The 57,065-nt window shown below is 71.3% G+C and carries 49 protein-coding genes and 2 pseudogenes (1 of these 51 running past the window's edge); 35 read left to right on the forward strand and 16 right to left on the reverse strand.

The genetic code is table 11. The features are described from left to right. A pseudogene (locus ACI3KY_RS05255) lies at positions 1–266 on the forward strand (hypothetical protein); the annotation flags it as partial. 10 nt (positions 267–276) lie between these two features. Here ACI3KY_RS05255 and ACI3KY_RS05260 read toward each other — a convergent pair. Then, positions 277–720: a hypothetical protein gene (locus ACI3KY_RS05260; RefSeq protein WP_404929152.1), complete on the reverse strand. Its 444-nt coding sequence runs from the start codon at positions 718–720 to the stop codon at positions 277–279. 68 nt (positions 721–788) lie between these two features. Here ACI3KY_RS05260 and ACI3KY_RS05265 point away from each other — a divergent pair, with 68 nt between their 5' ends. Beyond that, on the forward strand, positions 789–1,238 hold the full coding sequence (locus ACI3KY_RS05265; RefSeq protein WP_404929153.1) for a MarR family winged helix-turn-helix transcriptional regulator: 450 nt from the start codon (positions 789–791) through the stop codon (positions 1,236–1,238). Positions 1,239–1,256: 18 nt separating this feature from the next. Here the strand turns inward: ACI3KY_RS05265 and ACI3KY_RS05270 are convergent, their stop codons facing one another. From ACI3KY_RS05270 to ACI3KY_RS05285, 4 genes are all read right to left on the reverse strand, one after another. After that, positions 1,257–1,985, reverse strand: coding sequence for a hypothetical protein (locus ACI3KY_RS05270; protein ID WP_404929154.1), 729 nt, complete (start codon positions 1,983–1,985; stop codon positions 1,257–1,259). A 97-nt stretch (positions 1,986–2,082) separates the two neighbouring features. Continuing rightward, a complete protein-coding gene (locus ACI3KY_RS05275; RefSeq protein WP_404929155.1) occupies positions 2,083–3,591 on the reverse strand; it encodes an SPFH domain-containing protein in 1,509 nt (502 codons plus the stop codon). A 141-nt stretch (positions 3,592–3,732) separates the two neighbouring features. Then, the gene (locus ACI3KY_RS05280) at positions 3,733–5,016 is read right to left on the reverse strand and encodes an MFS transporter (RefSeq protein ID WP_404929156.1); all 1,284 of its coding nucleotides are present in this window, start codon (positions 5,014–5,016) and stop codon (positions 3,733–3,735) included. A 68-nt stretch (positions 5,017–5,084) separates the two neighbouring features. After that, positions 5,085–6,080 (reverse strand): Lrp/AsnC family transcriptional regulator, encoded by a 996-nt coding sequence (locus ACI3KY_RS05285; protein ID WP_404929157.1) that lies wholly within the window; start codon positions 6,078–6,080, stop codon positions 5,085–5,087. Positions 6,081–6,222: 142 nt separating this feature from the next. Here ACI3KY_RS05285 and ACI3KY_RS05290 point away from each other — a divergent pair, with 142 nt between their 5' ends. From ACI3KY_RS05290 to ACI3KY_RS05300, 3 genes are read left to right on the forward strand one after another with little or no spacing between them, the layout of a single operon-like run. Next, the gene (locus ACI3KY_RS05290; RefSeq protein WP_404929158.1) at positions 6,223–7,452 is read left to right on the forward strand and encodes an amidohydrolase; all 1,230 of its coding nucleotides are present in this window, start codon (positions 6,223–6,225) and stop codon (positions 7,450–7,452) included. Positions 7,453–7,501: 49 nt separating this feature from the next. After that, positions 7,502–8,902, forward strand: a complete 1,401-nt coding sequence (locus tag ACI3KY_RS05295) for a DUF3100 domain-containing protein (RefSeq protein ID WP_404929159.1) — start codon at positions 7,502–7,504, stop codon at positions 8,900–8,902. Continuing rightward, complete coding sequence (locus tag ACI3KY_RS05300) at positions 8,902–10,281, forward strand: L-serine ammonia-lyase (protein WP_404929160.1); 1,380 nt, start codon at positions 8,902–8,904, stop codon at positions 10,279–10,281. The genes ACI3KY_RS05295 and ACI3KY_RS05300 overlap by 1 nt, the downstream gene beginning before the upstream one ends. Before the next feature lie 60 nt (positions 10,282–10,341). On the opposite strand, the gene helR is transcribed toward ACI3KY_RS05300, so the two are convergent. Continuing rightward, complete coding sequence (gene helR / locus ACI3KY_RS05305) at positions 10,342–12,480, reverse strand: RNA polymerase recycling motor ATPase HelR (protein ID WP_404929161.1); 2,139 nt, start codon at positions 12,478–12,480, stop codon at positions 10,342–10,344. 261 nt (positions 12,481–12,741) lie between these two features. On the opposite strand from helR, the gene ACI3KY_RS05310 reads away from it, so the two are divergent. Then, positions 12,742–14,985 (forward strand): AAA family ATPase, encoded by a 2,244-nt coding sequence (locus ACI3KY_RS05310; protein ID WP_404929162.1) that lies wholly within the window; start codon positions 12,742–12,744, stop codon positions 14,983–14,985. Positions 14,986–15,006: 21 nt separating this feature from the next. On the opposite strand, the gene ACI3KY_RS05315 is transcribed toward ACI3KY_RS05310, so the two are convergent. Further along, the gene (locus ACI3KY_RS05315; protein WP_404929163.1) at positions 15,007–15,333 is read right to left on the reverse strand and encodes a carboxymuconolactone decarboxylase family protein; all 327 of its coding nucleotides are present in this window, start codon (positions 15,331–15,333) and stop codon (positions 15,007–15,009) included. A 311-nt stretch (positions 15,334–15,644) separates the two neighbouring features. On the opposite strand from ACI3KY_RS05315, the gene ACI3KY_RS05320 reads away from it, so the two are divergent. From ACI3KY_RS05320 to panB, 3 genes are read left to right on the forward strand one after another with little or no spacing between them, the layout of a single operon-like run. Further along, complete coding sequence (locus tag ACI3KY_RS05320; RefSeq protein WP_404929164.1) at positions 15,645–16,526, forward strand: DUF2520 domain-containing protein; 882 nt, start codon at positions 15,645–15,647, stop codon at positions 16,524–16,526. Then, positions 16,523–17,404, forward strand: coding sequence for a pantoate--beta-alanine ligase (gene panC, locus ACI3KY_RS05325; protein ID WP_404929232.1), 882 nt, complete (start codon positions 16,523–16,525; stop codon positions 17,402–17,404). The genes ACI3KY_RS05320 and panC overlap by 4 nt, the downstream gene beginning before the upstream one ends. Further along, a complete protein-coding gene (gene panB, locus ACI3KY_RS05330) occupies positions 17,404–18,261 on the forward strand; it encodes a 3-methyl-2-oxobutanoate hydroxymethyltransferase (protein ID WP_404929165.1) in 858 nt (285 codons plus the stop codon). The genes panC and panB overlap by 1 nt, the downstream gene beginning before the upstream one ends. A 45-nt stretch (positions 18,262–18,306) precedes the next feature. Here the strand turns inward: panB and ACI3KY_RS05335 are convergent, their stop codons facing one another. Both ACI3KY_RS05335 and ACI3KY_RS05340 read right to left on the reverse strand, forming a co-directional pair. Next, the gene (locus tag ACI3KY_RS05335) at positions 18,307–19,317 is read right to left on the reverse strand and encodes a hydroxyacid dehydrogenase (protein WP_404929166.1); all 1,011 of its coding nucleotides are present in this window, start codon (positions 19,315–19,317) and stop codon (positions 18,307–18,309) included. Next, positions 19,314–21,314: a DUF2264 domain-containing protein gene (locus ACI3KY_RS05340; protein WP_404929233.1), complete on the reverse strand. Its 2,001-nt coding sequence runs from the start codon at positions 21,312–21,314 to the stop codon at positions 19,314–19,316. The genes ACI3KY_RS05335 and ACI3KY_RS05340 overlap by 4 nt, the downstream gene beginning before the upstream one ends. Before the next feature lie 107 nt (positions 21,315–21,421). Between ACI3KY_RS05340 and ACI3KY_RS05345 the strand changes: the two genes are divergently transcribed. The 9 genes from ACI3KY_RS05345 (at position 21,422) to ACI3KY_RS05385 (ending at position 31,868) form a co-directional block, all read left to right on the forward strand. Next, positions 21,422–22,495: a LacI family DNA-binding transcriptional regulator gene (locus ACI3KY_RS05345; RefSeq protein ID WP_404929167.1), complete on the forward strand. Its 1,074-nt coding sequence runs from the start codon at positions 21,422–21,424 to the stop codon at positions 22,493–22,495. A gap of 115 nt (positions 22,496–22,610) precedes the next feature. After that, the gene (locus ACI3KY_RS05350) at positions 22,611–23,942 is read left to right on the forward strand and encodes an ABC transporter substrate-binding protein (RefSeq protein WP_404929168.1); all 1,332 of its coding nucleotides are present in this window, start codon (positions 22,611–22,613) and stop codon (positions 23,940–23,942) included. 61 nt (positions 23,943–24,003) lie between these two features. Continuing rightward, positions 24,004–24,966 (forward strand): carbohydrate ABC transporter permease, encoded by a 963-nt coding sequence (locus tag ACI3KY_RS05355; RefSeq protein ID WP_404929169.1) that lies wholly within the window; start codon positions 24,004–24,006, stop codon positions 24,964–24,966. Then, positions 24,963–25,859 carry a carbohydrate ABC transporter permease gene (locus ACI3KY_RS05360; RefSeq protein WP_404929170.1) on the forward strand — a complete coding sequence of 299 codons (897 nt, stop codon included), beginning with the start codon at positions 24,963–24,965 and terminating at the stop codon, positions 25,857–25,859. The genes ACI3KY_RS05355 and ACI3KY_RS05360 overlap by 4 nt, the downstream gene beginning before the upstream one ends. A 5-nt stretch (positions 25,860–25,864) precedes the next feature. After that, entirely contained in the window at positions 25,865–26,494 is a 630-nt protein-coding gene (locus ACI3KY_RS05365) for a hypothetical protein (protein ID WP_404929171.1), read from the forward strand. Between the two features lie 262 nt (positions 26,495–26,756). Further along, positions 26,757–29,501: a Tat pathway signal sequence domain protein gene (locus tag ACI3KY_RS05370; RefSeq protein ID WP_404929172.1), complete on the forward strand. Its 2,745-nt coding sequence runs from the start codon at positions 26,757–26,759 to the stop codon at positions 29,499–29,501. 12 nt (positions 29,502–29,513) lie between these two features. After that, positions 29,514–29,696 (forward strand): twin-arginine translocase TatA/TatE family subunit, encoded by a 183-nt coding sequence (tatA, locus tag ACI3KY_RS05375; protein ID WP_404929173.1) that lies wholly within the window; start codon positions 29,514–29,516, stop codon positions 29,694–29,696. Positions 29,697–29,922: 226 nt separating this feature from the next. Next, a complete protein-coding gene (locus ACI3KY_RS05380; RefSeq protein ID WP_404929174.1) occupies positions 29,923–30,747 on the forward strand; it encodes a sugar phosphate isomerase/epimerase family protein in 825 nt (274 codons plus the stop codon). Further along, positions 30,744–31,868: a Gfo/Idh/MocA family protein gene (locus ACI3KY_RS05385; RefSeq protein ID WP_404929175.1), complete on the forward strand. Its 1,125-nt coding sequence runs from the start codon at positions 30,744–30,746 to the stop codon at positions 31,866–31,868. Before ACI3KY_RS05380 ends, ACI3KY_RS05385 begins: the two co-directional genes overlap by 4 nt. 152 nt (positions 31,869–32,020) lie before the next feature. Here the strand turns inward: ACI3KY_RS05385 and ACI3KY_RS05390 are convergent, their stop codons facing one another. Continuing rightward, complete coding sequence (locus ACI3KY_RS05390; protein ID WP_404929176.1) at positions 32,021–32,638, reverse strand: TetR/AcrR family transcriptional regulator; 618 nt, start codon at positions 32,636–32,638, stop codon at positions 32,021–32,023. Between the two features lie 172 nt (positions 32,639–32,810). Here ACI3KY_RS05390 and ACI3KY_RS05395 point away from each other — a divergent pair, with 172 nt between their 5' ends. Next, the gene (locus ACI3KY_RS05395) at positions 32,811–33,896 is read left to right on the forward strand and encodes an FUSC family protein (protein WP_404929177.1); all 1,086 of its coding nucleotides are present in this window, start codon (positions 32,811–32,813) and stop codon (positions 33,894–33,896) included. Here ACI3KY_RS05395 and ACI3KY_RS05400 read toward each other — a convergent pair. Both ACI3KY_RS05400 and ACI3KY_RS05405 read right to left on the reverse strand, forming a co-directional pair. Beyond that, positions 33,875–34,627, reverse strand: coding sequence for a YidC/Oxa1 family membrane protein insertase (locus tag ACI3KY_RS05400; protein WP_404929178.1), 753 nt, complete (start codon positions 34,625–34,627; stop codon positions 33,875–33,877). The two genes, ACI3KY_RS05395 and ACI3KY_RS05400, sit on opposite strands and share 22 nt — an antisense overlap. Positions 34,628–34,709: 82 nt before the next feature. Continuing rightward, complete coding sequence (locus tag ACI3KY_RS05405) at positions 34,710–35,036, reverse strand: DUF6412 domain-containing protein (protein WP_404929179.1); 327 nt, start codon at positions 35,034–35,036, stop codon at positions 34,710–34,712. 135 nt (positions 35,037–35,171) lie between these two features. Here ACI3KY_RS05405 and ACI3KY_RS05410 point away from each other — a divergent pair, with 135 nt between their 5' ends. Beyond that, complete coding sequence (locus ACI3KY_RS05410; protein WP_404929180.1) at positions 35,172–37,322, forward strand: DEAD/DEAH box helicase; 2,151 nt, start codon at positions 35,172–35,174, stop codon at positions 37,320–37,322. 73 nt (positions 37,323–37,395) lie between these two features. On the opposite strand, the gene ACI3KY_RS05415 is transcribed toward ACI3KY_RS05410, so the two are convergent. Beyond that, the gene (locus tag ACI3KY_RS05415) at positions 37,396–37,986 is read right to left on the reverse strand and encodes a hypothetical protein (RefSeq protein WP_404929181.1); all 591 of its coding nucleotides are present in this window, start codon (positions 37,984–37,986) and stop codon (positions 37,396–37,398) included. A 166-nt stretch (positions 37,987–38,152) separates the two neighbouring features. On the opposite strand from ACI3KY_RS05415, the gene ACI3KY_RS05420 reads away from it, so the two are divergent. The 13 genes from ACI3KY_RS05420 to ACI3KY_RS05480 all read left to right on the forward strand — a co-directional run bounded on the left by ACI3KY_RS05420 (position 38,153) and on the right by ACI3KY_RS05480 (position 52,928). Continuing rightward, entirely contained in the window at positions 38,153–39,013 is an 861-nt protein-coding gene (locus ACI3KY_RS05420) for a sulfurtransferase (RefSeq protein WP_404929182.1), read from the forward strand. After that, positions 39,010–40,416: an NtaA/DmoA family FMN-dependent monooxygenase gene (locus ACI3KY_RS05425; protein ID WP_404929183.1), complete on the forward strand. Its 1,407-nt coding sequence runs from the start codon at positions 39,010–39,012 to the stop codon at positions 40,414–40,416. The genes ACI3KY_RS05420 and ACI3KY_RS05425 overlap by 4 nt, the downstream gene beginning before the upstream one ends. A gap of 148 nt (positions 40,417–40,564) precedes the next feature. Beyond that, positions 40,565–42,205: a TIGR04028 family ABC transporter substrate-binding protein gene (locus tag ACI3KY_RS05430; protein WP_404929184.1), complete on the forward strand. Its 1,641-nt coding sequence runs from the start codon at positions 40,565–40,567 to the stop codon at positions 42,203–42,205. 19 nt (positions 42,206–42,224) lie between these two features. Beyond that, positions 42,225–43,202 carry an ABC transporter permease gene (locus ACI3KY_RS05435; RefSeq protein WP_404929185.1) on the forward strand — a complete coding sequence of 326 codons (978 nt, stop codon included), beginning with the start codon at positions 42,225–42,227 and terminating at the stop codon, positions 43,200–43,202. Further along, positions 43,199–44,200, forward strand: a complete 1,002-nt coding sequence (locus tag ACI3KY_RS05440) for an ABC transporter permease (RefSeq protein ID WP_404929186.1) — start codon at positions 43,199–43,201, stop codon at positions 44,198–44,200. Before ACI3KY_RS05435 ends, ACI3KY_RS05440 begins: the two co-directional genes overlap by 4 nt. Next, positions 44,197–45,849, forward strand: a complete 1,653-nt coding sequence (locus ACI3KY_RS05445; protein ID WP_404929187.1) for a dipeptide ABC transporter ATP-binding protein — start codon at positions 44,197–44,199, stop codon at positions 45,847–45,849. The genes ACI3KY_RS05440 and ACI3KY_RS05445 overlap by 4 nt, the downstream gene beginning before the upstream one ends. Then, positions 45,846–46,925 carry a putative FMN-dependent luciferase-like monooxygenase gene (locus tag ACI3KY_RS05450; RefSeq protein ID WP_404929188.1) on the forward strand — a complete coding sequence of 360 codons (1,080 nt, stop codon included), beginning with the start codon at positions 45,846–45,848 and terminating at the stop codon, positions 46,923–46,925. Before ACI3KY_RS05445 ends, ACI3KY_RS05450 begins: the two co-directional genes overlap by 4 nt. After that, on the forward strand, positions 46,922–47,530 hold the full coding sequence (locus ACI3KY_RS05455; protein ID WP_404929189.1) for a CMD domain protein: 609 nt from the start codon (positions 46,922–46,924) through the stop codon (positions 47,528–47,530). The genes ACI3KY_RS05450 and ACI3KY_RS05455 overlap by 4 nt, the downstream gene beginning before the upstream one ends. Next, positions 47,527–48,153 carry an alkylhydroperoxidase domain protein gene (locus tag ACI3KY_RS05460; protein ID WP_404929190.1) on the forward strand — a complete coding sequence of 209 codons (627 nt, stop codon included), beginning with the start codon at positions 47,527–47,529 and terminating at the stop codon, positions 48,151–48,153. The genes ACI3KY_RS05455 and ACI3KY_RS05460 overlap by 4 nt, the downstream gene beginning before the upstream one ends. Then, positions 48,153–48,728: an FMN reductase gene (msuE, locus tag ACI3KY_RS05465; protein ID WP_404929191.1), complete on the forward strand. Its 576-nt coding sequence runs from the start codon at positions 48,153–48,155 to the stop codon at positions 48,726–48,728. The genes ACI3KY_RS05460 and msuE overlap by 1 nt, the downstream gene beginning before the upstream one ends. Positions 48,729–48,938: 210 nt before the next feature. Then, the gene (locus ACI3KY_RS05470; RefSeq protein ID WP_404929192.1) at positions 48,939–50,045 is read left to right on the forward strand and encodes a pyridoxal-phosphate dependent enzyme; all 1,107 of its coding nucleotides are present in this window, start codon (positions 48,939–48,941) and stop codon (positions 50,043–50,045) included. Continuing rightward, positions 50,042–51,202, forward strand: coding sequence for a cystathionine gamma-synthase (locus ACI3KY_RS05475; protein WP_404929193.1), 1,161 nt, complete (start codon positions 50,042–50,044; stop codon positions 51,200–51,202). The genes ACI3KY_RS05470 and ACI3KY_RS05475 overlap by 4 nt, the downstream gene beginning before the upstream one ends. A gap of 166 nt (positions 51,203–51,368) precedes the next feature. Beyond that, positions 51,369–52,928: an SLC13 family permease gene (locus tag ACI3KY_RS05480; RefSeq protein WP_404929194.1), complete on the forward strand. Its 1,560-nt coding sequence runs from the start codon at positions 51,369–51,371 to the stop codon at positions 52,926–52,928. A 647-nt stretch (positions 52,929–53,575) separates the two neighbouring features. On the opposite strand, the gene ACI3KY_RS05485 is transcribed toward ACI3KY_RS05480, so the two are convergent. Beyond that, positions 53,576–54,601 carry an SDR family NAD(P)-dependent oxidoreductase gene (locus tag ACI3KY_RS05485; protein ID WP_404929195.1) on the reverse strand — a complete coding sequence of 342 codons (1,026 nt, stop codon included), beginning with the start codon at positions 54,599–54,601 and terminating at the stop codon, positions 53,576–53,578. Between the two features lie 123 nt (positions 54,602–54,724). On the opposite strand from ACI3KY_RS05485, the gene ACI3KY_RS05490 reads away from it, so the two are divergent. Together ACI3KY_RS05490 and ACI3KY_RS05495 are read left to right on the forward strand one after the other, a co-directional pair. Further along, positions 54,725–55,300, forward strand: coding sequence for a TetR/AcrR family transcriptional regulator (locus ACI3KY_RS05490; protein WP_404929196.1), 576 nt, complete (start codon positions 54,725–54,727; stop codon positions 55,298–55,300). A 20-nt stretch (positions 55,301–55,320) separates the two neighbouring features. Then, entirely contained in the window at positions 55,321–55,647 is a 327-nt protein-coding gene (locus ACI3KY_RS05495) for an ATP-dependent DNA ligase (RefSeq protein ID WP_404929197.1), read from the forward strand. Between the two features lie 173 nt (positions 55,648–55,820). On the opposite strand, the pseudogene ACI3KY_RS05500 reads toward ACI3KY_RS05495, so the two are convergent. Both ACI3KY_RS05500 and ACI3KY_RS05505 read right to left on the reverse strand, forming a co-directional pair. Beyond that, positions 55,821–56,126 (reverse strand): annotated as a pseudogene (locus tag ACI3KY_RS05500) (hypothetical protein); the annotation flags it as partial. 37 nt (positions 56,127–56,163) lie between these two features. Further along, a protein-coding gene (locus ACI3KY_RS05505) for an aspartate aminotransferase family protein (protein ID WP_404929198.1) crosses the window boundary here: on the reverse strand, positions 56,164–57,065 show its 3' portion. It continues 538 nt past the right edge of the window; the window shows 902 of its 1,440 coding nt (coding positions 539–1,440); the start codon falls outside the window, past its right edge; its stop codon occupies positions 56,164–56,166.

Here is a 57,065-nt window from a genome sequence, read left to right on the forward strand (position 1 = left end):
GGGGAGTGTGGGGGGATGCCGCGCACTACCTGGTCGAGGACGGACAAGCCGCGGTGCGCGCGCTCGAGGCCGCGGGCATCGTCGGCGCCACGCATCGTGACGTCGTGGTCGCTCCCCTGCCCGAAGACCGGCCCGGCGTGCTCGGGACGATGATGACCGCACTGGCAGACGCCGGGGTGCGCGTCCACGCCCAGTACAGCGACCACGACAACCGCAAGGTGTTCGTCGTGGACGACGTCGACGCAGCGCGGAGGGCGCTGGCCTGACCGACCGTGGCTACGCCCGGCTGATCTCCTGCACGTCCGGCCTCGACGTCGGGCGGCTCGTCGTGCGGGCCACCGGAGCCCATGACCACGCCGCGAACGCGATCCCGGCCGTGATGGTGATCACGCCGAGCGGGACGTGCAGAGCGGTGAGCGAGCGGTATCCCGCGAACGCCTGCAGCGACATGAGCCCGAGCATCCCGATCGTCGCCCAGACCGGCCACCAGCCGCCGCCTCGGCGCGCGCAGATCACGCCCGCGACGACGGCGACCATCAGCGCGATCCCGGCAGCGGTGGCCAGCTCTCGATGGACCGGGAACGCCGCGCGCAGCTCCGACATGAACAGCCCGGCCGTGATCGACTGCGACAGCAGCAGGACTGCCGCGACGGTCAGCGAGACCCGCAGGAGGGTTCGCGGCCAGATCGGCGCGGACTCGGCGACATCATGTGTGCTCATGGCCCACAGTCTAGGGATATAGTTTCAAATGAAACAATCCCGATTGGAACGATATGGAAGGAAGTGACGTGACCGGGCCACGCGACGTCAGTCCCCTCCTGGTCGGCCTGCAGCTCCACCGCGCGTATGCCGTGGCGACCGAGCGACTCAACGCGGCCCTCCAACCCCTCGGACTGGGCTATCGCCACGTCACGGCGATGTTCCTCATCCGCGACGGCATCGCGACGCACGGCGAACTCGTCCGACGGCTGCACGTGGACAAGACCGGCATGGTGCGCACGATCGACGATCTGGAACGGCTCGGGCTCGTCTCCAAGACCCGGTCCACCGAGGATCGCCGGAGCTGGCTGCTGGCTCTCACGTCGCACGGCTCCGCCACGCTCATCCAAGCGCAGCAGCACACCCGTGCCGTCGCCGACGACCTCTTCGGGGGCCTCGAGCCGGCGCAGCTCGCCCTGCTCTCCGATGCGCTGGCCGCTGTGGCGCCCGACGACGCGAGCGACGTCGAGCCGCGTTGAGCCGCTGCGGGGGTCGCCTCAGTGCGCGGAGCGCTGCAGGACGATGGCGGCCGGCATCCGCTGCACGATGGGGCGGAACAGCGGCTTCGCGAGTGCTGCGGCCTCACCGGGGCCGATGATGCGCGGCGACGTGGTCGGGCGCCGGGCACCCTTCCAGGAGAGGTCGGCTCCGCCGGCAGCCACGACGTTGCGCGCCCAGTTCGTCTTCGCCCCCCACGGCAGACCGATCAGGACGACGTCCGGATCTCGCGTCGGCACCACGGCGACGGGAGTCTCATAGTCCGTCCCGCTCGTGCGTCCACGATGGTGGACCACGGCCCACAGCGGGAATCCGCGGCGTCCGGCGAGCGCCTTCGCGATCGGCTCCGTCGCCTTCACCAGACTCCGCGGCGGCGGGCTCGAACCGTCCGCAGCCCGACGTGCGCTCCGCGTGCCTCGGAGGCCGCTTCCCCCGGCGAGCACGTCGCGGAAGTGGTACGCCGTGACGGCGGCCATCGCCACAGCGCCAGCGGCAGCTCCGACGGCTTCACCGGGCGATCGGATGCCGCGTCGCAGCAGGAGTGCGCCCGCGATCGCGTTGGCCGCACTCCAGCCGATATTCACGCGGGGGGACGACAGCCCGACGCCCGGCGGATCGGCGAACGGGGTCGGGAACGGCCGGCCCCGGACGCCGCTCACGCCGTGGGGAACCGCGTTGACGAGCAGCGCAGTGCCGGCCGCGCTGCGGATGACGGTCATGATCGACACGCGCCCACCCTACGACTCATCGGCGCATCGCGCCGGGGTCCCGGCATCACGTGACAGCGCCCGCCCGCAACGCGGGCGGGCGCTGAGAAACGCGTCGTCAGGAGGCGACGGGCTCGGGGTCCACTGCCGTCGTGGTGGTCACCTGGTGGTTTCCCTCCGCGACGCCGCGGCCGAAGGCGCGGCCCTGCATCACGGCTCCGAGGTCGAACCCGGTTGCGGCCTTCACGCTCTCGAAGGTCGCCGTGAGACTCGCCGACTGCTCCCGGGCGAGGTGGGTGGCAGCGCTGTCGCCGCCGATCAGAGTGATGCTTCCCACCTTCTCGTAGCCCTTGGCGAACTCGGCCATGAGCTGCGGCAGGTGACCGATGATCTCCTTCGCCAGGATCGCGTCCTGGTTCTCGCGCAGCGCGGCGGCTTCGGCGGCGACCGCCTCGGCGACGGCGTTGCCTCGGAGGCGGATCGCCTCCGCTTCGGCTTCGGCCTGCACGCGGACGGCGGCGGCCTCGGCCTCCGCCTTCATGCGGACGGCGGCCGCTTCGGCTGATGCGGAGGCCTCGCGTGCCTCGGCCTGCGCCTTCACCGCGTAGGCGTCGGCATCCGAGCGCTCCTGGGCGACCTTGCGGTCGGCCTCGGCGTTCTTCTCGCGCTTGTAGGCCTCCGCGTCGGCTGCCGCCTGCTGCTGGTAGGCCTCGGCGTCGGCCAGCGTCTGCTGCCGGTACTTGTCGGCGTCGGCGACCTTCTTGACCTCGGCGTCCAGTCGCGCCTGGGTGTTGTTGGCCTCCTGCAGCAGCACGCCCTGCTCGGCCTCGGCGCGGGCGAGGTTCTCCGCCTGCTCTGCCTGCGCGTTCGCCCGGCCGACCTCCGACTTCGCGGCGGCGGTGTTCTTGTCGAGCGCGGTCTGCTCGATGAGGTTCGCCTCGTCGGCGGCGAGCTGGCGTTTCTTCACCTCGCGCGTGGCATCGATCTCGGCGACATCCGCCTCGCGCTTGACACGCTGCACCTCTTTGGCGCCGAGCGCGGAGATGTAATTGTTCTTGTCGGTGATGCCCTGGATCGCGAACGAGTCGAGCACCAGACCCTGCGCCAGCAGATCGCCCGAGATGCCTTGGGCGATCTCGTCGCTGAGCTTCTGGCGGTCCTGCATGACCTGCTCGACGGTCAGCTTCGCGACGACGCCGCGCAGCGCACCCTCGAGCTGCTCCGTGGTGAAGACGACGATCGCGTCATCCTGCGATGCGAAGCGCTCGGCCGCGCGTCGCACCTGATCGGGCGTGGAGCCGATCTTCACGAGGGCGACGCCGGTGAGGTCGATGGTGACGCCGTTGATCGTCTGAGCGGTGGGCTCGAACTTGATCTGCCGCGACCGCAGCGACACCTTGTCGGAGCGCTGCGTCAGCTTGTTGACGAATGCTCCGCGACCGCTGATGACGGTCATCTTGTTCGCTTCGCCCTCGGTGCTGTCGCGGGCCTTCTTGCCGACGATGACGATGGCCTCGTCGGCCTTCGGCACCTGGTACCAGGCGCGGAAGAGGATGAAGCCGATGAGGGCTACGACGAGCACGACTCCGGCAGCTGCTGCGATGCCGATCACGCCGAACAGATCCATGTGGGGGATTCTCCAGGTCGGGCTCGCCGAGTGCGGGCCGTACACCGAATCTATTGGCAGCGCGGTGCGTCGGTGGACCCGTGCCGCAACCTGTGGATGCCGCGGCGGCTCGCGAAGAACCCGCCTTCGAGCGAACCCGCGCTAGACCTCCGCGTCGGCGGTGACCTCGCGGGCCGTGTCGGCCGGCGGCCGCTGCGCCCTGCTCAGCAGTACGAAGGGCACGGCCACCGCCGAGATCACTCCGCTCCAGAGCATCGAGGTGGCGTAGCCCCCGACATCCGCCGCTCGTCCCAGCAGGGGCTGGAAGACGACCCCGCCTCCGGAGCCCATCAGCGAGTCGAACGACAGCACGGTCGCCCGCTGCTTGGACGGGATCATGTCGTTGAGGTAGGCGCGGTGCACCGGATCGTCGATCGCGGAGGCGATGCCCCACAGCGCCACCAGCACCACGGCGAACCAGAAGTCGCGCACCAGTCCGAGCCCGATCAGCACGATCGCGCTCGACACCGCCGCCAGCAGGATCACGGACGTGCGACGGCGGAAGAGCTTGCGCACCCGCGGGGCCAGCAGACCGCCCACGATCGACGCGCCCGACAGCAGCGCGGCGGCGAGTCCGGCGATCGAGTAGGCCTCCTCGTCACCCCACAGCTCCAGCAGGTACGGCTGCATCGCGTAGAAGACGTAGATGCCGACGCCCGCGGTGAAGGGGCTCGTGAGCATCAGCCAGCGCACCGGCGGATCGCCGAGGCCGTAGCGGATGGACGCGCGCAGCACGGTGCGCGTCGCCCGGATGGGGCCCTCGCTGCGATCCGGCTGGAACCCCAGGTCGCGCATCAGCAGGGCGGCGACGACGAACATCACCAGCAGGATGCCGCCGCGTATGAGGAACGGCACCCCCAGGTTCGTCAGCTGTGCGATCACGCCGCCGAGCACCGACCCGGCGAGCATCGCCACGCCGCCCACGATCTGCGCGCGGCCGAAGACGGTCTCGAGGCTGCCCTGGTACCCGGTCGCCTTCAGGGCGTCGACGAGCCAGGCATCCACCGCGCCCGAGAAGAAGGTGAAGCCCAGGCCCAGCAGCACCGACACCACCGCCCACGCCCAGAACGGCGAGTGCCAGACCCACAGCATCCAATACAGCACCGTGGTGATCGCCAGCGTGATCGTGCCCAGCAGGTACGACGCACGCCGGCCGACGGTGTCGGCCACGACCCCCGTCGGGATCTCGAAGATGAGCATGCCGGCGGTGAAGAACGCGTTGGCCGAGAACGCCTCGAGGTTGGACAGCCCCGCATCGAGCAGGAACAGCGTGTTGATGCCCCAGATGAACGACGCGGCGAGGGTGTTGCCGAGCAGCAGCGTGTAATACGTGCCCTGCACCCGGCGGGGCGTGGGCAGGGACGGCGCGGGCCTGGTCATGGACATGGCGGCACCGCCTTTCCCGCGAGGATTCGGACGACACCCGCGACAGTAGCCCTCGCCGCCGACACCGTCTACGGGGAGGCCGGTCCGGCGAACCCGGTTGCGCGGGTGTCGGCGCCCACCGTCTGGTTCATGTGCTTCGCGATGCGCAGCACGACGGCGCGGTCTCCGATGCGCGCGCCATGCAGCGCGTTCTCGAGCGCGAGTTCGAAGCGGTTGACGTCGGCCAGTCGCCGCAGCCACACGGCGAGGATGAGGTTGTAGCGACTCGCCGCAGTGATCGCCAGCCGCACCTCGGGTACCGCCGTGATGGCGGTGCGGGCGGCCTCGAGCACCTGTGCGGGGGCTTCGACGAAGTACCAGGCGTAGATCGGCCAACCGGATGCCGCGCGCGCCATGTCGGTGCGGAACCGCAGGCTTCCCCTCGCGCGCAGGGTCGCGAGCGCATCGGCCACGCGCTGCGGCGCGAATCCGCTGCGCTCGGCGATCGTCGCGATCGGCACGCGGCCGTCCGCCCACACCTCACGCTCGATCGCCTCGCGCAGGTCGTCGGACACGCGCTGCGCCGCACGTGGCCGCGGCGGCCTCGGCGGGCGGACACCCTGCGCCTCGACCGGCTCCAGCGCGCGCAGTCGCCAGCTCGCGCCGTCGATGAGCGTCTCGTTCACGAGGTGGGTGCGAACCGATCGGACGCCGTCGAGCCGGCCGAGGCGATGAAGCGAATAGTCCGACAGCCCCGCGATGTCGGGGGCGAAGACGATGGCCATGAGGTCGCGTGATCCGGAGGTGACGTCGAGGACGTAGACCGCGGGGTCTCGCTGCAGCTCCTGGATGACGGCATCCATCTTCGCCCGCTCGCAGTCGATCTCCATGATCGACACTTGCCCACCGGTGGGATGCCCCGTGACCCACGCGATGCCCTCTTCACGCAGTCGTGCCCACCGGCGTGCGAGCGTGCTGGCATCCACCCCGATGACGGGCGACAGCTCGTTCCAGCTTGCGCGCGGCTCGATCTGCAGAGCGTGGACGAGCCGTCGATCGATCTGATCGAGAGTGATCGCGTGCACAGAAGGCCTTTCGCCATGTCGCCGCCGACAGGATTCTCACGCATCATAGGCCGATATTCCGCAGATATCCGGCGGATTCATCTGCTCGAAACATGTCCAGGCGCACCATTGCCGCATCGATCGCACCGACGAAAGGATCATCGTGAGCCTCATCACGACCGGCGCCGTCACCCTCACCGACCTGAAGCGCCATGCCGCCGACGACGTGGAGTCACGCCGTGACGAGCTCCTCGCGCTCAGCCACGCGATCCACGAGAACCCGGAGCTGTCGTGGCAGGAGCACGAGGCCGCAGCCCTCGTCGCGCGCACTCTCGAGGATGCCGGCTTCGACGTCGAGGTCGGGGCGTACGGCGTCGCCACCGCCGTCGAAGCGGTGTACGGCACCGGCGACCTCACCGTCGCGATCTGCGCCGAGTACGACGCCCTTCCCGGCATCGGCCACGGTTGCGGGCACAACGTCATCGCCGCTTCAGGAGTCGGCGCCGCGCTCGCCCTGGCACCGCTCGCCGACGCGGCCGGCCTCCGTATCAAGCTGCTCGGCACGCCGGCGGAAGAGCACGGCGGCGGCAAGGTGGCGATGCTTCTCGACGGTGCGTGGGAAGACGTCGACTTCTCGCTCATGGTGCACGGCATGACCGGCGAGGACATCTCGGCGACGGCCTTCAGCGCGACCGCCGTCGATCGGTTCGAGGTCGTCTTCCACGGCAGGACCGCGCACGCCGCGGGCATGCCGGAGCAGGGCCTCAACGCGGCGTCCGCGGCCGCGATCGCCCAGACCGCGATCGCCTTCCTCCGCCAGCAGCTCCCCAAGGACACGAATCTCAACGCCTACGTCTCGCACGGCGGTCAGGCGACGAACATCATCCCCGACCGCGCCGTCGTGCAGGTCGAGCTGCGCGCCTACGACATCGACGTGTGGCGTGACATGAAGAAGCGCGTGCTCTCGTGCTTCGAGGGCGCCGCCATCGCGACCGGATGCCGCTGGGAGTGGTCGCCGACCGAGCACCCGTACGCGCCGGTCACGCACGATGCATCGCTCGGCGCCCTCTGGGACCGCAACCTCGTGGCGCGGGGCCGCACGATCGGCGTGGCGAAGATGGGCGGCGGCTCCACCGACATGGGCAACGTGTCGCAGGTCGTGCCCTCGATCCACCCCACCATCGCCTTCCTCGGGCAGACGGGCCCCGCCCACAATCCCGAGTTCACCGCTGCTGCGGCCACCCCCGCAGCCGACGAGGCCGTCATCGACGCCGCCACGATCCTCGCGTGGACGGTACTCGACGTCGCCCTGGACGACGCCCTGCGCGCCGATCTGCTCCACCGCACCGCCGAGCGCCCCGTCGGGGCGACCCGGACCACGCTCGAGGCATGACCGACCCCGCTCACGCGGACGGCGCAGCCTCCCCACCTGGAGAACCCACATGACCGCTCCCACTCACGAAGGCAACGTCGCCTCGACAGGACCGCAGTCTCCCCGCCCCCTTCAGAAGACGGCATCCGTCATCGCCCTCGGATTCCGCAGCCCACGGCTGTGGATCCTCATCGCACTGGTCATGGCCATCTCGGCCGGTGCGCAGGCGATCGGGCCGATCGTGATCCCCCTGGGCATCGCGTCGGTGACGCTGCTGCCGATGATCTGGGGTATCACCGCCGGCGCCGTCATCTCGGGGCAGCGTCTCAAGCCGCTGCCGATCGACCTGCAGCAGGCGGCCACGGTCATCATGGGCGTCGCCGTGCTCTTCCTCTGCGCGCGGCTCTCGTTCACGATCGGCCCCAATATCCCGCTGCTTCTCCAGGCGGGCCCCGCGCTGCTGCTGCAGGAGGTCGGCCACCTGTTCGGGACCATCGCACTGGCGCTTCCGCTGGCGGTGCTGCTGCGCATGGGGCCGGCGACCGTCGGCGCCACCTTCTCCATCGATCGCGAGGGCTCGTTCGCGATGGTCAGCGAGCGCTACGGCTCCGACTCGCCGCAGTACCGCGGAGTGCTCTCGATGTACGTCTTCGGCACCATCTTCGGCGCCATCATCGTGAGTCTCATCGCCTCGCTCGCCGCTTCGCTCGGGATCTTCGACCCTCTTGCGCTCGCCATGGGCGCGGGGGTCGGCTCGGGATCGATGATGGCGGCGGCGGCGTCCGTCATCGTGTCGGCCCATCCCGATATGCAGGACCAGGTGCTGGCGCTCGCCGCGACCTCGAACCTCATCACGGGTGTGCTCGGGGTCTACATCGGGGTGTGGGTGTCGCTGCCTCTCGCCGACCGCTTCTACAAGCTCCTCACCCGCAACAAGGACGCCGCACTGCCGGGCCGCCGATCGAAGACCAAGGGCGCCATGCCGACCGCGGCGGTGAAGACCGTGGCCGAGACGGTGCTCGAGAAGCCGAACGTGCGGGTGCCGCTCTGGGTGTCACTGCTCATCATCGGCTTCGCCGGCATCATCGTCGCCACGATCGCGGCCAAGGGCTTCTCATGGGACATGGTGGCGGCGTACCTCGTGATGGGCGCGCTGGTCGCAGGCGGAATCGCGCTCGCCAAGGTGACGCGCGGCAAAGTGCCCGCGATCATCGTGGTGATGACCGTGGGCGCATTCCTCACGTCGCCCGTCTCGCCCGTCGCCGGGTGGTTCACGACGGTGTCGGACACCATCGACTTCCTGTCGCTCATCACCGTGATGCTCACGATCGCCGGGTTGAGCCTCGGCAAGGACCTCCCGATGCTCAAGAGCATCGGCTGGAAGATCATCCCGGTCGGCACGGTCGCGATCGCGGCATCGTTCATCCTCTCGGCCGTCGTCGCCGAGTTCGCGCTGGGGCTGTGGGGCTGATGACGGGCATCGCCCTGGAGGTCGAGCGCGGGGTCTACACCTCCGCGCTCGACCTCTTCTCGATCGGCATCGGCCCGTCGAGCTCGCACACCGTCGGCCCGATGCGCGCGGCCGCCGACTTCCGGGATGGTCTCGCCGACGGCGGGCTGCTCGTGGATGTCATCCGGTTCGGCTGCCGCCTCGACGGCTCCCTCGCCGCGACGGGCCTGGGGCACGGAACTCCGGATGCTGTCATCGCGGGCCTGCGCGGGCACCGCCCCGAGACGGTGGATCCTGCGATCGTGCACGGCGCATGGGCGGACCTCGGGGCAGGTCATGCGCTCGACATCGAAGGCGTGCGGTTCACGCGCGAAGACATGACGTTCGCGCCGCGCGAGCGTCCGCACGGGCACCCGAACTCCCTCACTCTGCGCGCCGAGCTCACCTCGGGTGGCGTCGTGGAGGAGACGTATCTGTCCATCGGCGGCGGCTTCATCCGCCGGCTCGGAGAGCCGTCGCCGGCCGATGCGTCGGGGCCGCGTCCGGAGCAGCCGAGCGCTCTCGCCTTCGGCAGCATGCGCCAGCTGCTCGACCTGTCACGCGGACGCAGCATCGCCGACGTCGCCTGGGAGGCGGAGGTCTCCGTCCACGGCGCGGCCGCGGCCCGACGGGGGCTCGATGCGATCTGGACGGCGATGCGGGCGTGCATCGAGCGCGGCCTCCAGTCCGACGGGGTGCTGCCGGGCGGTCTGCGGGTGCCGCGCCGGGCGGCGGCCGCGTGGCGTCAGCTCGCCGCCCGCGGTGAGTCGTCGGATGCGGCGGAGGCCGTGTCGATCTATGCGCTCGCGGTCAACGAGGAGAACGCGGCGGGCGGAAGGGTCGTGACGGCGCCGACGAACGGCGCCGCGGGCGTTCTTCCCGCCGTGCTCTACCAATCGGTCGTGACGGCGGGGTTCGACGCCGAGCTCATCCGCCGGTTCCTGCTGACGGCGACCGCGATCGGATCGATCATCAAGGCCAACGCCTCGATCTCGGGAGCTGAGGCCGGCTGCCAGGCGGAGGTCGGCAGCGCCTGCGCGATGGCGGCCGCAGGCCTCACCGCCGTGCGCGGCGGTACGCCCGAGCAGATCGAGAACGCCGCCGAGATCGCGATCGAGCACCACCTCGGCCTCACCTGCGATCCGGTGTCGGGCCTCGTGCAGATCCCCTGCATCGAGCGGAACGCGGTGGCCGCGTCGACGGCGATGACGGCGAGCCGCCTGGCGCTGCTCGGCGACGGCCGGCACATCGTGGACCTCGACACCGCGATCGAGACGATGCGCCAGACCGGAGCCGACATGTCGTCCCGCTACAAGGAGACGAGCGCCGCGGGGCTCGCCGTCAACGTCGTCGAGTGCTGAGCGCGACGCCGAGAGGGTCCGTCGCGCCTGCTCACTGCTGACCTGCCGGCGGGATGGGCGCTACCCCTCCAGCACGGCAAGCTGCTGCGTGGCCCGGGTCATCGCGACGTACCGGTCGACGGCGCCCTCGATCCCCTCGCCGAAGCCCGACGGCTCGACGAGCAGCACCAGGTCGAACTCCAGCCCCTTGGCGAGCTCGGGGGTGAGCGACCGCACCCGGTCCTGTGGCGCGAACGACGCGTCGCCGATGACGACGGCCGTACCCTCGGGATGCCGCGCCAGCCAGCCCTCGAGGATCGCGTCGCGGTCCGGCACCGCGCTGTGGAGCACGGGGATCCCGCTCGAGCGGATGGACGTCGGCACGTTGGCGTCGGGGATCGCCGCGCGGATGACGGGCTCCGCCTCGGCCATCACCTCGCTGGGCGTGCGGTAGTTGATGGTGAGCGAGGCGATCTCGACCTCCGAGAGACCGACCCGCTCGAGTCGCTCCTGCCACGACTCCCGGAAGCCGTGCCGCGCCTGAGCCCGGTCGCCGACCACCGTGAAGCTGCGCGACGGGCAGCGGGCCAGCAGCATCCGCCATTCCGCGTCGGTGAGCTCCTGGGCTTCGTCGATCACGATGTGCGCGAACGGCCCCGCGAGCAGGTCGGGGTCGGCCGACTCGAGGACTGACTCGTCGACGAGGCTGTTGCGGAGGTCCTCGCCGTCCAGCCACTGCATCATCTCGTCGCCGGCCTCTTTCAGCCGCTCGACGACCTGCGACATGTACTCCCGCTCGCGCGCGAGCCGGGCATCGCGCTGCCGCCGACGCAGGGAGGCTGCGGGATCGCCGAGCCGGCGCCGGGCGGCGTCGAGCAGCGGGAGGTCCGACGTGGTCCAGGCGGCGGGGGCGCTCCGCTGCAGCGCATCGACCTCGTCGGGCGTGAGCCAGGGTGCGCACCGGCGCAGGTACGCGGGGACGCTCCAGAGATCGGAGACGACGACGGATGCCTCGACCAGCGGCCACGCGCGGGCGAAGGTGCGCGTGAGGTCCTCGTTGCGGGCGAGCGCCCGGCGCAGCTGGTGCAGCGGCACCTCCTCGCCGTCGGCCTGGTCGGTGAGGATGTCGAGCACGGTCTCCCACACCTGGTCGCGCGCCTCGTTGTGGGGCGTGCCGGGTTCGGCCGAGGCGAAGGCCTCGGCCCAGTCCTGCGGGCTGAGCACCAGCTCGCCCCACGGGGTCTCGACGAGGAAGGGCTTCGTCGGGGGCTCCTCGTACAGCCGGACGGCGGGCTCGATCGCGTCGATCATGCGGCCGTCCGCCTTCAGGCGTGCGACCGCGAGATCAGGCTCGGCCGCAGCGATCGCCCCCTCGGTCACGAGGTCGCGCAGCGTACAGGTCTGCACGCTCTCTTCGCCGAGGCTCGGAAGCACGTCCTCCACGTAGGAGAGGTAGGCAGGACTCGGGCCGACGAACAGCACGCCGCCGCGCCCTTCGCCGAGATGCGGATCCGAATACACGAGGTACGCCGCGCGGTGCAGTGCAACCACGGTCTTGCCGGTGCCGGGGCCGCCATCGACGACGAGCGCCCCACGCGACCCGGCGCGGATGATCGCGTCCTGGTCCGCCTGGATGGTGCCGAGGACGTCGCGCATGCGCGGTGAGCGACTCGCGCCCAAGCTCGCGATGAATGCGGACTGGTCGTCGAGGGCCGCGTTGCTCTCCAGTCCTTCGGGGGTGAACACCTCATCCCAGTAGTCCGTCACACGCCGCCCGGTCCAGCGGTAGCGGCGTCGGCTGATCAGACCCATCGGCTGCGCGTGGGTCGCGGCGAAGAACGGCTCGGCCGCCGGTGTGCGCCAGTCGACCAGCAGGCGTCGGCCCGCAGCATCCCGGAGTCCGAAACGGCCGATGTAGATCGGGGGCGAGCCGTCCGCGGGGACCATCCGGCCCAGACACGCATCGACGCTGAAGCGGCGCAGGACCCGCAGGCGGGCGGAGAGCCGATGGATCTCGAGGTCTCGCTCGAGCCCGGCCTGGCCATGGCCGCCGGGCTGACGGCGCAGCGCATCGAGGCGATCCTCGATGCCGGCGATCGACTGGCCCAGGCTCTCGGCGATCGAGGCGAAGTGGCGTTCGTCATCGCCGATGAGTGCAGGGTCGGCTTTGGCGGCGAGACGGTCGGGCAGCTGAAAGGGGCTGGTCTGGATGGGATTCACGGCATCTGCTCCTGGCTGACTGCGCGACGCGGGTGGGGGAGAGAACGGGGCGGGAGCGCGTCGCGACCGACCAGTATGCGCCCTCAGGGGGCCCTTGCGGCAAGGCCCCCTGGCGCCGTTATCCTGGTAGTGGCAGGGAGTTGCCGCAGCCGGACGGGGAGGTCTGGCGCGACGCAACCCGCACGGGTCGCATTTCGGCCGGCGTCGGCGATGCGTCCGGCGTGTTGGTGGCGCACCCCTTGCGCACCTAGGATGCGGAAAGTGACGGAGACTCTCCGTGAGCCGGTCCTGGGGGGACCGGACTTGCAGGCGGTGCTGCTCAGCAGCAAGATCCAGACCCCACCCGCTCGGCCCGGCGCCGTCAGCCGGCGCGCCCTCATCGACCGCGCGCGCGACAGCGGCGCGCGCGTCGTCTCGGTCACCGCCCCGGCCGGATACGGCAAGTCCACCCTGCTCGCCGAGTGGGCGGCCGGCGATCCGCGAACCGTCGCGTGGGTCTCGCTCGACCGCACCGAGGTGGACCCCGCATCGCTGCTGTCGGTGATCGCCGCGGCATCCGTCTCGTTCTCGCCGGCGGCCGCGTCCGTCATCGCCGACATGCGCGGTGTCGGCACTGCGGCGCTCGGGCGTTCGGCGCCGATGCTGGCCGCAGTCCTCGCGGCAGCACCCGAGAGCTTCGTGCTGTTCGTCGACGACCTCCACTGGGCGGACTCCCCCGATTGCCAGGACGCGATGGAGGTGCTCTTCGCGCACGTGCCCGAGGGATCGCAGATCGTCTTGGCGAGCCGCCGGGAGCCCTCGCTCATCGCGCGCCTGCGCGCAGCCGGAGATGCGGCCGAGATCACCGCCACGGATCTGTCGCTCGATCATGCCGGCGCCCGCGCCATCTTCGAGCACGCCGGCGCCGAGGACGTCGACGACGCGGACCTGCGCTCCATCGTCGAGCGCTGCGAAGGCTGGCCGACGGGGCTGTTCCTGTGCGCGCTGGTCGCGCGATCGGGTGGGGATGCGGCATCCGTCACGGGGGAGGACCGGTTCGTCGCCGACTATCTGTATCGCGAATGCGTCGCCCGACTTCCCGAGGACACGCAGTCGTTCCTGCGCCGCGCGTCCGTGCTCGACCAGCTCTCCGCGGCGTCGTGCAATGCGGTGCTCGGCATCGAGGACTCCCGCGCTCGACTGCGCGAGATCGAGAGCGCCAATCTCTTCCTCATCGGGATGGACCACCACCGCGGGTGGTTCCGCTTCCACCCGCTGTTCCGGGAATTCCTCGTGACCGAGCTCGAGCGGGCGGAGGGCGCGGCCGCGGTGGCCGAGCTGCACCGCCGTGCCGCGGCGTGGCACGAGATCAACGGTGCGCCCGTGCAGGCCGTCGAGCATCTGCTGCAGGCCGGCGAGACCGAGCGTGCCGCCGATCGCATCGCCGAGCTCGGCCTGCCGATGTACCAGGTCGGGCAGGTCTCGACCGTCAAACGGTGGCTCTCCCGACTGGGTGACGACCTCGTCCGCAGCTACCCGTCGCTCGTCGTGTCGATGACGTGGACGGCCATCCTCCTCGGCGACGTGCCGGCGGGGGAGCGGTGGTCGCGCATCCTCGAGGCGTTCGATGTGACCGCCCTTCCCGAGCCGGATCGCGTGCCGTTCGAGTCGGCTCGCGCCATGGTCCGTGCCGCCCTCTGCGAGCACGGGCCCGAGCGGGCCCTGGCCGACGCGGCCTACGGCATGGAGCACGAGCCGGTGACGAGCCCTTGGCGCGATCAGGCCCTGCACCTGTGGGGATCGGCGCACCTGCTGGTCGACGACCTCCAGACGGCGAAGAGCGCGTTCGAAGAGGCGATCGACGTGGCGACGGCCATGGGCAATCCCGACACCGTCATCCTGTGCCGGCCCGAGCTCGCCCTGCTCGAGATCGACGCGGGCCGCTGGGGCAGCGCCCGCGAGCACGCGGAGCGCGGCGTCGAGGCCATCGACGTGAGTCACATGGACGGCTACCCCACCACCACGCTGGCGCTGGCGGTGGCGGCGCGGGTGGCGGTGCACGACGGCGAGCGCGAACAGGGCGCGCGCCTCCTCGCGCGGGGCATGCGCGCGCGCATCGGCTGCACCCGCCTCCTGCCGTCCGTCTCGATCCGCGCGAGGATCCAGCTCGCGAAGGCGCACGTCGCGCTGGGCGACCGCTCCGCGGCGTGGCACCTGGTCCGCGAGATCGACGACCTTCTCCGCAAGCGCCCGGATGTCGGAGCCGTGCTGGCGCACGTGGAGGAGCTGCGGAGCGCCCTCGCCGCTGAGCCGGCGGCGGGCGGCTCGGTGCCGCTCACACCGGCGGAGCTGCGCCTGCTGCCGTACCTGCAGACCCATCTGACCATCGCTGAGATCGGTCAGCGCCTGTTCATCTCACGCAACACGGTGAGCTCGGAGGTCGGGTCGATCTACCGCAAGCTCGCCGTCACCACCCGTGGCGCCGCCGTCGAGCGCGCGAGCGCGCTGGGGCTGCTGGGCGGCTGACGGCGTCGCCGTGCGGGCGCGTCAGAGGAACGGGTCGGGCACGAGGTCGTCGCCGTAGCCGAGCGCTGCAGCGATCCGGGGCGCCGCGGCGACCGCACGAGGAAGCCCGACGACGCCGACCATGCCGTCGAGCACGGCGACCATCTCGTGGAGCGTCACGCCGGCGGCGACCGCTTCGTCGACGGCCGACCGCATGGACGCGGCCGGAGCCGACGACGCGATCAGGGCGCCGATGCGGATCAGAGCGATGGTGCGTCCATCGAGCGCCTCCGACCAGGGCGCCTCCGAGCCGTCCGCGAGGGAGGCGTCGTCGACGCAGAACCGCCGGAGCCGTTCGACATCGTCCACGTGTTCTCCTCCACTGCAGCCCGACAACGTAGAGCCAGTGCACTACGGGGGAGGGCCGCGCGCACCATTCAGATCGCATGATCACTGCGCGGAGCGTCGCGAAGGCTCGCTGATGTGGTCGGGTCGACGCCTTCCGTAGGAGAACTGCGCTTCCACAGGACGTTGGAACGTTGCAACCTCCTGCGGAAGCGCGGTTGACCTGTTGGCAGGCGGGACGGGAGTGGATGCCGCCACCGCCGCGGACGGAGCCGGCAGGAACCGCAGGGTACTTTTGAACCTGGTTCACCAGCCGCGGACACAGGAGGGCGACGATGCCGGACCTCGACTCCGATCACGCGCGCGCGGCTGCGGCGCTCGGCACGATCGCGATCGTCGGCGATGGACGGATGGGGCGATCCCTCGTCGCTGCCCTGCGCAGAGCGGGCGCCGACGTGCGCGGGCCTCTCGGCCGGGCTGCCACGGCTCGCGACGCCGACCTCGTGCTGTTGGCGGTTCCGGATGCCGAGATCGGCGCCGCCGCCCACCACATCGCCCCCGGGCGGCTGGTGGGGCACCTCTCGGGTGCGACGACGCTCGAGCCACTCGCACCGCACGAGGCCCTCGGCATCCATCCCCTCATGACGGTCGCGAGTGAGGACGCCTCGTTCGCGGGCGTGCCGGCGGCCGTCGCGGGGTCATCGCCTCGGGCGCTCGAGGCCGCAGCGGCGCTCACGCAGGCACTCGGCATGACGCCGTTCCCGATCGACGACGCCGACCGTGCGGCGTATCACGCAGCGGCGTCGATCGCCTCGAACTTCCTCCTGACCCTCGAGGGCTTCGCGGAGGAGCTCGCCGCGACGGCAGGCGTTCCCCGGACGGCCTTCGCGCCGCTCGTGCGCGCCACGGTAGAGAACTGGCAGGCGCAGGGGGCGGCATCCGCCCTCACCGGTCCCATCGCACGCGGCGACGACGCGACGGTGGTGCGCCAGCGCGCGGCGGTGGCGGAACGGATGCCGCAGCGCCTCGCCCTCTTCGACGCCCTCGCCGCCGCGACCCGCGATCTCGCCGCGACGCGCACCGCCGCGACTTCGGCCGCGACCCGCGACGTCGCCGCCACCCGCGCATCACGCCCGACCGGCGCGATCGGCGTGCCCCCCACCGCCGCCACCGCTGCCGCCGGGGGCGGCCCGGCGCAGGAGGAGGGCTCGTGGTGATCGTCGTGCGCACCGTCGCCGACCTGAGATCCGCGCTGCGCGATCGGCGCGGCGGCCGCATCGGGCTCGTGCCGACCATGGGCGCCCTCCACGAGGGGCACCTGTCGCTCGTGGGCGCCGCGCGCGGCGACAACGACACGGTCGTGATGTCGATCTTCGTGAATCCGACGCAGTTCAACGAGCAGGCCGACCTCGCCGCCTATCCCCGCGCCGAGGAGAGCGACGTCGCGCTCGCCGCCGAGGCGGGCGTCGACGTGGTCTTCGCCCCCGATGCCGGCGAGATGTATCCCTCCGGCTTCGCCACGACCGTGAGCGTGACCGGCCCTGTGGCCGAGACGCTCGAGGGCGCGCAGCGCGGCCGGGCCCACTTCGACGGCGTCGCGACGGTCGTGACGAAGCTGCTGCTGGCCGCCCTCCCCGACGCCGCCTACTTCGGCGCCAAGGACGCGCAGCAGGTCGCGGTGCTCCGACGCCTGGTCGCAGATCTCGACGTGCCGGTCGAGCTCGTCGTGTGCCCGACGTCCCGCGACGACGACGGCCTGGCGCGTTCCAGCCGCAACGCGCGGCTGTCGCCCGACGAGCGCGCGCGGGCGCTGGCCATTCCCCGCGCACTGCGAGCTGTGACGGATGCCGCGGCCTCCGGCATCCGTGAATCAGGCGCGCTGCGCGACCGGGCGCTGGACGTGCTGGCCGAGGGGATGATCGCACTCGAGTACGTCGCGTTCGTCGACCCCGAGACGTTCGAGCCGGTCTCGCGGTTGGAGCGGCCGACGCTGGTCGCCGTCGCGGCCCGCGTGGGCACGACCCGGCTCATCGACAACGCTGTGATCGACAACGCTGTGATCGACAGCACCGTGATCGACGGAGGAGATGCGTGATGCGCCCGCAGGTGACGCTTCGGCGGCTGGAAGAGATGAAGGCCGGCCACGAGCCCATCGTCATGGTCACGGCCTACGACTACCCGACGGCGCGCGTCGCCGAGCGGGCCGAGGTCGACATGGTGCTCGTCGGCGACTCCGGCGCGCAGGTGGTGCTGGGCTACGGCTCGACCGTCGCGGTCTCGGTCGACGAGATGCTCGTGCTCGCCCGTGCCGTCCGCCGCGGCGTGCAGTCGGCGTTCGTCGTCTGCGACCTGCCGTTCGGCTCGACCGAGGTGTCGGACGAGCAGGCCGTCGAGACCGCGGTGCGGTTCGTCCGCGAGGCGGGCGCCGACGCCGTGAAGCTCGAGGGCGGCGGCGAGACGCGACTGAGCCGCATCCGCGCGATCGCGGGGGCCGGCATCGCCGTCGTCGCGCACGTGGGCCTGACGCCGCAGACCGCGGTCGCACTCGGCGGCATGCGCGCGCAGGGCCGCACGGCCGACTCCGCCGCGCGGTTCGCGCGCGAGGCCGTCGCGGTGCAGGAGGCCGGCGCCAGCGTGCTCGTCATCGAGGCGGTGCCGGCCGAGGTCGTCGACGTCGTGCTGCCGGCGCTCGACATTCCCGTGATCGGCATCGGCGCCGGTCGGGCCGACGGCCAGGTGCTGGTGATGCACGACCTCCTCGGCATCACCGAGGGCAGGACGGCGGCCTTCGTCAAGCGCTTCGCGGCCGTGGGCGACGAGATGGTCGGCGGCGTCGCGGCGTACGCGGCGGAGGTCCGCAGCGGCGCATTCCCCGGTGCCGAGCACGCCTACAGCGCGAACGAGGCCGCGGTCACGGCAGCCCGCGAAGCGCTCCCGCAGCACGGCGGCTGAGCGGCCGCCGAGCCGACCGGGACTCGATCGCAGGCGACCTCGCCCCTACGCGATCCGAGCGAGATCGGGGGAGGTGACCTCGTCCGAGAGCTCGCCGGTGCGGACGAATCGCTCGACTTCGGCGACCACGTGGTGTCCGATGCGCCGCAGCTCGTTGCCGATCGACCCCGCGATGTGCGGCGTGAGCGTCGCGCCCGGAAGGGAGAAGAGCGGATGCCCCGGGGGGAGCGGCTCCGGATCCGTCACGTCGAGCACGGCTCGAAGCCGGTCGGCGCGGAGCTCGTCGACGAGGGCGTCGGTGTCGACGAGCGAGCCGCGCGCCGTGTTGATGAGGGTGGCTCCGTCGGCCATCAGGGCGAGCTCGTCCCGCCCGATCATGCGATAGGTCTCGGGCAGTGCCGGGGCGTGGATCGTGACGACTTGTGAGCGCGTGAGGAGCTCCGGCAGCGTGACGAGCTCGGCACCGAGCCCGGCGGCCTCGACGCCGGACAGCGACGGATCGACGAGCAGGCATTCGATGTCGAACGGCTGGAGCAGGTCCAGCACCCGCCTGCCGATCCTCGATGCCCCGATCACCCCCACGGTGATGTCGAACGCGCCGATGTCGCCGCGCGGTCGAGCAGCGAGCATGTCCTGAGTCCGCTGGAAGTCGTATGCCGAGCGGAGCACGTCACTCGCGCTGAGCAGGATGGTCGCGAGGGTGTACTCCGCGACGGGCACGGCGTTCGCGCCTGCGGCGCTCGAGACGCGGATGCCGCGTTCCCACACGGCGGGGGTCACGAGGCGCTTCACCGATCCCGCGGCGTGGACCACCGCCCGCAGGCGCGGCCAGTGCGTGAGCATCGTCTCGTCCAGCCGGGGAGCGCCCCAGCCGGTGATGAGGATCTCGGTGTCGGCGGTCGACGCCGGGACGGAGAGCAGATCGGGAGTCAGCACGGACTCGTGCACGGCGACGATGCGGTCGAGATCGCGGCGCGCGCGAATGCCGAAGAGGTCTGCCGCGAGCTGGGGCGACTCCATCGCGAGCAGCGCCTTCGGGCGCGCCTCCGGGTTCACGCACGCACCCCGTCGGCCGGTACGACGTCGACGGCGCCGTCGCTCCAGCGCACCGTGATGCGACCCGCCGCCACGTCGATCTGTGGCGGCGTCTCCAGATCGAGGGTGCTCATCGTCCCGAGCGCCACGAGTGCTGCGACGACCTCGCCTTCGGCGGCGGGCACGGTGCCCCGGGCCCAGGGCGTGACCGAGCCCGCCCCGAACGGGTCGCCGCCGGTCCGGTGGGTGAGGCCCTGCCGCTCGAGGCCCCGTACGCCGATGACCGCCGACGCCACGCCGTCGTCCCGGATCGCCGTGGAAGCATCCGGCGCCTGCCATCGCCCGTCGTGCACCGGCAGCGCCCAGCCGCCGATGCGGAACGACCAGGGTCCTTCGGCTTCGGGCCACACCGCGTCGAGGTCGTCGATCGCCGTCGGCTGGGGGTCCGACGCCACGGCGTTCCACCATGCCAGCCTGAGCTCCCGGACGCCGTGCACGACGGACGCGACGGTGACACGCGGACCGCGTCGCAGGGCTGCCCACCCCGCCACGTCGGCGACCGCACCGGCCGTGGCGGCGCCCGCACCCGCGGTGGCGGGGGTGTCCAGCCAGTGCACCCGCGAGCGCGAGACCGCGACGCGGTCGCCCAGGTGCACCCGCTGGATGCGGTCGCGGTGGGAGGGCGACCCGGCGGCGTCGAGGAGTGCGACGTGGGATTCGAGCGGCTCGGCGATGCCTTCCAGCGAGAGGTCGGGAGAGGTCGCCGTCGAGTAGCCCAGCCGGTGGTAGAGGGGGTTGTCGGCGCGAACTCCGCCCCCGGGGCCACGGAACCCGTCGGAGCCGTGGTTGAGCACGCGCGCGATCCCATCGGCCTCCGAGCGGACCACCAGCCAGCCGGGCGCCGTGAAGGAGCGAAGGCGCACCGACTCGGTGGAAGCCGGAGCCTCTGGCGCGGCCGACCACTCGGGGTGCCGTTCCGGCAGGAGGAGGCCCATCATCCCCTTGCTCGCCCAGTACGTCGACGACGAGCCCGTGTACGCCTGGCGCAGCGGCCGGAACTCCCGGTGCCAGCCGATCGAGAGCAACCCGCGCTCGTCGATGGCGCCGCCTTCCACGAAGTGGTCGAGAACCGCGTCGGCGAGGGCCCGGGTGGTGCCCGTCGGCAGCGGCGTCTCTCCGGCGATCGTGCCGGCCCAGAACGGGGCGAGCGTCGCGAACCGGTAGGTCAGGGAACGGCCCTGGAAGAGGGGCGCCCCGGCCCCTCCGACGAGGTCTCGCGCCTGGTCGAGGAACGCGCGCAGGCGCTCGCGGTGGACCTGGGGCAGGTCCGCACCGAGGATGCGCGCCTGGAAGAGCGGGTACACGTGCCACGCCCAGCCCGCGTAGTGGTCGAAGTTCTGCTGGGAGCCGTCTGGTCCGGCGCCGTCGGAGTACCAGCCGTCGCCGCGGTACAGGGATTCCTGGATCTCGGTGTTGCGATCCAGATCGTCCTGGCGCCATGGTCCTCCCACCGACTGCAGGAAGGTCTCGATGACGGTCTGGAACCACGTCCAGTTGTTCGTGTAGCCGCTGGTGCCCACGACGCCGGCCAGCCAGTCCACCGTGCGCTCCTGCACCGCCGGATCCAGCTGCTCCCACAGCCACGGCCGCGTCTCCGAGAGAAGGATCGCGACGGACGCCGCCTCGGGCACCGCCTGCCGCCGCTCCGCGATGGTCGGCCAGCGCTCCGCGTGCGACGGGTCGGTTCCGGCCGCCAGACCGCGGGCGTAGCGCTCGATCAGGTGCGCGGGGTCGTCGCCGTCCGCGCCGCGGATGCGGAAGGCGGCCAGCAGGCCGGTGCGAGCGAACCCCTCGAGCCCGTCGCTCCAGCGCCCGGAGGCGCTGGCCGGACCGGGAAGCACGATGAGCGAGCCGCTCGGGGACGCGTACGGGGCGACGCTCTCGAGCAGTCGGTCCGCGAGAGCCTCCCAGCGACCTCGCCCTGTCGTCGTCGCCACTTCGGGTTCCCCGTACGTCATCGTCACCCGTCGATCGTGCATTACGCTCCTGTAGCCATCGGCCCTTTCGGACAATTCCGATCAGCATCGGCCAAGTCGAACAGACTGCGACGGACGGACTTCGCACCATGACGGGACACAACTCGCTGCCGAGGACACGCCACGAGCATCTGCTGCGGCAGGTGGCTCTGCACGGCAGCGTGAGCGCTGCCGACGTCGCCGCAGAGCTCGGCGTCTCACAGGTCACGGTGCGTCGCGACATCGTGGAGCTGGAGAAGTCGGGCAAGCTCGCCCGCGTCCACGGCGGGGCGATCGCCGTCGGCGCCCCGGCGATCCCGCAGGCCGCTCGCACGAATGTCGGCGTGGTGGTCCCTGGTTCCGTCAGTCACTATCCCCAGATCGTGCGCGGAATGGATGCCGCGTCCCACGGCGTCCGGACGCGCGTGGTGCTTGCCACGTCGCAGTACCGGGAGGATCTCGAGCAACGGCAGGTCGAGCGACTGATCGAGATCGGCGTCGTCGGTATCGTCTTCGCGCCGACCATGCGCAATCGCACCGAGGCCGAGCTGGCGGAGTGGGTGAGCGCCATTCCCGTGCCGGTCGTGTTCCTGGAGCGGCGGCTGGAATCCACCTCCCTCGCCGTCTACGACAGCGCCCGCACCGACCACGAGCGCGGCGCCGAGCTGGCCGTGGAGCACCTCGCGCGGCTGGGTCACGCGGCGGTGGGCCTGGCACTCTTCGATCGCACGCCCACCGCACCGCTGGTGCGCGAGGGATATCGCGCCGCCGTGGCGCGGCTCGGGCTCGACGAGGCGCCCTCAGTGGCCCTGCCCAAGGGAGAGGGCGACGGCGATCCGCTCGACGCCGCGCTCGTGGCGTTCCTCGAGGCCTGTCGCACGGCGGGGACGACAGCGGCGCTCGTGCACACCGACGTCCACGCCGCCCGGCTGGTGGAGCTGGCGATGGATCGCGGCATCGGGGTGCCCGACGACCTCGCCGTCGTCGCCTTCGACGATGACACCGCGGGACTCGCGATGGTTCCCCTCACCAGCGTGACGCCGCCGGGACGCGATCTCGGCCACGAGGCGATGCGGATCCTGACCGAGCGGATCGCGGCACCCGACAGGGCCGCGAGTGCCGCCCGGCACATCACGATGCTGCCGCGCCTGACCGTGCGCGAATCGTGCGGAGCGAGTGTCTGATCGGTTTTGTCCGCTTGGGCACGACCGGTCGCCACGCCGACCTACATTGTCTCTGCACAGCCCCCGGTGCACGTCCCCGGGTGGCCGACGAGAGGCAACGAGCAAGGAGGCTCCGATGACAACCCGAGCAATCACCAGTGCCGCCAGGTCCACGGCACGGCGAGGCGCGCTCACCGCGGGGGCCCTCCTCGCGGTCGGCAGCCTCGCGATCCTCACCGGGTGCTCCGGCGGAGGCGCCGAGCCGGCGGCTTCGGCGGATCCGGACGAGAAGGTCACCCTCAACTTCGCATGGTGGGGTGACGCGAGCCGCGCGGAGCGGTACGAGGCAGCGATCGACCTCTTCGAGGAGCAGAACCCCAACATCACCATCCAGACCAGCTTCGCGAGCTTCGGCGACTACTGGACGGCGCGCAACACCGAGGCTGCGAGCCGCACCCTTCCCGATGTGTTCCAGATGGACCTCGCCTATCTCGCCGAGTACGGCGGGTTCGGCCATGTGCTGCCCCTCGACGAGTATCTCGGCGACACCATCGCGACCGACGCCATCGAGCCGTCGCTCGTCGAGGCGGGCGCGGTCGACGACCAGATCTTCGGCCTCGCATCCTCGAGCAGCACTCTCGCGACGCTTTTCAACGGCCCACTGCTCGAGCAGCTGGGCGTGGAGGTGCCCGAGGGGCCGCTGACGTGGGACGAGTACGACGACCTCCTGGCGGAGGTATCCGCCGCCGGCGCCTCGGGCGACCCGGTGGTGTACGGGTCGCTGGACTACACCCAGTACTTCTGGCTGTTCCAGATCTGGCTCGGACAGCAGGGTCTGTCGTTCATCGAAGACGGCGAGCTCGGCTTCGAGCAGGCCGACCTGGCCGATTGGTGGTCGCGCAGCGCCACGATCCAGGACTCGGGCGGCGCGATGCCGGCCGAGCGGCAGGCGCAGTTCGAGGGCGTCGACGCACTGGGTGCCGCCGAGATCGCGAGCGACATCAGCTGGGCGAACTTCCTTCCCCGCTTCAGCGAGGGCCCGGCGGCGCCGGAGCTGTCGCTCGCGATGCCGCCGTACGACGACGAGGACAACACGGGCATGTTCCTCAAGCCGGGCCTCATGCTGTCCATCGGCACCAACAGCGAGCATCCTGCACAGGCGGCCGCTTTCATCGACTTCCTGGTGAACGATCCCGATGTCGGCGCGATCTTCGGCATGTCGCGTGGCGTGCCGGCCTCAGCCACGGCGGCCGAGGGCATCGAGGCGAGCGGGCTGGACGAGCAGATCCTCGCGTACCAGGAGTCGGTGGCCGACAAGCTCGACGGTCAGGCGCCGCCCGCCGTTCAAGGGCTGGGCACTCTCGAGCAGACATTCGTGACGATCAGCCAGGACGTCGCCTACGGGGCGGCGACGCCCGCCGAAGCGGCTGAGCGCTGGTTCGCCGAGGCCGACAACGCACTGAAGTGACCGCGACGCTGGCGGCGTGCAGGGATGCACGCCGCCTGCGCCACCCGGGAGAGGCAACGTCATGACCGTCGACACACTCGCTCCACAGGCACCGCCGGAACAGCTGACACCCCCTCCGGCGCAACGCCGGCACCGACGCCGGTGGGCGGACATCCGCGCAGGATACGTCTTCCTCGCGCCCTGGCTCATCGGGTTCCTGCTGCTGACGGCGGGGCCGATGGTGGCGTCGCTGTACCTCGCCTTCACCGACTACAACCTGTTCAGCCCGCCCCAGTGGGTCGGCTTCGACAACTTCGTGCGGCTGTGGAGCGACCCCGACTACCTTCAGGCCTGGAAGGTCACTGCCGTCTACGTGCTCGTCGGCACGCCGCTCAAGCTCGCGGCTGCGCTCGGAGTCGCCCTGATCCTGAACGCGGCGTTCCGCGGCAGCGGCTTCTACCGGTCCGCGTTCTACCTTCCCTCGCTGGTGGGGGCATCCGTGTCGATCGCCGTCGTGTGGAAGGCCATGTTCATCGACGACGGGCCGGTCGACAGCATCCAGCAGTTCTTCGGATTCCCGGCCGGCGGGTGGGTCGGCGATCCTGACAAGACCATGCCGATGCTCATCCTGCTGGCCGTGTGGCAGTTCGGTGCGCCCATGGTGATCTTCCTCGCCGGACTCAAGCAGGTGCCCCATGAGCTCTATGAGGCCGCGTCGGTCGACGGGGCTGGACCGATCCGGAAGTTCGGGGCCATCACCATCCCGATGCTCTCGCCCGTCATCTTCTTCAACCTGCTGCTCGAGACGATCAACGCCTTCCAGGTGTTCGCCTCCGCCTTCATCATCTCGGGCGGAACGGGCGGTCCGGCCCGCTCGACGCTCTTCTACACCCTGTACCTCTACTTCCGCGGATTCCGCGATTTCCAGATGGGGTACGCATCGGCCATGGCCTGGGTCCTGGTGCTCGTGATCGCCTTCATCACGGTGATCTTCTTCCGCAGCTCCAAGCTCTGGGTCCACTACGCAGGAGATGAAGGACGATGAGCGCGACGCAGCTGCTCGTGACCGCCGATCGCGGCCGCCGCCGCTCCCGTGACCGCCGCCGGTGGACGCTCAAGGAGCTGGTGTTCCACGTCGTCGTGCTGGCGATCCTCGTCGTCATCCTGTACCCCGTGGCCTGGATGCTGCTGTCGACCTTCAAACCTTCGTCCCAGATCGTCGGCAACGCCGAGCTCCTGCCGCGCGAGGTCACGACGGAGAACTACGAGACAGCCCTCGGCGGGATCGGCGGCGTCTCGTTCTGGACCTTCTTCCAGAACTCGACGATCCTCGCCGTGCTGTCGGTGATCGGGGTCGTCCTGTCCTCCGCGCTGGCGGCGTACGCCTTCGCGCGGATCGACTTCCCGGGCCGCACGGCGTACTTCGGGATCATGATCGGCACGCTGCTCCTGCCGTTCCACGTCGTGATCATCCCGCAGTACATCATGTTCAACGCGTTCGGCATGGTGAACACGTTCACACCGCTCCTGCTCGGGAAGTTCCTCGCGACGGAGGCGTTCTTCGTCTTCCTCATGGTGCAGTTCATGAGGGGCCTCCCGCGCGAGCTCGACGAGGCGGCGCGCATCGACGGCGCCGGCCACTACCGCACCTTCTGGTCGATCATGCTGCCGCTGCTGAAGCCGGCGCTCGTGACGAGCGCGATCTTCACCTTCATCTGGACGTGGAACGACTTCTTCGGCCCGCTGCTGTATCTGAAGGACCCGGATCTCTACACGCTTCCGATCGCGCTGCGGCTCTTCGTCGATCAGAGCTCGTCCGCCGACTACGGCGGGCAGATGGCGATGGCGGTCCTGGCCCTGATCCCGGTCTTCCTGTTCTTCCTCATCTTCCAGCGCTATCTCGTCGACGGGGTCGCCACGCAGGGGCTGAAGGGCTGAGCCCGATGACCACCACCAGAACGGTCCCGGCCCCGGCCGGGCGTCGGACGGCGCCCGCCGGGGCGCGGCGCATCGCCCGGGCGATGTCGGGCCGCGGCCTCGCCCTCTTCTCCGAGACGATCGTCGTCAGCCTGGCGGTCGCGGTGCTCGCGATCCCCGCCGTCACGGCGCTCCCCGCCCTGGCCGCCGGTGCGGCGCACTTCCGGCGCCACGTCGAAGGGGAGGCGGACTCGCTGGCCGAGCTCGGACGCGACTTCCTCCGGGCGCTCCGGCGTGGCTGGCTGTGGGGTCTCGTCGCGGCAGCCGGGTTCGCGGCGATCTCGGTGACGCTCACCAGCCCGATGATCTCGGCGATGCCGGGTGGCGAGGCGTTCCGCTGGGCGTCGGGTCTGCTCGGTGCGGGCGGTGCGGTCGTCCTTCTGCGGGCAACGGCACGCTGGACGCCGTCCTCCTCGTGGAGCGCACTCATCCGCGACGCCGCCGGCGAGTCCGCGCGCGACTTCACCGGCTCGGCGCTGCTGCTGCTCGCTCTCGCGCTCACGGGGGTCGTCGTCTGGATGTTCGCGCCGCTCGTCGTGCTCGTGCCCGGAATGCTCGTCCTCGCGGCCCGTGCGGTCGTCGCCCGTTCCCACTGACGACCGGCCGGCGCCGGCGGCAGCTGAAGTGCCTCTCGGGGATGTCGCGCGCTCAGCCGACGTTGTCCCCATCGTCCGGCCGTCGCCGCATGGGGGACCGGGATGCCGCATCCGCCGGCGGGCGAGGATCGGCCGCGCGCCCGCTCGCCGTGCTGTCGTGACCGGTTTTGTCCGATTGATCAGCACAGCCGACGTGCGCGCTTAGTTTCGGTGTCGGTCGGGGCCAGCGACGGCTCCGCGGATTCATCGAGGAGTCATCGCCATGGACATCAGTCGTCGAACACTGCTGCAGTCGACGGTCGCCGCAGGGGTCGCCGCGGCATTCGCAACGGGATCGCCGGCCGCCGCCGGCGCCGCACCCGTCGTGCGCGGCGCGTTCGGTCAGCCCGTCGCTCAGGCGCTCACCGGACACGGCCCGATCCCGCTCCGCTGGCTGGAGGGCGGAACGCCCGCCCAGCTCGTGGCGGGCACGACGTGGGGCGTGCCGTGGCCGCGCGGCGCGCTCAGCCCGGATCAGGCCTTCGCCCTGGTCTCCCAGACCGGCGAGTCCGTGCCCGTCCAGAGCTGGCCGACGGGCTGGTGGCCCGACGGGTCGGTGAAGTGGACCGCTCACGCGGTCAGCGGTGCCTCCGGCCGTGCCTCCGGCTACACCCTGCAGCCGGGCACGCCCGCGGCGCCGGCATCCGCGATCTCGGTCGACGAGAACCCGGGCCGGGTGATCGTGGACACGGGCGTCGTGCGCGTCGAGTTCCCGAAGAAGGGGCCGAACCTCATTTCGGCGATCCGCCGTGGTGACACGGTCATCGCTCAGGACGGGCGTCTGGTGGCCTCCCGCCAGGACAGCCCCGACACCGACGGTGCGGAGAAGATCGCCCGCGAGTGGTTCAAGAGCGAGGTGTCCGAGGTCAAGGTCGAGCAGTCGGGCCCGGTGCGGGCGGTGGTGCGGGTCACCGGCAGCCACCGCAAGGGGAACCGCAGCTGGCTGCCGTTCGACGTCCGCTTCTATCTCTACGCGGGGTCGGACGGGGTCCGCGTCGTGCACAGCTTCGTCTTCGACGGCGACGAGAACGCCGACTTCATCACCGGCCTCGGCTTCCGCTTCTCGGTGCCGCTGGCGGCGCAGCTTCACGATCGGCACATCCGGTTCGCGGGCGAAGGCGCCGGTGTCCTCGGCGAGGCGGTCCGTGGCATCACCGGCCTTCGGCGGGACCCGGGCGCAGCCGCGCGGGACGCGCAGATCGCCGGCACGTGGACGCCGGATCCGGCGACCTGGGACCAGCGCGTCACGTCGCGACTGCAGTGGATCCCCGCCTGGGGCGACTACAGCCTCAGCCAGCTGACGGCGCACGGCTTCGAGATCCGCAAGCGCACCTCGGCGGGGCACTCCTGGATCCGCGTCGACTCCGGGAAGCGGGCCCGCGGCCTCGCGTATGTCGGCAGTCCCGCCGGCGGCCTGGCGTTCGGCATGCGCAACTTCTGGCAGCTCCACCCCACGGAGCTCGAGATCTCGGGCGCGGGCACCGACCTCGCGACGGCGACGACCTGGATGTGGTCGCCGAAGGCGGACGCGATGGACCTGCGGTTCTACCACGACGGCATGGGGCAGGACACGTATCCCGAGCAGCTCGACGCCCTCGAGATCACGTACGAGGACTACGAACCCGGCTTCGGATCGCCGTACGGCACAGCGCGCACGAGCGAGTTGAGCTTCTGGGCGCTGGGCGCGACCCCGACGGCCGCCGACTTCACGGCGCTCGCCGACGCCAACGCCACGCCGCCGCTGCTGGTGAGCTCTCCCGAGCACAACCACTCCGCGGGCGTGTTCGGTGCCTGGGCCCCGGTCGACCGGTCGAACCTCGCGAAGATCGCGGTCGAGGACAAGCTCGCCTTCATGCATCAGCACTACGTCCAGCAGGTCGACCAGCGCTCCTGGTACGGGTTCTGGGACTACGGCGACGTCATCCACGAGTACGACCGCGACCGGCACGTCTGGCGGTACGACATCGGCGGGTACGCCTGGGACAACTCCGAGCTGAGCACCGACATGTGGCTCTGGTACCACTACCTGCGGACGGGGGATGCGACGGCGTTCCGCTTCGCCGAGGCGATGACCCGGCACACCGGCGAAGTCGACGTGTACCACCTCGGCAAGTACCGCGACCTCGGCACCCGGCACGGCATCATGCACTGGGGAGACAGCGCGAAGCAGCAGCGGATCAGCAACGCCGGTTACCGCCGCTTCTACTACTTCCTCACCGCCGACGAGCGCGTCGGCGACCTCATGCGCGACCTCGTGGACGCCGACAAGACCTTCATGGTGCTCGACCCCACCCGGAAGATCCGCACGGACGTGTACGACCCGCAGCCCGACGCCCTCGCGGTGGGCACCACGACCGACTGGGGTGCTCTCGCGCTGGCGTGGCTCGCGGAATGGGAGCGCAACGGCGACCCGGTCGCGCAGACGAAGCTGATCAACGGGGCGAAGACGATCGCGGCCCTTCCGAACGGGTGGGCCCAGGGTGGCAGCATCCGGTACGACCTGGCCGACGGCACGTTCACCGGACCGAGCGAGCAGAGCGTCTCGGTGGGCTCGCTCGGCTCGGTCTTCGGTCTGATCGAGCTCATGACCGAGCTCATCGAGCTGATCGACGACCCGGAGGTGACCGAGCAGTGGGTGACCTTCTGCCGCCTCTACAACGGCACGTCCGCGGAGCAGCGCGAGGCCACCGGCGCCTCGTGGGGGAGTCAGAACCTGCGCCAGGCGTATTCGCGGGCGACGGCGTATGCGGCGCACCAGCTCGGCGACGTCACGCTCGCCCAGCGCGCGTGGCGCGAGTTCCGCACCGGGCACGCCGGCTACCCCGAGAGCCTGGCGTTCACGGCGACGCACATCGACGGGCCCGCCGTGCTCAACCCGGTCGACGAGGCGCCGTTCAGCACCAACGCCAGCGCCCAGTACGGCCTGGCGGCGATCCAGAACCTCGCCCTCGTCGGCGACCACATCTGAGGGGGAGCGACCATGCTCGCGAACATCAGCGGAATGCATCTGATCCTGCTGCTCGTCGTCATCCTGCTGATCTTCGGGGCGGCGCGGCTTCCGGCGCTCGCCAAGGGCGTCGGTCAGTCGGTGCGCATCTTGAAGACCGAGACGAAGGAAGTGACCGACTCGTCGTCGGACGAGACCGCTCGCCGGGAGGGGTGACGGTGGGGGGACGGATGCCGCGGGCCGCGGCATCCTGGATCCCCATCCCCGACTCGCGAGAGGGCAGGTCTCCCCACGCAACCTGTGCGGAGATTTGCCCTCTCGGTGTTCCTTCAACCCTCGGCTTGGGATTGTCGAAGCGCATAACTTCCGGATGGAGGTTTCTGCTACTCTGACTGCGGGCAGAAATCGGATGCCCCGCTTCGCGTACGAAAGGAAGGTCGACGTGGCCCTGCCAGAAGCCTCGGTTCAGCTCTACACACTCGCTGCGGAGTTCACCGCAGACATGAAGGGATCGCTCGACAAGCTCGCCGCGATCGGACTGCGCAACGTCGAGGCGTTCGACTTCGTGCGTCGCCCCGACGAGATCCGGGCCGCGCTCGACGCCTCCGGACTCGTCTCGCCCACGGGCCACGCGCCGCTGCTCTCGGATGAGCTCTGGACGCCCGACGGCTCGATCCCCACGCCCGCCCCCGAGGTCGTCTTCGAGGCAGCCGCGAAGGTCGGCCTGAAGACCGTCATCGACCCGTTCGTCACGCCCGAGCGCTGGTTCACGCTCGAGGGCGTCACCGACATCGCCGACCGCCTGAACGCTCTCGCCGACACCGCGGCCGGGTTCGGCCTGCAGGTCGGCTACCACAACCACGCTCAGGAGTTCGTGGCGGACTTCGACGGCCAGACCGCGTACGAGCGCTTCGTCTCGCTCACGGACGAGCGCGTCGCGCTCGAGCTCGACCTGTACTGGGCGCTCGTCGGCGGACAGGATGTCGTCGGGCTCGTCTCGCGCCTGGGCGACCGCCTCGTGGCGGTGCACGTCAAGGACGGCATCGCGCCCGAGACCAACCCGTTCGCTCCCGGTGCCGAGTCGTTCGGCTCCCAGACTCTCGACCAGCGTCACGCCGGCACCGGCGACGTGCCCCTCGCGGACGCCCTGCGCGCGGCATCCGCTCTCCAGTACGCCGTGATCGAGTACGACAACGCTCCGGGCGACGTCTTCGCCGACATCGCGGCCAGCTACTCGTTCCTCATCGAAGGCGGTTTCGCCCGATGAGCGCGGTGGGAGTAGGCATCATCGGCGTCGGTGTCATCAGCGACACCTACCTCGCCAACCTGTCGTCGTTCCCCGACGTCGAGGTGCTGATCGTCGGCGACCTGCTGCTCGACCGCGCAGAGGCGCAGGCCGAGAAGTACGGCGTGCCGGCCTTCGGCTCCGCCGAGGACGTCCTCGCCCACCCAGGCGTCGACCTCGTCGTGAACCTCACCATCCCCGCCGTCCACGTCGAGGTCTCGCGCGCGGCGATCGCCGCGGGCAAGCACGTGTGGACCGAGAAGCCGCTGGGCCTGGACCGCGAGGGCGCCGCCGAGCTGCTCCGCGAGGCCGAGGCGGCAGGACTGCGCGTCGGCTCTGCCCCCGACACGCTGCTCGGCCCGGGGTTCCAGGCTGCGCGACGCGCGATCGAGAGCGGCCTGATCGGCCGTCCGCTGTTCGCGCTCACGACGTTCCAGACGCAGGGACCCGACCTGTGGCACCCGAGCCCGGCGTTCCTGTTCGCCAACGGCGCGGGACCGCTGCTCGACATGGGGCCGTACTACTTCTCGGCGCTCGTGAGCCTGCTCGGCCCCGTCGACCGCGTCGCGGCCGTCGGCACGAAGGCGCTCGAAGAGCGGCAGATCCACACCGGCCCGAACGCGGGGACGACCTTCCCGGTCGAGGTGCCGTCGACGATCCAGATCGTCACGGCGTTCGAGCAGGGCGCGCAGGCGCAGAGCCTGCTGAGCTTCGACTCCGCGCTCGAGCGTCACGGCATCGTCGAGATCCACGGCACCGAGGGCACCATCGTGATCCCCGACCCGAACCAGTTCACGGGCCGCATCGCGTACGTCAAGCCGCTCGGCGTCATCCGCGACGGCATGTCGTTCGAGCAGGAGTGGGTCGAGATCGCGCACGAGGATGTCCAGGTGGGCCGTGGCCTCGGCGCGCTCGACATGGTGCGTGCGATCGCCGAAGGGCGCCCGCACGTGGCCTCCGGTGAACTCGGCTACCACGTGCTCGACATCCTCCTCTCGGCCCAGGAGGCGGCCGCCACCGGCACGACTGTCGTCGTCGAGAGCACCGTCGCGCCGGTGCCGCTTCTGCCCGAGGGCTTCGATCCCTTCGTCGCGACGCTCTGAGCACCGCTTCACCTGGACCGCGGGTCCGTCGGTCATCGCGCCGACGGGCCCGCGGTCTCGCTGTGTCGGCTGCCGAAGCCTCAGCGAGGCGAGCTGCCGGGGGCTCGGCGCGCCGATCTGCCGGGCGTCAGCCCGGGCGAGCTGCCGGGGCGTCAGTGCGAGGAGCTGCCGCGCAGCAGGCGGTCGAGCATCTCCAGCGCGGCCTCGTGATCGACCGTCGCGTCGAGCAGCCACTGGGTCTGCAGGCCGTCGGAGGCGGCGATCACGAGCGCGGCGACGAGCGTCGGGTCGAGATCCGCGCGCAGATGACCGGACGCCTGCAGCCGGCGCACCTGCTCGGCCATGTCGTGGCGCAGCCGGGCGAAGCGCTCGGTCGCGAAGGCCTGGGCGGCAGGATGGTTGTCTTCGAGCGCCATCGCGACCAGCGTCGAGTACAGCTGTACGAGACCGGGGATCGAGCGGTTCTCCTCGGCCGACACCCGCATCGCCATCGCGGGGCTCGAGTCGGGCGGTGCCGGCTGCTTCGTGGTGTTCGCCGTGCGCTCGGACTCGCGATAGACCGCCACCAGCAGTTCCTCGAGCGATCCGAAGTAGTGGGTGAGCGCCGCATGGGTCACCCCGACCTCCTGGGCGATCGCGCGCAGGCTCGTCTTCTGCGAGCCGCGCCGCGCGAACACCTCGATCGCCTTGTCGAGGATCTCCTGGCGTCGCGCAATGCCCTTCGCGTAGCGACCCCGGCTGCGGGGTGCGTCCTCGGGCGTCGCGGTCATATGCCGATGATACCGGGGACGATCGCCAAAAACCTCCGCGTGGAACTTCTCGGTTCCGGCCGATGCGCCAGAGGTCAGGCGGCCCCGGCGGGCTCAGATGGCTGAGCTGACGGGTCCCGCGTCACCGATGCGGTGGATGCGTCGCGAGAGGATGGAGAGGAGAGGAGGACGGATGCCGCACCACAGCGCCGGCCGCAGGTTCGCCGCCGAAGCCGCCCACGCGCTCTCGACCCTGTTCCGCCTCGCCCCGGCACCGGGCCCCCGCTGGGCCATCGGACTGCGGGCCGCGATCGCGATGGCCACGCCCATCGCCGTCATGTCGCTCGCCGGGCGCTCTGACCTCGGATTCCAGGCGGCCACCGGCGCGTTCGTCGCCCTCTATGCGACGCATCTGCCCGTGACCGAGCGCCTGCGTGTGCTGCCGTTCGTGGCCGGCGCACTGCTGGCCGCGGCGCTGCTGGGCGCGCTCGCCGGCCCGTCGGCGGTGGCCACCCTCGTCGGACTCGCGGTCGTCTCGATCGCCGCCGCGGCCGCCATGTTCGGATTCCGCGTGGGGCCGCCCGGGCCGCTCTTCGTCGTGCTCGTGTTCGGCCTGTCTGCGCACATCGTGGCGTCGGGGGCGGATGCCGCCACCTACGTCGCGGCGGTGGGCTGCGGCATCCTGTTCGCCGCCGTCGTGTCATTCACGCCGCTGTTGATGCCGAGCCGGCGACGCCTGCCCGCCCGCCCGCTGCGGCAGGTGCTGCCCGGTCCGGCGTGGCCGCCGGGTGAGCGGGTGCTGCTGATCCGCGTGGCGACCGTGACGGTGGTCGGGATCGCGCTGGGTCTCGTGCTCGATCCCGACCGCGCGTACTGGATCGTCGGCGCCGCGGTGGCCGTGGTGGGGGTCGCCGCCGATCGTCGCGCCGCCTTCACGCGAGGACTGCACCGCATGATCGGCACGATCGTGGGCGCCGGGGTGTACCTGCTCCTGGCACCGCTGCCGTTGCCGGCGCTGTGGCTGGCGCTCGTGCTCGCGGCGCTGCAGTTCACCATCGAGCTGTTCGTGGTGCGCAATTACGCGCTGGCGCTGGTGTTCATCACGCCGCTCGTGCTCCTGCTCACCGGCGCGGCGACCGGTGCGGTCGACACCGTCGCCGTGGCCGCTGAGCGGGTCATCGACACACTCGCCGGCGCGGCGCTCGGCGCGCTCAGCGGCGTGCTGCACCCCCGCGACGACACCGGGGACGACGCCCCTCACGCAGTCGCCAGAGGATAGCGACGGCGCAGCAGCACGCGCTGCACCAGAGTCCACGCGACGGTGGTAGCGAGGTAGATCGCCGCGGCGAGCGGCACGAACAGCGCGACCACGGCGGTGGTGAACTGCAGCGCGCCGGCCAGCCGCGCCATGCCCGCTCCGGCCAGGGGGGAGCCGGTGGGTGAGTCGTCCACCACCGGGCGGAAGGCGCGGCGCGTGATCTCGGCGACCACCACGACGATCGCGACGACCACCGCGAACACCCCGAAGGTCGCCGCCGTCGCGGTCCCGGCGGCGACCGAGGCGAACAGGCTCGTCCCGAGCGGCACGCCGAAGAGCTGCTCGGTCAGCAGGGCGTTGGCGTGTCCGGCGATCGTCGGGTGCAGGAACAGCGTGTACACGATCGCGACGACCGGTGCCTGCGCGAGCATGGGCAGACACCCGGCCAGGGGCGAGCTGTTCTCGTCGGCGTAGAGCTTCATCGTCTCGCGCTGCAGTCGTTCGGGGTTGCCCTTGTGGCGCCGCTGCAGCTCCCTGAGCTTCGGCGCCAGGCGGCTGCGGGTCTGCTCGGCCTTCGCCTGGGCGACACCGGCGGGCAGCAGCACCGCCCGCACCAGCAGGGTGATCAGGAGGACGGATGCTGCAGCCGCTGCCGGTCCGGCGAGCGGTTCGAGGGAGGTGGCGAGCCCCATCAGCAGGGCGTAGGCCGTGTCGAGGATCGCGGCGATGGGTGGGAAGGCGGAGAAGTCCAAGGGTGAGTCCGTTCGTCGAGTGCCGGTTCGTGGCGTGCGGCCACGACGGCACCGACTTCGGCCCTCGGAGGGGCGTCGGCGACTACGCGGCCAGGGCCGCGAATCCGGGCGCTCGCGGGCGGGAGTGCCCGGGCGCGTCGGGGTGGGACTCGGTCAGACGCGTCGCGTCGGCGATCGCCCGGCGGGGCAGGCGCTCGCCGGCGATGGCGCGAGCGGGGGAGACGAACAGGGAGATGGCGACAGCCAGCAGGGCGAGGGTCGCCAGCACGGCGACCGTCGTGGCCGCAGCGAACGCGAAGGCACCCGTGCCGGGGGCCGCGATCGTGCCGAGGAGCTCGACGACGGGGCGGGCGACAAGGCCGAGGATCACGACGAGAGCGCGCAGCACCAGGCCGATCGACTCGATCATGCGCGTCTCCTCCCGTCGCGGCTCACGGTAGCACGCGGGTCTTGGCGCGGGAGGGACGGCGGCCCTTCCTCCCCAGCCGTTGCGGGTGCGGGTGCATCCCCAGCTGCCGGCCGATCGGCGCCGGGTGTCAGGAGCATGAGGCAGGGTGGAACCGTGACAGCGACGACCACGACCCGCACCGAGGCCCTCGAGGTGCTGCGCGCGCTCGTCGGCCGCGCTGACGCCGACTTCCACGATGGGCAGTACGAGGCGATCGAGGCCCTTGTCGACGACCGCCGGCGCGCGCTCGTCGTGCAGCGAACGGGGTGGGGCAAGTCCGCCGTGTACTTCGTGGCGACCCTGCTGCTGCGCCGGCGCGGAGCCGGCCCCACGGTGCTCGTGTCGCCGCTGCTCGCCCTCATGCGCGATCAGATCGCGGCGGCCGCACGGGCCGGAGTGCGTGCGGTGAAGATCGACTCCACCAACGCGCACGAGTGGACCGACGTGCTGACGCAGCTCGATCGCGACGAGGTCGACGTGCTGCTGGTATCGCCCGAGCGGCTGAACAACCCCTCTTTCCGCGACGAGCAGCTGCCCCAGCTGGTCGCTCGCATCGGACTCCTCGTCGTCGACGAGGCGCACTGCATCAGCGACTGGGGCCACGACTTCCGGCCGGATTACCGGCGGCTTCGCGACCTGATCGCGCGCATGCCCGCCGGCGTTCCGGTGCTCGCCACCACCGCGACCGCGAACAGCCGTGTCGTCTCCGACGTCGCCGAGCAGCTGGATGCGGGCAGCCCCGCGCAGGGGGGAACGGATGCCGCGGCATCCGGTGTGCTCACCATCCGGGGTCCGCTCGCACGGGCGTCGCTCCGCCTCGGGGTGCTGCGACTGCCCAACTCACCGAGCAGGCTGGCCTGGCTGATCAGCCACCTCGGCGACCTGCCCGGCTCGGGCATCATCTACACGCTCACGGTCGCCGCGGCCAACGACACCGCGCGGCTGCTCCGTGAGCGCGGCTACGACGTGCGCGCCTACACCGGTCAGACCGACACCGACGAGCGCGAAGAGTCCGAGACGCTCCTGAAGGACAACCGCGTCAAGGCGCTCGTGGCGACCAGCGCGCTCGGCATGGGCTTCGACAAGCCCGACCTCGGCTTCGTGGTGCACCTCGGCGCGCCGTCGTCGCCCGTGTCGTACTACCAGCAGGTCGGACGCGCGGGGCGCGCCACCGCGTCGGCGGATGTGCTGCTGCTGCCGGGCGTCGAAGACCGCGAGATCTGGCACTACTTCGCGACGGCGTCTATGCCGGACCGCGACCGCGCCGAGCGGGTGCTCTCGGCGCTCGCGGCGGCGGGTGCGCCGATGTCGACGCCCGCGCTGGAGGCCGTGGTCGACATCCGCCGCACGCCGCTCGAGCTCCTGCTCAAGGTGCTCGACGTCGACGGTGCGGTCGCCCGCGTCCGTGGCGGCTGGATCGCGACCGGCGCCCCCTGGGTCTACGACGAGGAGCGCTACGCCCGCATCGCGGCCGAGCGCCTCGCCGAGCAGCAGCACATGATCGACTACGAAGAGACGTCGGGCTGCCGCATGGAGTTCTTGCAGCGCTCGCTCGACGACGACACCGCCGTGCCGTGCGGGCGGTGCGACAACTGCGCCGGCGCGTGGTTCCCGACCGAGATCGCCGCCGCAGCGACGGATGCCGCAACCGCCGCCCTCGATCGCGTCGGCGTTCCGATCGAACCGCGCCGTCAGTGGCCCACCGGCGCCGACAGACTGGGCGTCCCCGTCAAGGGGCGGATTCCTGCCGACGAGCAGGCCGGGGAAGGCCGCGTGCTCGCGCGTCTGACGGATCTCGGCTGGGGTGGCGTGCTGCGGGAGCTGTTCGCCGCCGGGGCATCCGACGGGCCTGTGCCGCCGAACGTGCTCGCGGCGTGCGTGCGGGTGCTGGCGGAGTGGGGCTGGGAGACACGCCCGGTCGCCGTCGTCGCGATGCCGTCGCGAGCGAAGCCGCAGCTGGTCGACTCCCTCGCCCGGGGGATCGCGGGGATCGGCCGACTGCCGTTCCTCGGGGCTCTCGACCCGGTCGACGGGGGGCCGACGGGTCAGCCGGGCGGCAACAGCGCCTTCCGCGTGGCAGGCGTCTGGGACCGGTTCTCGGGCGCAGGCCTCGACGTTCCGCCCGGGCCGGTGCTGCTCGTCGACGACAGGGTCGACAGCGGCTGGACCCTCACCGTCGCGGCGCGCGAGCTGCGACGCTCGGGCGCGAGCGCCGTGCTCCCGTTCGCCTTGGCCCTCCGCGGCTGACTCCGGCCACAGTCTCGGTCGGCGACGCACGAAGGGCGAGCCGGCGAGACGGACGCGCGGCCGCCTCGCTCGGTCACTCGCCGGTCGGAGGCTTCGGTCGAGGCCGACGCACGATGAGGTAGACCACCGCCGCGGCGACCAGCAGGATCAGCAGCACCACCCAGGGCCACCAGTTCATCTGCGACGCGGCGTCGTCCCCTGCCTCTGCGGTGATCGAGGGGGAAGGTGTCGGCGACGTGGTCGGGCTCGGCGAGGGGGGCGCGCTCGGCTCCGGCGTCGCCGTCGCTTCGGACGTCGCCGTGGGTTCAGGCTCCACCGGGGGCTCGGGTGCCACCGTCGGCGCCGGCTCGGGCACCGTCTCCTCGGGCTCAGGTGCCTCGGTGGTGGGCTCGGTCGTCGGCTCTGGCGCCACCGTCGGCTCGGGGGCCGGCTCGGCGGTGGGAACGGGCGTTCGCGTCGGCAGGGCAGTGGGAAGCGCCGTCGGAAGCTCCGTGGGCAGCGCCGTCGGAAGCTCCGTGGGCAGCGCCGTCGGGAGTGTGATGCCGCCTTCGCCGCAGCCCGCCAGGAGGGTGAGCACGGCGACGATGGTGAGTCCGGCGAGCACGCGTCCAGCGCGGGGGCTCCGCGGCGGCGGCGATGCGTGGGTCACAGGGGGCTGCGGCATCCGATACTCCCGTCGATGGCTCGATCGAGAGTACGGCGCCGTGACCCGAGCGCGCATCATGCGATCCGCATGGTCCCTCCCTCGCTTATGACGTTTCATGTCGCCATGTCGCGGTGTGTGTCACCGCGGCATTCCGCGACTCGCGCACGCGGGCGAGCATGACCACATGCCTTCCCCACTCATCTCGCCGACGGAGCTCGCCGATCTCGTCCGTGGTGGCACCCCGCCGCGCATCCTCGACGTGCGCTGGCGGCTCGACCGGCCGGAAGGACGCCCGGACTACCTCGACGGGCACCTGCCCGGCGCCGTTTACGTCGACCTCGACAACGAGTTGGCTCGGCGCGGCGATCCGCGCGAGGGCCGGCATCCGCTCCCGCCCCGTGAGCAGCTGCAGGCGGCGGCCCGCCGCTGGGGCATCCGTGCGGGCGACACGGTGGTCGCGTACGACGACGTCCACTCCGTGGCGGCGGCACGCGCGTGGTGGGTGCTGACGCGCTCGGGCCTCGCGGACGTGCGCGTGCTCGACGGCGGCCTGCGCGGCTGGCTGGCCGAGCGGCTGCCGCTCGAAACGGGCGACGTGCTGCCGCGACCCCCGGGCGACGTCGTGCTCGACGAGATCACCGAGGGCGTCGCCGACATCGACGGCGTGGAGGAGTGGCCCGACCACGGCCTGCTGCTGGACGTGCGGGCCCCCGAGCGGTACCGAGGGGACGCCGAGCCCCTCGACCCCGTCGGCGGGCACATCCCCGGCGCCGTGAACCTGCCGACGACGGTGCACCTGACAGCGGGCAGGTTCCGCTCACCTGACGAGATCCGGGCCGAGTTCGCTGCCGCCGGCGTGGCGGACGGCGTCGCGGTCGCGGCCTACTGCGGCTCCGGCATCGCGGCGACGCACACCGCCCTGGCCGGCGCACTCGCCGGCATCGACGTGGTGGTGTACCCGGGCTCCTGGAGCCAGTGGTCGCGCTCGCGCGGGCGACTGGCGGCCGTCGGCCCGGCGCCGTCGCTCGACGTGGTCCCGGTATGACCGAGCCGCTCATCGTCGGCGCCATGGTCCGCACGCTGGGCGCCTATCCGTCGGGCTGGCGTCACCCGGGTGCGCACGCCGACCCGCGGACGGATGCCGCGATCCTGCGTCGCATCGCGCGTCTCGCCGAAGACGCCGACCTCGACTACCTCTTCTTCGGCGACTGGCTGGCGACCGGTCCCGATCTCGAATTCCGCGACCCCTATCTGCTCGCACGCATCGACCCGCTGAGCGCGGTCCTCTACCTCGCCGGTGTGACGGAACGCATCGGCCTCATCGCCACGGTGAACTCGACGTACGCCGACCCCTACGCGACCGCGCGGGCCACGGCATCCCTCGATCTGCTCACCGGCGGCCGGGCGGGTGTGAACCTCGTCACCGGTGCCGAGCCGAGGGCGGCGGCCAACCACGGCCGCGACGCGCACGCCGACAACGAGACCCGCTACGACCGCGCCGACGAGTTCGTGCGTGCCCTCCGGCTGCTGTGGGAGTCGTGGGATGCCGACGCCTGGGTCGCCGACACCGCCGGCGGGGTCCTCATCGACGCCGACGGTCTGCGTCCCGCCGCGTTCACGGGGTCGCAGGTGCGGGTCGAGGGCCCTCTCAATGTGGCGCGCCCGCCGCAGTCGCATCCGCCGATCGTCCACGCCGGCACGTCGCCCCGCTCGCGGACGCTCGCGGCGACCGAGGCCGATCTGGCGTTGATCGCCGCGGGCGACCCAGTGGTGGCCGCGGGCACGCGTTCCGAGCTGCGCGCGGTGGCGGCTGCCGCCGGCCGCGATCCCGACGAGTTGAAGGTCATCGTCCCGGTGCTTCCGGTGGTGGCCGAGACGGATGCCGCGGCCCGCGCGATCGTCGACAGGCTGCTGCTGCTCGTGCCCATCGACGACGGGGCGCCGTCCCATGCCGCCCGCGCCGGGTTCCCCGCGAACCGTTCCCTCGGGTCGTTCCTCGACGTGGCGGAGATCGCAGGCGACGATCCGGTGCGCTCGGCATCGGTCGACGACGTGGTGCGGGCTGCGACTGCCGCGCGATTCGCGGAGCCGGCGGCGCGCACGCTCGAGACGGTCCTCTCGCGGACCGGGCGCGACGTCGACGGCGAGCACCCGGTCACCTGGCGTCATCTCATCGCCGCGCATGCCGTGCCCGCGAGCTTCGTCGTCGGCGCACCGTCGGCGGTCGCGGACCACTTCGAGCTGTGGCGCGACGCGGGAGCCGCCGACGGGTTCAACGTGCTGTCGGCGTTCCAGCCGGCGCAGTTCGAGGCCTTCACCGGTCTCGCCGTGCCGGAGCTCCGCCGCCGCGGGCTCATCGGCCGTGGCGGGGCGTCCCTCCGCGACCGACTGGGACTGGGAGCACCGCGGCTGCTCCAGGCGCCCCAGCCGGTTACCACCGGTCGCTGAGCACCTCGCACGTATTACCCCGTGTGAACCACCGTGACCTCCGTTTGCCTCCGGTGAACAGCCGTGACGGCCAGGCCAGCCGCGTGCTTGTGCGCCTCCCTAACGTGGCCAGCACCTCTTCACGAACCCGAAGCCTCCAGGAGAAACCATGTCCCGTCCCGCATCGCGAATCGTCGCGGGTGCTGCAGCGGTGCTCGTCGCCGCGGCATCCCTCACGGCTTGCGCGTCACAGCAGCCCGCGACAGGCGGGTCGACGGCAGCCGCCGGCGATCCCGTCACCGGCGGGGAGCTCACGTACCTCGAGCACCAGACCTACACGAACCTCTACCCGCCGCAGGCCGGCTTCTACCCGAACGGCGGCCTCGTCAACAACATCACCGCGCGTCTGACGTGGCAGAACCCGGAGACGCTCGAGATCGAGCCGTGGGTCGCCACCGAGTGGACTGTGAACGACGACGCCACCGAGTACACGTTCGAGCTGCGCGACGACGTCACCTTCTCCGACGGCACGCCGCTCGACGCCGCGGCCGTCGCGAAGAATTTCGACACCTACGGCCTGGGCAACCAGGCGCTGGGCCTGACCGTCTCGGAGGCGATCAACAACTACGCCTCGAGCGAGGTCGTCGACGGCGACACCGTCACGTTCCGCTTCGCGGCGCCCGCACCGGGTTTCCTGCAGGCGACATCGACGATCAACTCGGGGCTGCTCTCGCCGGCGACCCTCGACCGTTCGCTCGAGGAGCTCGGCGCGGGCAACGCGACCGACATCGTGGGCTCAGGGCCGTTCGTCATCACGGACGAGAAGCTCGGGACCGAGCTCACCCTGGAGGCGCGCGACGACTACGACTGGGCTCCACCGAGCTTCGAGCACCAGGGCCGCGCTTACCTCGACCAGATCCACCTCATCGTCACCCCCGAAGACAGCGTCCGCATCGGCTCGCTGCTCGCAGGGCAGGCCGACTACATCCGCTACGTGCAGGCGTTCGACGAAGCCCGCGTCGAGTCGTCGGGCTTCGACCTCTACGCCCCGCAGACCCGCGGCGTGAACAACGCGCTGAGCCTGCGGTTCACCAACCCGCTGCTGAGCGACATCAAGGTGCGCCAGGCCCTCGTTGCCGGCGTCGACAGCCAGGAGGTCGTCGACACGATCTTCACCGGGAACTACCCGCGCGCCACCTCGGCGCTGAGCTCTTCGGCGCTCGGCTACAAGGACGAGTCGGAGTACTACGAGTACGACCCCGATAGGGCGGAAGAACTGCTCGACGACGCCGGCTGGGAGCCGGCAGCCGATGGCATCCGCGAGAAGGACGGCCAGCGACTGTCACTGGACGTCTACGAGGCCAAGCCGCAGCCGCTGTCGAAGCAGACGCTCGAGCTCGTGTCGCAGCAGCTGAAGAAGATCGGCGTCGAGCTCAACGTGAAGTCGGCGGACGCCGGCTCGTACGTCGAGGACATCAAGGACCCGCTCAAGACGCCGCTGTACCACTCGATGGTCGGGCGCGCGGACCTCGACGTGATCAAGAGCCAGTACTACACGAAGAACCGCAACACGCTGCTGTCGGACGACGCCGAACTCGACCGGCTGCTCGAGGCTGTGGCCTCCACGCCCGACCCCGACGAGCGCATCGCGGCGTCGCAGGCCGTGCAGGACTACCTCGCGGAGCAGGCGTACGTCATCCCGCTCTTCGAGGAGCCGCAGGTGTACGGCGCCGCGCCGTACGTGCACGGCGTCGAGTTCGAGTCGGTCGCGCGTCCGCTGTTCTACGACGTGTGGCTCGACAAGAAGTAGGACGCGGGAGCCGAACCCCATGAGCTACGCGCTCCGCCGCGCCGGGCAGGCCGCGATCGTGCTGATCGCGGCCTTCACGGCCACCTTCATCCTGCTCCAGCTGCTGCCCGGCGACGCGATCCTCATCAAGTACGACAATCCGGAGCTGGGTCTCACGCCCGACCAGATCGAGTCGATCCGGGTCGCCTACGGTGCCGACTCCTCGTGGTGGGAGCAGTACTGGGTCACCCTGACCGGCTACGCCCAGGGCGACTTCGGCTATTCGACGCAGTACGGCACGGGGGTGCTCCAGCTCATCGGGGAGGCCCTGCCGCCGACCGCGGCGCTGGCGACCCTGGGGTTCCTGCTCGCGGCGGTGATCGCCTTCGCGATCGCGTTCCTGTCGACGCTGTCGCCGTTCGCCTGGCTTCGGCAGGCACTCCAGGCGCTGCCCGGGGTGTTCGTGGCCGTGCCGGTGTTCTGGCTGGGCATCCTCCTCATCCAGGTGTTCTCGTTCGGCCTCGGCTGGGTGCCGATCGTGGGCGCCGACCCGGTCGCGGGGCTGATCCTTCCGGTGATCACCCTGGCGGTGCCGATCTCGGCGCCGCTCGCCCAGATCCTGGTGCGCAGCATCGACGACGTGCAGCTGCAGCCGTTCGTCACCGTCGTCCGCGCGAAGGGCGCCTCGCCGTCGTGGGTGCTGTGGCGCTCGGTGGCCCGCAATGCGCTGCTGCCGACGCTCACGATCGCGGGCGTGCTGTTCGGAGAAGTCGTCGGCGGCGCCGTCGTCACCGAGACGGTGTTCGGACGCCCGGGCATCGGCCGGGTGACCGAGCAGGCGGTGGCCAATCAGGACATCCCCGTGCTGCAGGGGATCGTCGTGCTCGCGGCGTTCACCTTCGTGGTCGTGAACCTCGTGGTCGACCTGCTCTACCCGGTGCTCGACCCGAGGTTGCGCAGCGCGAAGCGCGGCGCACCCACACCGTCCACCCCCGCGCTGCAGGAGGCGACCGCATGACCCTTCCACAGGCTCACGCGCCGATCCTCGACGACGGCACGGATGCCGCGGCCGCCGTGAGCGCGCGCGACGAGGCGCGTGCGCTGAGCGACGGACGAGACGAAGCGTCCGGCACCGTCGTCGACCCGGTCGCCCGCGACGCGGGAGCACCGGACGGACTCCCCGAACGGCGCTTCTCGGCCGCACGGCTGTTCGCCCGCGGGCGGCGCCCGTCGTGGACCCTGGTCGTCGCCATCGCGGTCATCGTGATCGCGGTGCTGTGGGCCGTCGTCCCCTGGCTGTTCACGTCGTACGATCCGATCGTCGGCGTCCCGGCCGAGAAGCTGCTGCCCCCGAGCACGGCGCACTGGTTCGGCACGGACGCGATCGGGCGCGACCTCTACGCCCGCGTCGTCTACGGCGCGATCCACTCGCTCTCGGGCGCTCTCATCGCCGTGACCGTCGGCCTCGCGGCCGGCACGGTCATCGGCGTACTCGCCGGGTCGGTCGGCGGGTGGCTCGACGACGTGCTGATGCGTCTCGTCGACGTGCTGCTGTCGATCCCCGGCCTGCTGCTGATGCTGTCGGTCATCATCCTGCTGGGCTTCGGCACGGTGAACGCGGCGATCGCGGTCGGCGTCGTGAGTATCGCCTCCTTCGCCCGGCTCTCGCGGTCGGAGGTGGTGCGCGTGCGCCGCACCGACTACGTCGAGGCGGCCTTCGGCAGCGGCGGCACGTTCGCCGCCGTGCTCGGACGCCACGTGCTGCCCAACTCGCTGACGGCCGTCGTGGGACTGGCGGCACTGCAGTTCGGCAGCGCGATCCTCGCGATCTCGACCCTCGGCTTCCTCGGCTACGGGGCGCCGCCCCCGACGCCGGAGTGGGGCCTCCTCATCGCCGAGGGGCGGAACTACGTCGCGACAGCCTGGTGGCTGACGACGCTGCCGGGGCTCGTCGTGCTCGTGGTGGTGCTGAGCGCCAACCGCATCAGCCAGTCGATCGGAAGGGGAACGCGATGAGCGTGCTCGACGTGCAGGGCCTCCGCGTGTCGTACGATTCGCGCGCCGGGCGCCGGGAGGTCGTCCACGGCGTGGACGTCTCGGTCGGCGAGGGCGAGGTCGTGGCCCTCGTGGGCGAGTCCGGCTCGGGCAAGTCCACCACCGCGCACTCCCTCATCGGCCTGCTGCCCGAGGGCGGTCGCGTCGACGGCGGATCGATCGCCCTCGGCGGCGTCGACATCACGGGCTGGAGCCAGCAGCGGCTGCGCGCCGTGCGCGGGGCACAGGTCGGGCTGGTGCCGCAGGACCCGGTGTCGTCGCTCGACCCGGTGCGCCCGATCGGCGTGCAGGTGGGCGAGATCCTGCGTCTTCACGGCGTGCGGTCCGCGACAGTCCGACGTGCGCGTGTGCTCGAGCTTCTGGAGCGCGTCGGCCTCGACGACCCCGCGCTGCGGGCGCGGCAGTATCCGCACGAACTCTCGGGCGGCATGCGTCAGCGCGTCCTCATCGCCACCGCCATCGCGCTGCGGCCGCGCCTGATCATCGCCGACGAGCCGACGAGCGCGCTCGACGTCACGGTGCAGCGGCGCATCCTCGACCTCATCGACGACCTGCGCCGTGAGGAGGGCACCTCGGTGCTGCTCGTCACCCACGATCTGGGTGTCGCCGCCGACCGCGCGCAGCGCATCGTCGTGCTGAACCAGGGCCGCGTCGTCGAGCAGGGGCCGAGCGCCGGCATCCTGTCGGCCCCCGCCGATGTCTACACGCGGCAGCTCCTGGCCGACGCGCCGGCCCTCGCGGTCGGCGATTTCCGGCGACCTGCGCCGGCGCTGTTCCTGCGGGATGCCGGGGCCGCCGCCGCGGAGAACCCCTACGTCATCGTCGCCGACGGCCTCGTGAAGGAGTTCGCCGTCCACGGCCGGGGGCGTGAGCCGTTCCGCGCTGTGGACGACGTGTCGTTCCAGGTCCGCCGTGGCACGACGCATGCGCTCGTGGGGGAGTCCGGCTCGGGCAAGACCACGACTGCGCGTCTGGTGACGCGGTTCCTGCAGCCGGACGCGGGGCGCATCGAGCTCGTCGGCTCCTCTGGTGAGCTGGCCGACATCGCGGGCCTGCGCGGCGAGGGCCTTCGCAGCTTGCGCCGACGGATCCAGCTGGTGTACCAGAACCCCTTCTCGTCGCTCGACCCGCGGCAGAGCGTCGCGCAGATCGTCGCCGAGCCGCTGCACAACTTCCGCGAGGGCACGCGCGCCGCGCGTTCGGCTCGCGCGGCCGAGCTCCTCGATCGCGTGGCGCTTCCGGCGGACCTGCTCGAGCGGACGCCGCGCGAGCTGTCGGGCGGCCAGCGTCAGCGCGTCGCGATCGCGCGCGCGCTCGCCATCCGTCCGGATGTGGTCGTGCTCGATGAAGCGGTGTCGGCGCTCGACGTCACCGTGCAGGCGCGCATCCTCGAGCTGCTCGAATCGCTCCAGCAGGAACTCGGCCTCACCTACCTGTTCATCTCGCACGATCTCGCCGTGGTGCGCCGCATCAGCCACACCGTCTCGGTCATGCGCCGGGGCCGGGTCGTCGAAGCCGGCAGCACCGAGGACATCTTCACGTCCCCCGCCCACGAGTACACGCGCGAGCTGCTGGCAGCCGTGCCCGGACGATCGGAGGTCGCGGCATGACCGTGTCGTCTCTCGCCTTCTTCCCCCGCCTGCTGGATGCCGCCAGTCCCGGTCCGATCGACGACGCGCCCGCCGCCGAGCGGTACCGTCTCGCCACCGACCAGATCCGGCACGCGGAGCGGTTCGGCATCGGGCGCGCGTGGGTCGCGCAGCACCACTTCCGCGCGGCCGAGGGCGGCCTGCCGGCTCCGTTCGTCTTCCTCGCGCATGTGGCCGCCGCCACGAGTGAGATCCGCCTCGGCACCGGCGTCGTCACGCTGCCACTCGAAGACCCGGTGCGCGTGGCTGAGGACGCCGTCGTCGCCGACCTCCTGTCCGGCGGACGCATCGATCTCGGTCTCGGCAGCGGCGGCACGCCGTCGTCGTTCATCCCGTTCGGCCAGGACGTGGCGGCCAAGGCCGCCGTCTTCGACGAGAAGCTCGGCGTGCTGATCGATGCGCTCGCCGGGCGCGAGATCGGCGGAGGCAACACGCTGTACCCAGACGCATCGTCGACCCGGTCGCGTCTGGCCGACCGCATCTGGCAGGCGACCTTCTCCGCCGGAGGGGGCGCGCGGGCCGGGGGTCACGGTCACGGCCTGCTGCTCTCGCGCACGCAGCCGCGGCCGGCAGACGCGCCCGGTGCGACGCTGGCCGAGCTGCAGCATCCCATCATCGACCGGTACCTCGACACGCTTCCGGCGGGCGTCGCGCCCCGGATCACGGCATCCCGCACCGTCTTCGTCGCGGACGACCGCGCCGACGCCCGGCGGTTCGCCGAGGCCGGACTGCGCCGCGCGGCCGAAGGCTTCCGTCGCTCGGGCCAGCTCATACCGGGTGACACGCTCGACGAGCTCATCGCGGCGACCGACACCCACCTCGGAACCCCCGAAGAGGTGGCCGCGTCGCTCGCGACCGACACCACGCTCGGGCGTGCCACCGAGGTCGCCTTCCAGGTGCACTCCGTCGACGCCCCGCACGACCACGTGCTGCGGTCCATCGAGCTCTTCGCCACCGAAGTCGCGCCCGCCCTCGGCTGGGCGGCGCGCGACCGCTCCCTCGAACCATTCGGCCGTCTCGGAAAGGAGACCCCATGACCACCGCGACCATCGACGTCGTCGACGAGTTCGTCGGCGTGCAAGAGGGGGACGCGCTCGATGACCTGCGCCACCGCCGCCCCGTCACCCGTGAGCAGCTGCAGGCGAGCTATGACGCGCTCTTCGCGCCTGTGGACGACACCGCGTTCCCCGTGGCGGAGCGCCTGCTCGTCGCCGCCTTCGCGACGCGTTCGACGTCCGACGACGCCACCGCCGCCTTCTATGCCGACGCCGCGCGCCGCGCGGACGCCGCACGTGCCGAGGTCGTACTCGCGGAGGCATCCGCCGCCGCGACCGCGGGACCCTTCGGCGCGTACCGCGAGGAGGGGCTGCGTGGCGAGAGCAGCGACGGCCGTCGCTACGAGCCGGGTACGGACGTTCGCGAGGCGCTGGGCGAGCGCCTCACGGCCGCGCTCACCCATGCGCACCTGCTGACCTTCCGCCCGCGAGAGGCCGACGGCGCAGACCAGAGCCGGCTCCTCGAGTCGGGGTGGAGCGCTGACGGCATCATCACGCTCTCGCAGCTGGTGTCGTTCCTCGCCTTCCAGCAGCGCGTGGCCGCCGGCCTCCGCGCGATCCGCTCAGCTCAGGAGGTCTCGGCATGACCGATACGACGACCGCAGTTAACGTCCTCGTGCATGACGAGGACCAGCCGCACGCCTTCACCCGTGCCGAGGTCGGCTGGCTGCCGTGGCTCGAGCCCCTTGCCGCCGACGAGCTCACCGAGCGCCACTACGACGGGCTCGTCGACCGTCAGCGCGCAGGGAGCGACTACTTCCGGCTGCTGGCCCGCGATCCCGAGATCCTGCGGGCGCGCACGCTCGTAGACAAGGACATCTTCTACAACACCGCCGAAGGGCTGCCGCGCGCCGAACGCGAGCTCGCCGCCACCGCCGCCTCGCGCGTGAACGGCTGCGTCTTCTGCGCGTCGGTGCACGCGCGCTTCGCGGCGCACTACTCGAAGGACGCCGAGCGCGTCGACATCCTCCTCGCGGAGGGCGTCGGCGCCGACCTCGGGGAGCGCTGGAACGCGATCGTGGCTGCCGCCGCCGCGCTCACGGCGACCCCGCTCGCGTTCGACGCCACCCACGTGGAGCGGCTGCGGGCCGTCGGTCTCGACGAGCTCGAGATCGCCGATGTCGTGCACGGCGCCGCGTTCTTCAACTGGGCGAACCGGCTCATGCTGTCCATCGGGCGGCCGGTCGCGCCGCCGCACGAGGGTGAGTGATGAGCCGTCCGCTGAAGGTCGTCGGCGTCTCGGGCTCGCTGCATGAGCCGAGTCGCACCACGGCGCTCGTGCGGGCGATCCTCGCCGAGGTGGGGGCGCGCATCGAGATCGAGCCGACACTGATCGAGGTCGCCGCGCTCGGGCCGGGCTTCGCCGGAGCGCTGCACCGGGACCAGGTCGCGCCCGCGGTGGAGGAGGCGCTGCAGCTCATCGAGTCGGCCGACCTGCTGGTCGTGGGCTCGCCCGTGTACCGCGCCTCGTTCACGGGGCTGTTCAAGCACCTGTTCGACTTCGTGGGCCAGTACGACCTCGTCGGCACGCCCGTGCTTCTCGCGGCCACGGGCGGCGGCGAGCGGCACGCGCTGATCATCGAGCACCAGCTCCGCCCGCTGTTCGGCTTCTTCCAGGCGCTCACGCTGCCGTTGGGCGTGTACGCCTCGACCGAGGACTTCGGCAATGACGAGCTGACCTCGCCCGAGGTCATCCGTCGTGTCGTGCAGGCCGTCGACGGATCGCTGCCGCTCGTCGAGCAGGCCACCCGCGTTCGCAGATCGGAGTATGTGACGACCTGGTGATGCTGCGCCGGGCCGCGGCATCCGTCGCTGCGTCCCGGCGTGCCGCTCGCCCAAGGCATCCTCGACGCCGCCCCCGGTGAGCGTCTAGACTGGCGCCCGTGTTGACCTGTCGGTGTTGTCGCCCCTGCTGCTGAAGCAATCGCTTCGCGCAGATCCCAGCGACCCCGACAACCCTCCGCGCTCCCGCGCGGCAACACTCCAGGAAACATCGTGCGTTACGCCCAGAGCGTGGTCGACCTCGTCGGCAACACCCCCCTCGTCCGCCTGACCCGCGTCACCGACGGCATCGCCGCGACGGTGCTCGCCAAGGTCGAGTACTTCAACCCCGGCGGTTCCGCCAAGGACCGCATCGCCCGCCGCATCATCGATGCCGCCGAGCGTGACGGATTGCTCCGGCCCGGCGGCACGATCGTCGAACCGACGAGCGGCAACACCGGCGTGGGGCTCGCGCTCGTGGCGATACAGCGTGGGTACCGGATGATCTTCGTCGTGCCCGACAAGTTCGCGGGACCCAAGGTGGACGTGCTGCGGGCCTACGGCGCGGAGGTCGTCGTGACCGATACGAGCGTCCCGCCCGAGGACCCTCGCTCGTACTACAGCGTGTCGGATCGGCTGGTGCGGGAGATCCCCGGAGCGTTCAAGCCGAACCAGTTCGCCAACCCGAACGGGCCGCTGAGCCACTACGAGACCACGGGTCCCGAGATCTGGCGCGACACCGACGGACGCGTGACCCATTTCGTCGCCGGCATCGGCACCGGCGGCACGATCACCGGCACGGGCCGCTACCTGCACGAGGTGTCGGGCGGCGCGGTGCGGGTGGTCGGCGCAGACCCGGAAGGCTCGATCTACTCCGGCGGCCCGCTCCACGGATACCTGGTCGAGGGCGTCGGCGAGGACTTCTGGCCCGACAGCTACGACCCCTCGGTGCCCGACGAGATCCACCGCGTCGGTGACGCCGAGACCTTCGAGATGACCCGCCGCCTCGCCCGCGAGGAGGGGCTGCTGGTGGGCGGGTCGAGCGGGATGGCTGTGGTCGCCGCGCTGCGCACCGCGCGCGAGCTTCCCGCCGAAGCCGTCGTCGTCGTGCTGCTGCCCGACCACGGACGCGGATACCTCAACCGGTTCTACGACGACGACTGGATGCGCGAGCACGGCTTCGAGGTGCCTGCACCCGCCGCAGTCCCAGGCCCCGAGGCCCCCACCGCGGTCCCGGTCGTTGAGCGAGCGAGGAACGAGCGAGACGAAACGCCTGCACCCGCCGCAGACCCTGGCCCCGCGGCATCCCGGACCATCCCCGACGAAGGAGCACCCGCATGACCGAGCCCACGAACGACCACGGTTTCGAGACCCGCGCGGTGCACGCGGGGCAGGCCTTCGACCCGACGACGGGGGCCGTGATCCCGCCGGTGCACTTCTCGACGACGTACGCGCAGGACGGCATCGGCGGCCTTCGCGAGGGCTACGAGTACGGCCGCAGCGGCAACCCGACGCGCACGGCGCTCGAGACGCAGCTCGCCGCGCTCGAAGGCGGTGCCCACGCGCTCTCGTTCGCCTCGGGGCTGGCGGCCGAGGACGCGCTGCTGCGCGCCGCGCTCAAGCCCCGTGACGAGGTGCTGCTCGGCAGCGACGTCTACGGCGGCACGTACCGCCTCATCGCGCGGGTGCTCGGGGCGTGGGGCGTGGGGGTTCGGGTGGTCGACATGAGCGACCTGGACGCCGTGCGTGCCGCGCTGGAGGAGCACCCGGCGCGCATCGTGTGGGTCGAGACGCCGAGCAACCCGCTGCTGCGCATCACCGACATCGCCGGGCTCGCACGACTCGGGCACGACGCCGGCGCGCTCGTCGTCGTCGACAACACGTTCGCGTCGCCCGCTCTGCAGCAGCCGCTCGCCTTCGGCGCGGACGTCGTGGTGCACTCGACGACGAAGTACCTCGGCGGGCACTCCGACGTGGTGGGCGGCGCCCTGGTGCTGAACGACGAGGCGCTGTACGGCGAGGCGAAGTTCCTGCAGTTCGCCGTCGGCGCAGTCTCCGGCCCGCTGGACGCGTGGCTGACGACGCGCGGCATCAAGACGCTGGCGCTGCGCATGCAGCGGCACAGCGAGAACGCCCAGGCCGTGGCCGAGTTCCTGGCCGCCCACGATCGCGTCGCGCGGGTGTACTACCCCGGGCTTCCGTCGCATCCCGGTCACGAGCTCGCCGCGGCGCAGATGAGCGGGTTCGGCGGGATCGTCTCGGTCGCGCTGGCGGATGCCGCATCCGCTCGCCGCTTCGCAGAGTCGACGCGGCTGTTCCAGCTGGCCGAGTCGCTCGGCGGCGTCGAGTCGCTCATGAACTACCCCGACGAGATGACGCACGCGTCGGTGCGCGGCACCGAGCTCGCCGTCCCGCCGGAGGTGGTGCGGCTGTCGGTCGGGATCGAGTCGGCCGCCGACCTCCTCGCCGACCTCGACCAGGCCCTCGCCCGCCTCTGAGCCGCCGCTGGGGCCGGGCCCCGGGTCACTGAGCCCCGGCCGCGGTCGCTGCGCCTGTCGGAGCGTCCTTCGACGAGCTCAGGGACCGGGTCGGGTCCGCCGGGTCCGGTCCGCCCCGTCGGGTCCGCAAGGTCCGGTCGGCAACGGCGGTGGCTACGCTGGGCGCGTGGACCCCGTCACCGCAACCCTTGTCATCCTGGTGCTCGCGGTGATCGCCTTCGTGAGCAACCGCGTGCCCATCGGGATCGTGGCGATCGGCGTCGCCCTGGCGCTCTACTTCACCGGAGTGCTCACGCTGCCCGAAGCCCTGGCGGGATTCGGCGATCCGACCGTGCTCTTCATCGCCGCGCTGTTCGTGGTCAGCGAGTCGCTGGATGCGACGGGCGTCACCGCGTGGGCGGGACAGAAGGTGATCGGCCGCGCAGGGACGAAGCGGACCACCCTCGTCGTCGTGATCGCGCTGCTGGTCGCCGGCTTGACGGCGCTCATCAGCATCAACGGCGCGGTCGCGGCCCTGCTGCCGCTGGTCGTCGTGGTCGCGGCGCGCGCCGGCATCGCATCGTCGAAGCTGCTCATGCCGCTCGCGTTCGCGGCATCCGCCGGCTCGCTGGTTCTGCTCACCGGCACGCCGGTCAACATCATCGTGTCGGAGTTCGCCGCGGGCGCGGGTGGGCGGGAGTTCGGGTTCTTCGAGTTCGCGCTCGTCGGCGTTCCGGTGCTGCTCGGCACCGTGGTGATCCTGCTGCTCAGCGGTCGGCTGCTCCCCGAGCGCAAGAGCGCGCTGATGCCCGTGGATCTGGTGCGGCACGCGCGGATGCTGCGCCAGCAGTACTCCCTGACGCTCGACACCGGCATGCTGCTCGGTCCGGACAGCGGGGTGACCGAGGTCGTCGTGGCGCCGCGGTCGCCCCTGATCGGCACGCGCGTGTGCGCCGGCATGACGACGCCCGACGGCGACCTCGTCGTGCTGGCGGCGCGCCGCGGCGACGAGCACCTGAAGGGCACCGAGTTCATCGTGCAGTCCGGCGACGCGCTCCTGCTGCAGGGTGCCTGGGACGACCTGACGCGGCGCACGCAGGGCCCGGGCGTGCTCGTCGTCGACGACCCGGCGCAGCTGCGCCGGTCGGTGCCGCTCGGGCGCGGCGCGAAGCGCGCGATCGGCATCCTCCTGGCCATGATCCTGCTGCTCGCGACCGGTCTCGTGCCGCCGGCGGTGGCCGCATTGCTCGCGGCGTGCGCGCTCGTGCTCACCCGCACGGTCACCGGGACCGCGGCGTACCACGCGATCTCGTGGACCACGGTGGTGCTGATCGCCGGCATGATCCCGCTGTCGACGGCATTCATCAGCACCGGCACCGCCGATCTCGTCGCCGAAGGCATGCTGTCGATGCTGGGCGACGCGGGCCCCCACGTCGCATTGCTCGCGCTGTGCGGCATCACGCTGGTGCTGGGCCAGCTCATCAGCAACACCGCGACCGTGCTCATCGTGGCGCCGATCGCCATCTCGGTGGCGCGTGCGCTGGACCTGTCGGTGCAGCCCTTCATGATGGCGCTCGCCGTCGTGGGGGCCGCGGCCTTCCTGACGCCCATCGCGACGCCCGCGAACCTCATGGTGATGGAGCCCGCGGGCTATCGGTTCGGCGACTACTGGAAGCCCGGCCTTCCGCTCGCGCTGTTCTTCCTGCTGATGGCCGTGTTCTACGTCCCACTCGTCTGGCCGTTCTGACCCGGCTGTCGCCCCGGGCCGCGGCATCCGCTCGCATCCGGACATCTGCCGGGAAACGGATGCCGGCGGCCGGGCCGCCCGAGTTCCGGCAGTTTTCCGACTCCGGGGTGGTTTCCCGGCATCCGCTCGTATCCGGAGATCTGCCGGGAAACGGATGCCGGCGGCCGGGCCGCCCGAGTTTCGGCGGATCTCCGCATCCCGGCGGTTCGCGGTATCCGCTCGCATCCGGAGATCTGCCGGGATACGGATGCCTGCGGCCGAGGCATCCGAGTTCCGGCAGTTTTCCGACTTCGGGTTGGTTCCCGACATCCGCTCGCATCCGGAGATCTGCCGGGATACGGATGCCTGCGGCCGAGGCATCCGAGTTCCGGCATGTCTCCGAATCCCGGGTGGTTCGCGGCATCCCCTCGCCCGGTCCTGTGACGGAGTTCCGCCGATTGGCGACTCGCCAGAAATCGCCATCGAACGGCGCAGTCCTTGGCGAGTCGCCAAAACCGGTCGGCGACGGCGACGCAGCGGACGGGATGCTCAGCCGGACAGTCGCCAAGAAGCACCACTTCGCGCGCATGATTCTGGCGAGTCGCCAAAACGCGCAGGGTGGTGCGCGGCGCCCCGGTGGCTCGGGTCCACCGGGGCGTCGCGGGCTCTTACGCGGCCGACCAGCCGCCGTCGCTGGCGAGGTTCTGGCCGTTGACGTTGACGCCGTCGTCGCTCAGCAGGAACGTGATCGACGCGGCGAGGCGGTCGGGCAGCACCGGGGGCGCCATCACGGCCATGCCGGTGCGCACGCGCTCGGCGCCCAGCGGCGAGTTGAACTTCGCCTCGATGTTGGTGATGACCGCGCCGGGAGCGACCGCATTCACGCGGATGCCGCTCGGGCCGTACATGAACGCGCTCGACTTGGTGAGGCCGACGACAGCGTGCTTGGACGCCGTGTAGGCGGCACCGGCGCTCGAGCCGCGCAGGGATGCCTCGGACGACGTGTTCACGATCGAACCGCCGCCCTGCGCGAGCATCGCGGGGATGACGGCGCGCATCAGCTTCATGGTGCCGGTGACGTTGACGCTGAACACGCGGTCCCAGACCGCGTCGGTGACATCGCCGACCGGGGTCATGTCGTCCATGATCCCGGCGATGTTGGCGAGGCCGTCGATCCGGTCGCCTGCCGCCTCGATGATGCGGGCGACGCCCTGGTCGTCGGTGATGTCGGCGGTGAGCGCGACGACGTCGGCGCCGGCGTGGGCGGCCACGAACTCGTCGAGGCGCTCCTGGCTGACGTCGACGGCGATCACGCGACCGCCTTCGCGCGCGACGCGCGACGCGGTGGCGCGGCCGATACCGGAGCCGGCGCCCGTCACGATGACGGTCTGACCGGTGAAGCGGCCGGTCGTGATCTTCTCGGCCCACTCGGTCTTCGGGGTCGCGTCCGCGCTTTCGGCGGGCACGCCGTCGGGGTTGACCTGTGCGACGAGCGCGTCGAGGGCCTCCTGTGGGAAGGCGCCGCCGCTCATGGCGACCAGGTTGTGCAGGGGGAGCGCGGCGATCGGGGCGAGTGCATCGGCGCTCTGGCCGCCCTGGGCGAGGAGGCCGCGGAGCGCGGCCCCGCCGGCCGGGTCGTCGAGCCACGACTGGATGGTGGACGCTCCGGTGAGGGGAGCGGGAGTGGTGCTCATGGCTGGTTCTTTCCCTTTCTCATGCGGTACGACAGTGCTCATCTGGCGCGGGGCTGCGGGCGGGACGAGGATCCTTCGGGGCGGCTCCTACCGGACGACATTGTCCGGTACTAGGCTACACCCGTGCAGAGCACCGCATCCCCCCGTGCGCATCCCCGCCAGAACCGTGGCCCCGCCGCCGCTGCCGACAACCGCCGCGCCCTCATCGCCGCCGCGCGCGAGGTCTATGCCGAAGGCGGACTCGGTGCGCCGTTCAGCGCCGTCGCCAAGCGGGCCGGCGTCGGGCAGGGCAGTCTCTACCGCCATTTCCCCGACCGCACCGCGCTCGCCGTCGCCGTCTTCGAAGACAACGTCCGCGACCTCGAGGAGTACACCTCCCTGCCCGATCGCACGATCGACGATCTCTTCGACCGCCTGGTCGATCAGGCCGTCGTCTCGACCGCGTTCATCGAGCTCATCACGGCCGATCTCACCGACTCCCGCGTGGCTGTGCTCGGTGCGCGCTTCCAGGCGCTCGTCGACCGCGTCGTCACCCGCGACCGCGCCTCGGGCCGCGTCGGAACCCACATCGAGACCGACGACGTGACACTGGCGGCCGGGATGCTGGCGACCGAACTCGCCCGCGCCGATCCCGCGCAGCGACCGGTCGTCGCCCGGCGGGCCCGAGCCCTCTTCTCCGCCGCATTCGCGCCGCGATGATCCGGCATTAGGCTCCTGCCATGGGAAGGTTCATCTACGACACCAACGCCAACTCGGTCGACATCGACGACCGCACGCTGGCACATCTGCGCATCGTCATGATGAACAAGCTGCGCCGCTCCGAGCCGTTCATGTTCGACGTCGAGATCGGCGACGGCAGTGGTCGACGGAGCTTCTGGATCCACCCGGCGGTGCCGATCCAGTTCCACTTCTTCGGCAGCCGTCCGCCGCGGATCAACCGCAGCTGGGTCGAGGAGCTGATGCTCTCCGCGAGTGGGCCGAGCGGACTCACGATCCTGCCCGAACCGACCGAGGACGAAGAGCCGGCATCGCCGGAGCAGTCTTGACCGCCGGCGTCGTGACCTCTAGGAACTGACGTCTAGGAGCTGACGTCTTCCGCCGTCAGCTCGGTGCCGCCGACGGTGAGTCGATCGACGTCGATGTGCTCGACGTCCACGGTGCCGAGCGATACGTCGGCGCCCTGTTCGAGTGAGGCCCCGGCATCCGGCACCTCTATCGGACCGGTGTCGAAGTGCTCCGCCACGAGCAGGATGCCGCCGGTCGAGCTGGCCGAGTTCGCCAGGTCTTCGATCCACTCGCGGCTGAGCTGCGCCGGCTCCGGGTCGTCGAAGACGAACCGCAGGGGGATCGACGGATGCAGCCAGATGGTGCTGCGCCCGCGCGGCTGGTCGTCCGGATGCGTCCACGAGACGGTGAAGCTCTCATCGCGTCGGAGCTTGGTCGCAATCACGACCTTGAGGTGCGCGAGGGCGCGGTCCTCGATATGGATCGGCATCGCGCCGCCGCCGTAGTAGATCGTTCCCACGCGCCAACAATAACCCCGGAGGGCGCAGGTTACCGCCTCAGAGCCGCGTCCAGGCCTCCGTGAGCACGCTCCGCAGAATCTGCTCGATCTCGTCGAACTCCTTCGGCCCGGTCGTCAGGGGTGGCGCCAGCTGGATCACGGGGTCGCCACGGTCGTCGGCTCGACAGTAGAGACCGGCGTCGAAGAGGGCCTTGGAGAGGAAGCCGCGCAGCAGCCGCTCGGACTCGTCGTCGTCGAACGTCTCCTTCGTCGCCTTGTCTTTGACCAGCTCGATGCCGAAGAAGTACCCGTCGCCGCGCACGTCGCCGACGATCGGGAGATCGGTGAGCTTCTCGAGCGTCGACCTGAACACCGGCGAGTGCTCGCGCACGCGCTCGTTGAGGCTCTCCTCCTCGAAGATGTCGAGATTCTCCAGTGCGACGGCCGCCGACACCGGATGACCGCCGAAGGTGTACCCGTGGTAGAAGGAGCGGTCGCCGTGGGCGAAGGGCTCGTAGATGCGGTCGCTGACGATCGTCGCGCCGATCGGCGAATAGCCGCTGGTCATCGCCTTGGCGCACGTGATCATGTCGGGCACGTAGCCGTAGGCGTCGCACGCGAACATGTGGCCGATGCGACCGAAGGCGCAGATGACCTCGTCCGAGACCAGCAGCACGTCGTACTTGTCGCAGATCTGCCGCACGCGCTGGAAGTAGCCGGGAGGCGGGGGGAAGCAGCCGCCCGAGTTCTGCACCGGCTCGAGGAAGACCGCGGCGACGGTGTCGGGGCCCTCGAACAGGATCATCTCCTCGATGCGGTCCGCCGCCCAGACGCCGAAGGCCTCCAGGTCGTCCGACGGCGCGCCCATCTCGGCTGCGCGGTAGAAGTTGGTGTTCGGCACCCGGAAGCCGCCGGGGGTGACCGGCTCGAACATCGACTTCATCGCCGGAATGCCCGTGA

The sequence above is a fragment of the Microbacterium sp. ZW T2_14 genome (assembly GCF_044987405.1).
Classification (GTDB): domain Bacteria; phylum Actinomycetota; class Actinomycetes; order Actinomycetales; family Microbacteriaceae; genus Microbacterium.

Excerpts from the sequence above, each read along its gene's own strand:
- ACI3KY_RS05370 (WP_404929172.1), top strand. The coding sequence starts at position 26,757 with ATGGACATCAGTCGTCGAACACTGCTGCAGTCGACGGTCGCCGCAGGG.
- ACI3KY_RS05410 (WP_404929180.1), top strand. The coding sequence starts at position 35,172 with ATGAGGCAGGGTGGAACCGTGACAGCGACGACCACGACCCGCACCGAG.
- ACI3KY_RS05420 (WP_404929182.1), top strand. The coding sequence starts at position 38,153 with ATGCCTTCCCCACTCATCTCGCCGACGGAGCTCGCCGATCTCGTCCGT.
- ACI3KY_RS05430 (WP_404929184.1), top strand. The coding sequence starts at position 40,565 with ATGTCCCGTCCCGCATCGCGAATCGTCGCGGGTGCTGCAGCGGTGCTC.
- msuE (WP_404929191.1), top strand. The coding sequence starts at position 48,153 with ATGAGCCGTCCGCTGAAGGTCGTCGGCGTCTCGGGCTCGCTGCATGAG.
- ACI3KY_RS05495 (WP_404929197.1), top strand. The coding sequence starts at position 55,321 with ATGGGAAGGTTCATCTACGACACCAACGCCAACTCGGTCGACATCGAC.
- ACI3KY_RS05445 (WP_404929187.1), top strand. The coding sequence starts at position 44,197 with ATGAGCGTGCTCGACGTGCAGGGCCTCCGCGTGTCGTACGATTCGCGC.
- ACI3KY_RS05260 (WP_404929152.1), bottom strand. The coding sequence starts at position 720 with ATGAGCACACATGATGTCGCCGAGTCCGCGCCGATCTGGCCGCGAACC.
- ACI3KY_RS05355 (WP_404929169.1), top strand. The coding sequence starts at position 24,004 with ATGACCGTCGACACACTCGCTCCACAGGCACCGCCGGAACAGCTGACA.
- ACI3KY_RS05435 (WP_404929185.1), top strand. The coding sequence starts at position 42,225 with ATGAGCTACGCGCTCCGCCGCGCCGGGCAGGCCGCGATCGTGCTGATC.
- ACI3KY_RS05415 (WP_404929181.1), bottom strand. The coding sequence starts at position 37,986 with ATGCCGCAGCCCCCTGTGACCCACGCATCGCCGCCGCCGCGGAGCCCC.
- ACI3KY_RS05390 (WP_404929176.1), bottom strand. The coding sequence starts at position 32,638 with ATGACCGCGACGCCCGAGGACGCACCCCGCAGCCGGGGTCGCTACGCG.
- ACI3KY_RS05475 (WP_404929193.1), top strand. The coding sequence starts at position 50,042 with ATGACCGAGCCCACGAACGACCACGGTTTCGAGACCCGCGCGGTGCAC.
- ACI3KY_RS05320 (WP_404929164.1), top strand. The coding sequence starts at position 15,645 with ATGCCGGACCTCGACTCCGATCACGCGCGCGCGGCTGCGGCGCTCGGC.
- ACI3KY_RS05455 (WP_404929189.1), top strand. The coding sequence starts at position 46,922 with ATGACCACCGCGACCATCGACGTCGTCGACGAGTTCGTCGGCGTGCAA.
- tatA (WP_404929173.1), top strand. The coding sequence starts at position 29,514 with ATGCTCGCGAACATCAGCGGAATGCATCTGATCCTGCTGCTCGTCGTC.
- ACI3KY_RS05365 (WP_404929171.1), top strand. The coding sequence starts at position 25,865 with ATGACCACCACCAGAACGGTCCCGGCCCCGGCCGGGCGTCGGACGGCG.
- ACI3KY_RS05360 (WP_404929170.1), top strand. The coding sequence starts at position 24,963 with ATGAGCGCGACGCAGCTGCTCGTGACCGCCGATCGCGGCCGCCGCCGC.
- ACI3KY_RS05300 (WP_404929160.1), top strand. The coding sequence starts at position 8,902 with ATGACGGGCATCGCCCTGGAGGTCGAGCGCGGGGTCTACACCTCCGCG.
- ACI3KY_RS05295 (WP_404929159.1), top strand. The coding sequence starts at position 7,502 with ATGACCGCTCCCACTCACGAAGGCAACGTCGCCTCGACAGGACCGCAG.
- ACI3KY_RS05450 (WP_404929188.1), top strand. The coding sequence starts at position 45,846 with ATGACCGTGTCGTCTCTCGCCTTCTTCCCCCGCCTGCTGGATGCCGCC.
- panB (WP_404929165.1), top strand. The coding sequence starts at position 17,404 with ATGCGCCCGCAGGTGACGCTTCGGCGGCTGGAAGAGATGAAGGCCGGC.
- ACI3KY_RS05350 (WP_404929168.1), top strand. The coding sequence starts at position 22,611 with ATGACAACCCGAGCAATCACCAGTGCCGCCAGGTCCACGGCACGGCGA.
- ACI3KY_RS05345 (WP_404929167.1), top strand. The coding sequence starts at position 21,422 with ATGACGGGACACAACTCGCTGCCGAGGACACGCCACGAGCATCTGCTG.
- ACI3KY_RS05425 (WP_404929183.1), top strand. The coding sequence starts at position 39,010 with ATGACCGAGCCGCTCATCGTCGGCGCCATGGTCCGCACGCTGGGCGCC.
- ACI3KY_RS05405 (WP_404929179.1), bottom strand. The coding sequence starts at position 35,036 with ATGATCGAGTCGATCGGCCTGGTGCTGCGCGCTCTCGTCGTGATCCTC.
- ACI3KY_RS05395 (WP_404929177.1), top strand. The coding sequence starts at position 32,811 with ATGCCGCACCACAGCGCCGGCCGCAGGTTCGCCGCCGAAGCCGCCCAC.
- ACI3KY_RS05440 (WP_404929186.1), top strand. The coding sequence starts at position 43,199 with ATGACCCTTCCACAGGCTCACGCGCCGATCCTCGACGACGGCACGGAT.
- ACI3KY_RS05275 (WP_404929155.1), bottom strand. The coding sequence starts at position 3,591 with ATGGATCTGTTCGGCGTGATCGGCATCGCAGCAGCTGCCGGAGTCGTG.
- ACI3KY_RS05280 (WP_404929156.1), bottom strand. The coding sequence starts at position 5,016 with ATGTCCATGACCAGGCCCGCGCCGTCCCTGCCCACGCCCCGCCGGGTG.
- ACI3KY_RS05385 (WP_404929175.1), top strand. The coding sequence starts at position 30,744 with ATGAGCGCGGTGGGAGTAGGCATCATCGGCGTCGGTGTCATCAGCGAC.
- ACI3KY_RS05460 (WP_404929190.1), top strand. The coding sequence starts at position 47,527 with ATGACCGATACGACGACCGCAGTTAACGTCCTCGTGCATGACGAGGAC.
- ACI3KY_RS05340 (WP_404929233.1), bottom strand. The coding sequence starts at position 21,314 with ATGACGTACGGGGAACCCGAAGTGGCGACGACGACAGGGCGAGGTCGC.
- ACI3KY_RS05485 (WP_404929195.1), bottom strand. The coding sequence starts at position 54,601 with ATGAGCACCACTCCCGCTCCCCTCACCGGAGCGTCCACCATCCAGTCG.